Raw genomic sequence first — 56834 nt, 5'->3', positions numbered from 1 at the left:
GAGGGAGACCTCGACCCGCTGGCCCTCGCCGGTGCGTTCCCGGTGGCGGAGGGCGGCGAGGACGCCGAGGCCCGCGTGGAGCCCGGTGACGACGTCGACCAGGGCGGTCCCGGCCTTCGTCCCCGGGCCGCCGGGCTCACCGGTGACGCTCATCAAACCGCCCACGGCCTGGACGAGCAGGTCGTAGCCGGGCATCCGGGCCCCCTCGGCGGTGCCGAAGCCGGTCACCGAGCAGTAGACGAGTCCGGGATTGGACGCCCTCACGTCCTCGTACCCGAGGCCGAGCCTCTCCATCGTGCCGGGGCGGAAGTTCTCCACCAGGACGTCCGCGCGGTCCACGATCGCGCGGGCCGCCGCCAGGTCCTCCGGGTCCGTGAGGTCGAGGGCGACGGAGCGCTTGTTCCGGTTCACGCCGAGGAAGTACGTGGCCTCGCCGGCCGCGAACGGCGGCCCCCACGCACGCGTGTCGTCGCCGGAACCCGGCCGCTCGATCTTGATGACGTCGGCGCCCAGGTCGGCGAGGAGCATCGTCATGTACGGCCCGGCGAGCACCCGGCCGAAGTCGGCGACGACGATCCCGGAGAGGGCACCGCCGTGCGGGGTTCCCGGTGCCCCCGGTGTCCCGGGAGTGTCCGGCTGGTCTGCGCGCATTCCGCTCTCCCTCGTCGGCCCCGTCGGCGATCGGATTCAGCCGGACCGTACGACCGGGAGGCTGGATTTTCAATACTGGATCCAATATCTGGTCCGACGCTACGCTTCGGCACGCCGAGTCGCCACAGCCGCCAGGAGGCCGTCCGTGAAGTCGCAGCCCAGCCCCGCTCCCGTCCACCCCCTCGACCTGCTCGCCGTCGACGGACTGCTGACCGACGAGGAGCGGGAGATCCGCCGTACCGTGCGCGCCGTCGCCGACCGCGAACTGCGCCCGCACGTCGCCGGCTGGTTCGAGAAGGGCGAGATCCCCGCCCGCGAACTCGCCCGCGTCCTCGGCGGCGTCGGCGTCCTCGGCATGCACCTGGAGGGATACGGCTGCGCGGGCACCGGCTCCGTCGCGTACGGCCTCGCCTGCATGGAACTGGAGGCCGTCGACTCCGGACTGCGCTCCCTCGTCTCCGTGCAGGGCTCCCTCGCCATGTACGCGGTGTGGAAGTACGGCTCCGAGGAGCAGAAGCGGCGCTGGCTGCCGAAGATGGCGGCGGGCGAGTACATCGGCTGCTTCGGCCTCACCGAGCCGGACGCCGGTTCGGACCCCGGCGCGATGCGGACCCACGCCAGGCGGGACGGCTCCGACTGGGTCCTCAACGGCACCAAGATGTGGATCACCAACGGCTCCGTCGCCGACGTGGCCGTCGTCTGGGCGCGGACCGAGGAGGGCGTCCGCGGGTTCCTGGTGCCGGCCGGCACCCCCGGCTTCAGCGCCCCCGAGATCAGGATGAAGCTGTCGTTGCGGGCGAGCGTCACCAGCGAACTGGTCCTCGAGGACGTGCGCCTGCCCGCCGACGCGATGCTGCCGGAGGCCCGCGGCCTCTCCGGCCCCCTCGGCTGCCTCAACGAGGCCCGCTTCGGCATCGTCTTCGGCGCGCTCGGCGCCGCCCGCGACTGCCTGGAGACCGCCGTCTCCTACGCGCGCGACCGCGTCGTCTTCGGCCGCTCCCTCGCGTCGTACCAGCTGACGCAGCAGAAGCTCGCCGACATGGCCGTCGAACTCGGCAAGGGCATGCTCCTCGCCCTCCACCTCGGCCGGCTGAAGGACGCGGGCGCCCTCACCCCGGAGCAGGTCAGCGTGGGCAAGCTGAACAACGTGCGCGAGGCGATCGCGATCGCCCGCGAGTGCCGCACGATCCTGGGCGCCAACGGCATCACCCTGGAGTACCCGGTCCTCCGCCACGCCAACAACCTGGAGTCGGTGCTCACCTACGAGGGCACGAGCGAGGTCCACTCCCTGGTCGTCGGGAAGGCCCTCACCGGCGAGCAGGCCTTCCGCTGAACGGCCCCGCCCGCCGCGTCGCGTCCTGCCGCCCGGGACCGGTGGCCGAGTCCCGGGCCCGGCCGGCCGGCCGGCGGCGCGGGGGGCGTCACGGGAGGGGCGTCAGCCCGCCATGACCCGCTGGACGAAGGCGTCGAGGTTGTCCTTCGTGCGGGCGATCCACTCGTCGGGCGTGAGGGACTCCTCCCGGCGCCCGGCGCGCAGCTTCGGCTGCCGCTTGCCCCGGATGTAGAGGGAGCAGGCGAGGTCGGCGCAGAGGTAGGTCCCGACCGTGTTCCCCTCGCGGCCGCGGGGCCCGGCCAGCGGCGCCACGAGGAGGGACACGCCCGAGGAGGCGTGCGCGGTCAGGCAGATCTGGCACAGGCTCGACTTCACGGCGCTGGTCCGGCCCACGGCCGGGACCCGCAGGGTCACACCGACCGGGCCGTCCTCGCGGGGGATCACCAGATGGGCGCGCAGGGGCGCGCCCGGGTCCACCCAGCCCAGGAAGTCGAGGTCCTCCCAGGGGAGTTCGGCGAAGTCGAGCGGCAGCTTGAGACGTGCGGCCTCGCCCTTGGTGCAGTTCACGAAGGACGAGCGGATCTCTTTGTCGGTCAGCGGTTCCACTCGGTGGACCGTACACGCGCCTCCGCGGCCGGGCATCCCCATTAATCGATCGTTCCAGAACGGGGGCGTGGGCTCCTCGTCATCGAGCCGCTGAAGAACCTGCGTGAGGCCACCGGTCTCGGCGAGCGTGAACACGGTCGTGCTCCAGCGGGAGCCGTCCGCTGCCGGTCCCACCTCCGCGTCGACGTCGCAGACGGCGTCCGGCCCCTCGCCGGCGCCGGGCGGGAATGACGCCTCGAACCGGCCGGGCCTCCGGGCGACGGTGCGCGGCAAGCCGGAACCGCCGCGCGCGAAGACGACCGAACTCGCCGACCGCGGCCGGCCGCACAAGCGGGGCGACGGGTGGTTCACCGCACGCTCCTGGCCGTGCCGTCTCATGACATCGGTTCCTCGCCGTCAGGCTCGGCGGGCGTACGACGCGAGGCGATCGGCGAGCGCGATGACGAGGTCGCGGAGTTCATCGGGGCGCTCGATGACGAACGGCCGGTCGAGTGAGGCGAGTACCGGGGGCAACCAGTCGAGCCGCTCCACCCGCAGCTCGACGCGCAGCCAGCGCTCGGTCGCCCGGTCCTCGGACGCTGCGGGCTCGTGCTCCTCCAGGCTCGCGACGCCGGCCGGAAGGCGGGCACGGATCTGCTCGGCCGTCCCGTGGATCCGCAGGGTCACCCGATGCCGGTACTCGGCCGTGGCGAACCCCGACAGCACCCGCTGTGCCGGACCGGGACCCGCCGGCACTTCGAACGAGCCGGGCAGGGTCCGCGCGTCTGCGATGCGGTCGAGCCGGAAGGTCCGGTCCTCGCCGGCCCGGGCGTCCTTGCCCGTGACGTACCACCGGCCCCCGTGGGCGACGATCCCGTAGGCGTGCAGCGTGCGTTCGCTGTGCCGTCCGTCACGGTCGGTGTAGCGGATCGAGACCGGTCGGCGGTGGCGCACCGCATCGGCGAGCGCGAGCAGGACCCCGGCGTCCGGGGTGTCGAACTCGCCGGGCCGATCCGTGAAGGCGAGGGATTCCAGGAGTGCGTCGAGCCGGCGGGCGATGTGCTTGGGCAGCACCCGCCGGATCTTGGCCGATGCCGTCTCGTTCGCCGTGCGCTGCGCCGTCGTCAACCCCGCCCGGCGGCCGGCGACCAGGCCGAGCAGCACGGCCAGTCCCTCGTCGTCGCTGAGCATGAGCGGAGGCAAGCGGTACCCGGGGGCGAGCCGGTACCCGCCGTAGCGGCCGCGCACCGATTGCACGGGCACGTCGAGGTCGATCAGCTGGGCCACGTACCGGCGCACGGTGCGCCCTTCGACGCCGAGCCGGTCGGCGAGTTCGGCCACGGTCCGGGTGCCGCCCGACTGCAGCAGCTCCAGGAGCGTCAGCACGCGGCCGGTGGGTCGGGACATGTGCGCAGTCTAAGGCGAATACAGGACCGATTCTGTCCACTATTTCTCCTAGCCTGCGACGTGCACGCCTCCAGCACGACCAAGGGATTCCCATGGACTTCGTCTCGATCCGCATCATCACCGGCGACGTAGCGCGCCTCGTCGAGTTCTACGAGCGAGCCACAGGGGCGCGGGCGACGTGGGCCACCGAGGACTTCGCCGAACTCAGGACCGCGGGCGCGACCCTCGCGATCGCCGGCACCCGTACGGTCCCGCTGTTCGCCCCGGGCTCTGCCCGCCCGGCGGACAACCACAGCGTGATCACCGAGTTCCTCGTCGACGACGTGGACCGCGTTCACCGGAACCTGACCGGCTTCGTCGCCGACTTCGTCACCGTGCCCACCACGATGCCCTGGGGCAACCGGTCGCTGCTGTTCCGCGATCCCGACGGCAACCTCGTCAACTTCTTCACCCCCGTCACCCCGGCGGCCGTCGAGAAGTTCGCACGCTGACGCCACGCACAGCCAGTCACGGGGAGCCCTGAGACCCCAGGACTCCCCGTGAAGGCCGACGGGGGCCACGACTTCGACACGTACCGCCGCCTGCCCTGGAAACGCGGCATCGAGCCGATCACCGCCCGCTGCGGTGTCGCCCGCGGCTCCGGTCCCGGCAAGGTGCGCCGGGTGGTCGAGCGTGCCTTCGCCCGGCTGCGCCGGTTCAAGCGGCTCCGAATCCGCCACGGGCGTCGAGCGGACCTCCCTCAGGGCCTGCTCGGACTCGCCTGCGGCGTCATCCGCCTCCGACGCCTCCGTGGACCGTTCCGAAACGATCAGGAGGACGCGGCGGCACCGGGCCGGGAGGCGTCCGGCGGCGTACCGGCCGGGGTGTCCGGCGCGGGACCCGAGTTCGGGGCCGACGATTCGGGCGGAGCCGGTGGCCCGGACGGCGGCGGGGACACCGGGGGCGGCGGGGAGTCCGGCGGGGGCGGCGAACCGGGCGGGGGCGAGGAGCCCGGGGGAGCGGACGGGCCGGACGGAGTGCCGGGCGGGGGCGTCGGCGGGCCGGAGGAGGGGCCGGAAGGACAGGAGGACGGGTCGCCCGCGCACGGCGTCCGGGAGGCCGTGGCCGGCGGCGGGGCCGGTTCGTCCCGCCCGCCGGTGTCGCCGCGTTTCCGCGTGAACCAGCCGCCGTCCTCGGGGTCGTACACCACGAAGGTGTTCACGACCGTCCCGGCGGGCGCGACCACGACCACCTGGCCGGCGTCGTATCCCGGCCAGGGAGAGCCCGTCGTGCGGGGGTTCCTCTGCGCCACCGGCTCGGTCAGCGGGTTGCCGCAGGCGCAGCGCACCCGGGGCACTCCCCGGTCGTCGACCAGGACCGCCGTACCCGCCTGGAGGATCGCCTGGTACGCGGTGGCGGAACCGTCCCTGAAGCCGTGGTTGGTCACCCGGGTGTCGGCCCGGAGCCGGAGCGGCGTGAGGGAACGCAGGTAGCCGGGCACCCCGTCCGTCGGGACGCGCAGGACCGAGGCGAAGGCCGCGTTCTTCGCCGGTTCGCCGGCCAGGTAGCGCACCTGCCGCTCCACGTCGCAGCTCGCCACCGACTTCGTCCCGCCGTAGAGACCGGGCGCCGAGCCCGGCACCTCGGGCGTGCCGGCGGTCGCCCGGCCGGTGCGCGGCGGCAGCGAGGCCGGCGGGACGGAGCCGCCGGTGCGGGCCGTCGACCGGGTGAACGGGTCCGGGCCGGTCGCGGAGGCGTTCTGCAGGAAGACCTCCCCGCCGCCGGCCCTCGTCGTGCCGCCACCGTCGTCGCCGGAGCGGCCGGTGAGGACGACGGCCAGGGCGACGGCCGCCACGAGCAGGGCGACGACCGAGGCGACCTTCGGGACGGAACGCCACCACGGGCCGCCTCCGTCGCCCCCGGGGTAACGGGAGGAGCCTCCGCCGTCCTGGCCTCCGCCGTCCTGGCCTCCGCCGTCCCGGCCTCCGCCGGAGCCGCCGGAGCCGCCGGAAGGCGGTCCGGGCGGGGGCGGGGGCGGGGGGCCGGCGGCGCCCGGACGCGCTCCCGGACCCGAAAGGGGGCCCGAGGGGGGACCCGAGGGAGGGACCGACGGGGGGCCGGACGGCGGGTGGGAAGTCACGTTTTTCCCTTTCTTCCGTTCCGGGCCCATTGTGTGCGCCGACCGGTGCCCGCCCGCAAGCGGAAACGTCACGCTCCACGAGCGGCGCCCCCTCCCCGGAGCGCCGCCTCCGCGCGGCCGGCCCGGCCCCGTGTGCTCCCCGCCCGGGCGCGGCCGGGGGAAGCCCCCCGATCCTCCGGCCGTCCCGCGCACGGGCGGAAGGCCCCCGGCCCCCCGGCCGCCCCGTGCGCAAGCGGCCGGCCGCCCCCGGCACTAGCGTGGTCGGCGTGAGCAGCAGGCCCCCCGCCTCCGCCTCCGCGCGGCCCGCCGCGCGCCCGGCCGGGCTTCTCGTCCGCACCCTCCTCCAGGCCCTGGTGACCGTGGTCGCCGGATACCTCGCGATGGGCGGCGTCGCCGCGCTCGGCCTCCGGGCCGCCGGCGCCGCCGACCTGCCCGGCGGCTTCGCCGCGGTCCTCGCCGCCGTCGTCGTCATGGCCGTGGGCGGCGAGGTCGAACTGTCCGGCGACGCCGGTCCCCTCGCGGGCGCCCGGGCCGAACCGGCCGCCATGCCCCTCACCGTCACCCTGGTGGGCGCACTGGTCGCCGGCCACTTCTTCCTGCGCCCCCTGCGGAACCACGCGGTGACCGGCGCCCGCGAGCTCCTGCTCCGCGCCGCCACCACCGCCGTCCTCTGGACGGCCGCCCTCGCGGCCCTCTCCGCCCTCGCCCGCCACGACTTCAGGATCACCCTCGGCGGCGGGGGCACCGGAGACCCGCTCGCGGACCTCTTCGGCGACCTGCTCGACTCCGTGAGTCCCACGGTCGGCTTCCGCGCCGACCCCGGGCCCACCCTCTTCCACGGTCTCCTGTGGATCCTCGGCGTCCTCGCCGTGGCCCTCCTCGTCTCCCGGGCGGCTCCGCTGCCGCCCCGGCTCGTCCGTTACCAGGAGCCCGTACGGCCCGTCGCCCACGCGGTGTTCCTGGTGCTCCTCGCGTACGTGGCCGTGGGCCTGGTGGCCGGGGTCGTGGTCGCGGCGACCGGGGACCGCGCCGCCGGGACCTTCGCCGTCCTCCTCCTCGGCCTGCCCAACCTCGCCTGGCCGGCCCTCGGCGTGGGCATCGGCGGTTCCTGGGAGGGCAGGGCGGAAGGACCCTTCGGCCTGCCCGTGCCGCAGGCCCTCGACGCCGTCCTGCGCGGCGGCGGCCGGGACCTCTCGACCGTCGACCTCTCCTCGCTCGCCGCGCGGGACGCGCGGGCCTGGTGGCTCCTCCCCGTCGCGGCCCTCCTGCTGCTCGCCGCGGCCTTCGCGGCGGCGGTCCGCTCCCCGGCCCGGACACGGCTCCGGCAGCACGCCCTCCGCTTCGGCGTCGCCCTCGCGCTCGCGCTGCTGGCCGTCGTCCCGCTCACCCGGGTCGAGGTCCGCTTCGGCCTCTCGGTCCTCGGCATCGGCGAACTCGACTCGCTCGGCGGCGAGGTGCTGCTGCGCCCGGACCTCTGGAGGACGGCCGGCCTCGGGCTCCTGTGGGGCCTGGTCCTCGGCCTCCTCGGCGGTCTCCTCGCCGCCCGGGTCCGCCGCGGGGGCGGGGCGGACCCGGCGGACGGGAGGGACACCGCCGGTCCGCGACCGCCCGCGGCCCCGGACCGGACGCCCTGACCGCGACCGCCGCCGGTGACCGGTGCGCCCGCCCCGCTTCCCGGGGCGCGGCCTACAGCTCCCGGAACACCGGCCGCGCCCACGCGGGCGGGGCGGGAGGAGGGCCGGGCGGCCGCGGCGCGCCGCCCCCCGCCGGGCCCCGGGCGTCCGGCGCTCCGGACTCCAGGGCGGTACGGAGCCGGGTGACGAACTCCAGACACGTTCCGTAGCGCTCCTCGGGGGTCTTCGCCAGGGCCTTCGCGAAGACCGCGTCCACCGCCCCCGGAAGTCCCGGCCGCGCCCCGGAGAGCGGGGGCGGCGGATCGTACTGCTGCGCCCACAGCACCGCCCAGTCGGTGTCGCGGTGGAACGGCGGCGCGCCCACCAGGGTCTCGAACACCACGCACGCCAGGCCGTACACGTCGCACCGGCCGTCGACCGGCTTCCCCGAGATCTGTTCGGGCGCCACGTAGTCCAGCGTGCCCACGAACTCGCCCACCGTCGTGAACCCCGTGAGCGACAGCGACTTCTTCGTCAGCCCGAAGTCCGTGAGGTACACGTGTTCCGGACGGTCGCGGTCGGTGCCCTCGGCCACCAGGACGTTGCCGGGCTTCACGTCCCGGTGCACGAGGTCGTGCGCGTGCGCCGCGTCCAGGGCGGAGGCCACCTGCACGGCGATCCGGCCGGCCTTCGCCGGGGACAGCGGCCCCTCCCGGCGCAGCAGGGCCGCCAGGTCCTGTCCCGCCACGTACCGCATGGCGATGTAGAGCACGCCCTCCGTCTCGCCCGCGTCGAAGACCGGCACGATGTGCGGGTGGTCGATCGAGGCGGCGACCCGCGACTCGTGCGCGAAGCGCCTGCGGAAGGTGTCGTTGCGGGCCAGCTCGGGGGCCAGCAGCTTCAGCGCCACCGTACGGTCGAGCCGCAGGTCCCGCGCCCGGTACACCACCGCCATGCCGCCGCGTCCGATCTCGCCCTCCACGCGGTAGCCCGCGATCTCCTTGCCGACGAGCCCCGAGGGCCGGCCCGCCGGGAGGTCCGGGCCGGCCTGCGCCCCGCCGCCCATCAGCCCTCACCCGTCGGCGGCCGCTCCACGATCCGGGTCGGAGGGGGCTCCGGGGCCCGGTCCGGCTCCGCCACCCGGGTCGGGGCCTGCTCCGCGTACGGGGGCGGCGACGGTTCCGCCACCCGGGTCGGGGCCGGTTCCACGGCTTGGGGCGACGGCGGCTCCGCCATCCGGGTCGGGGCCTCCTCCGCGTACGGGAGCGGCGACGGTTCCGCGTCCCGGACCGGTTCCACGACCCGGGTCGGCGGCGGTCCGGCCGTCTCCGGGTCCGCCGGGGGCACCACCCGCGTGGGCGCGTACCCGGGCGGCACCGCCCGGGTGCGCCCGGGCCCGTCGTCCGCCGGCCCTCCGCCCTCCCCGCCGGCCCTCTCCCCGGCCCCCTCCGGCCCCTCCCGTCCGTCCCGCCCCGGGGGGACGGCGGGCGGGGGAGAGGCCGGGGCAGCGGACGTGCCGGCGGGGGTGAGCGTGGGCGACCGGACGGTGGCCGAGGGCTCCGCCCCGACGGCGTAGGTACGGAGCCCCACGCCGTCGCAGTACACCCAGCGCTCGTGTTCGGCGTCGTACAGCCACACCGACTCGCCGTCGACGACCATGCCCACCCGCAGGCCCCGGGTGCGCAGCCGGAAGCCCTCGCCGTCGAGACGGCCCGCGCCCCGTTCCTCCACGGCCCGCCGGTAGCGGCCGAGCGCGTCCTCGGCGCGGGCGATCAGCGGGCGGGGGTCGGCGGTCCTGGTGAGGGGACGGCCCGCCGCCGGCGGGTCGTCGGGGACGCCGACCAGCAGCCGCGCGTCGACCCACGCCGTCCAGCCGTTGGAGCACCGGATCCGCCCCCAGTCCCCGGCCCGTTCCTCCAGGCACACGGGAAGGAAGGCGTCCAGGGGCGCCGTGGGCAGCCCCGGATCGGGCGCCTCCCACGCGGGGAGGCCGCCGCGCGGCACGACGTGGGTGGGCCGGAAGTCCGGCACGTACGCGGACACGGGGACGCTCACGGGTCTACCTCCGCATGACGACCGGCTCGTGGCGGCGCAGCAGCCGGGCCACGACCAGCCCGAGGACCAGACAGAGCACCACCATCATGCCCATGTCGAACAGCCAGGCCTCCGCCGTGTGCCGCATCAGCGGATCGGTGGTCTTGTCGTTCGGCGCGACCTTCCCGATGTCGATCGTCGCGCCCATCGCCGCGAACGCCCACCGCGAGGGGACGAGCCAGGCCAGCTGCTCCAGGACGGGCGTGCCCCGCACGGTGAGCAGGGCCCCGCAGAACACCACCTGCACGATGGCGAGGAGGACGAGCAGCGGCATCGTCACCTCCTCCTTGCGGACCAGGGCCGAGACGAACAGGCCGAGCATCATCGCAGTGAAGGAGAGCAGCGCGACGGCGAGGGTGATCTCCACCAGAGGGGGCATCAGGACGCCCTCGCCGCCGGGCACGTTCAGCGGCACCCCGATCAGGGCCACCAGGGTCAGGACCACCGCCTGCACGACCGTGATCAGGCCGAGGACCACCACCTTGGAGGCGAGGTAGGCCGACCGGGACAGCCCGACGGCTCTCTCGCGCCGGTAGATCGTGCGCTCCTTCACCAGCTCGCGCACGGCGTTCGCCGCACCCGTGAGGACCCCGCCCACACAGAGGATGAGCAGGACGTTCAGCGACGACTCGGGGTTGAGCGCGCCCTCGGACAGGGCCCGGGCCATCGCGCCCATCACGAACGGCAGCGCGATCATGATGACGAGGAAGGTGCGGTCGGCGGAGAGCGCCGCCGCGTAGCGGCGCACCAGGGTCCGCAGCTGGGAGCCCCAGCTCTGTGCCTTCGGCGGCGGGGCGGGCACCGTGCCGGCCCGGGCGCTCCCGCCGGTTCCGTCCCGGGGGAGGTCCGGGCCCGTCGCGGCGTCGGTGATGTACCGGCGTTGGAAGCGGGAGGAGGCGTACTGGCCGGCCCAGTCGCGGTCCCGGTCGTTCTCGAAGGTCTCGAAGGCCTCCGGCCACTGGTCGAAGCCGAAGAAGCCGAGGGCTTCGGACGGCGGCCCGTAGTAGGCGACCCTGCCGCCGGGCGCGAGGACGAGCAGCCGGTCGCAGACGTCCAGGCTGAGCACGCTGTGGGTGACCACGACGACCGTGCGCCCGTCGTCGGCGAGCCCGCGCAGCATGTGCATCACGGACCGGTCCATGCCCGGGTCGAGACCGGAGGTGGGCTCGTCCAGGAAGAGGAGGGACGGTTTGGTGAGCAGTTCGAGGGCGACGCTGACCCGCTTGCGCTGGCCGCCGGAGAGGCTGTGGATCGGCTGGTCCGCGCGTTCCGCCAGGCCCAGCTCCCGGATCACCTCGTCCACCCGGGCCCGCCGCTCCGCGCGCTCGGTGTCCTCGGGGAACCGCAGCTCGGCGGCGTACTCGAGGGCGCGGCGGACGGTCAGCTGGAGGTGCAGGATGTCGTCCTGGGGGACGAGCCCGATGCGCCGGCGCAGTTCGGCGTAGTCCCGGTACAGGTCGCGGCCGTCGTAGAGCACCGTGCCCCGGTCGGCGGGGCGCTGGCCGGTGAGGGCGTTCAGGAGGGTGGACTTCCCGGCGCCGGACGGTCCGACGACCGCGAGCAGGGACTTCTCGGCCACCGGGAACGAGACCCCGTCGAGGAGGGTCCTGCGCCCGTGGTCGACGGTGACGGCGAGCGACCGCACGTCGAGGGAGACCTCACCGGTGTCGGTGAACTCGACCAGCCGTCCGCCGATCAGGCAGAACGCGCTCCGCCCGATGCCGACGATGTCCCGCGCCGTCACCCGGGCGTCGGTGACGGGACGGCCGTTGAGGAAGGTCCCGTTGTGACTGCCCAGGTCGTGTATCCGGTAGGTGCCGTCGGGCTGGGCGCGGAGTTCGGCATGCCGCCGCGAGACGGCGAGGTCGGGGACGACGACGTCGTTGTCGGGGGCGCGGCCGATGCGGACGCGGTGGGCGGGCAGCGGACGGACGGACGTCGGCCGCCGGAAGGTGCCGGTGGCGGCGGGACGAACGACGGAGGGGGGCCGGAGCGGGGCGGGTTCCCGCTCCCGTACGCGCTCCGGAGCCGGTTCCGGCACGTGTCCGGGCTCCGGTCCCCCCGGGTGCTCCGGAGCCGGTTCCGGTACGTGCTCCGGTGCGGGTTCTCGTACGTGCTCCGGTCCGGGTTCCCGCACGTGCTCCCGTGCGTGTTCCGGCCCGGGTTCCCGTACGGGAGGGGGTGGGGGCTCCGGTTCCCCCGGCCGGGCCGGGGCGCCGGACGAGAGGATCGCGCGGGGGCCGTCCTCGGGGTGTCCGAACCGCACGACCGTTCCGGGGCCGACCTCCCGCGTCCCGGCCACTCTCAGGCCGTCCGCGAAGGTGCCGTTCGTGCTGCCCCCGTCGGTCAGGGTCCACCGGCCCGCGACGGCCCGGAACACCGCGTGGTGCCAGGACGCGCGGTCGTCCGGGAGGACGATGTCGCTGGTGGGGTCCCGTCCGACGCGGTAGACGCGGCTCGGGTCCAGGAGCGTCGCGTCCCCGTCGATCTCGAGGACCAGATCGGGGGCCGCAGGTGCGGCGGGCCGCTCTCCCATGTCTGGATTTTATCCGCCGGAACCGGTCCCCGCCCGTGCGGGAGGCGCCGGTATGGTGGACGCCCGCCGCGGGACGCGGCCCGTGACGAGGAGGAACCCCCTGTGCCGAAAGGTGTCACCGGTCAGCGGTCCCGTACCCGCGCGGCGCTCCTGGCGGCCGCCCTGGAGGCCTTCGCCGAACACGGCTTCCACGCGACGACGATCGAGCGGATCTGTGAGCGGGCCGGCTACACGCGGGGCGCGTACTACTCGAACTTCGCGAGCAAGGAGGAACTCTTCCTCGCCCTCTTCGACGAGCACAGCGACCGGACCGTGCGGCGGCTCGCCGAGGCGATCGACGCGCTGACCCCCGGCGAGTACACCCTGGCGCGGCTCGCGGAGCTGGCCTCCCGCGTCGAACCCGACGAGCGGGACTGGTACCTGGTCACCACCGAGTTCACCCTGCACGCCATCCGCGACCCGCAGGCCGCCTGGGTGCTCGCGCGCCACGACGAGCGGCTCCGGGCGGAGATCGCCCGCGGCCTCACCCTCGTCCTGAGCCGGGCCGGGCGCGAACTGACCGTGGACACCGACCGGTTCGCGCGCCTCCTGGTCGCCCTGCGGGAGGGCGGTCTCGCCCAGAGCTACGTGGAACCGGAGGCGCTGCCGCCGGGCAGTCTGGAACGGCAGTTCCTCGCCCCGCTCCTGGAGGCGACGACCAGGGAGGTCCGGACCTCCGGGGACCGGCCGGAGGGTCCGGGCCCGGAAGCGACGGCCTGACCCCGCCGCGGGCGTGCCCGGCTCCGGCGGCCCGGCCCCGGCCCGGCGCCCCGCCCCGGCGCCCGGCTCCGGCGCCCCGCCCCGGCGCCCGGCTCCGGCGTGCCGCTGCGGTGCCGGGGTTGCGGCCCGCCGTTCCCGGTGACTACGGTCGGGGGAACGGAGGGAGAAAGCGCTTTCCGCGCGCTTCCGCCCCCACTCCCGCCCTCGTTCGACACCCCGCCCCGGAGCCCCGCGTGCCCGTCGCCGACGTCCTGATCTACACCCGCACCGCCGGGTACCGCCACGACTCGATCCCCGACGGCGCCGCCGCGCTCGTGGAGCTGGCGGGAGAGCTGGGGCGGACGGCCGAGGTGGGCGAGGACCCGGAGGCCTTCACCCCCGAGGGACTGGCGGAACGCGCCGCCGTCGTCCTCCTCTCCACGACGGGGAACGTCCTGACCCCCGGGGGCCGCACCGCCCTCGAGGCGTACCTGCGGGGCGGCGGCGCCCTCCTCGCCGTGCACGCGGCCGCCAACGCCGAACCGGACTGGCCCTTCTACGGGGAACTGCTCGGCACCCGCTTCGACGGGCACCCCGAGGTCCAGCCCGGCACCGTCCTCGTGGCCCCCGGGGACCACCCGGCGACCGCCCCGCTCCCGGCCCGCTGGGAGTGGACGGACGAGTGGTACAACTTCACGTCCGACCCGCGCGGCACGGAGGGAACGGACGGCGCCGCGGGGACCGGCGGGGCCGGCGTACGGGTCCTGGCCCGGGCCGACGAGTCCTCCTACCGGGGCGGCACCCACGGCGACGACCACCCGCTCGTCTGGTGCCGCGGGGTGGACCGCGGACGCGTCTTCTTCACCGCCCTCGGACACGCCCCGGAGGCGTACCGCGACCCGCTCTTCCGGGCCCACCTCTCCGGCGCGCTGGCCTGGCTGACCTCCTGACCGGCCGGCGCCCCCGGTCACCCCGCCGCGCCGCCCCTGTTGCGCCGCGCCCCTCTTCGCGGAAGGTTTCTGTCAGACGGGGGCCGAGGCAGGAGGAGACAGGCCATGGGCATCGCCACCGTGAACCCCGCGACCGGCGAGACGCTGCGCACCTACGAGGCCCACGGGCCCGACGAGGTCGAGCGGCGCGTCGCCGCCGCGCACGAGACGTTCCGCCAGTACCGCACCACCCCCTTCGCCGAACGCGCCCGCCTCCTGCGCGCCGCCGCGGGCCTCCTGGAGGAGGACACCGAGGACATCGCCCGCACGATGACGGTCGAGATGGGCAAGCCGATCGTCGCCGCCCGCGCGGAGGCCGCCAAGTGCGTCAAGGCCATGCGCTGGTACGCCCGCCACGCCGAGGAACTGCTCGCCGACGAGCACCCGGCGGAGAGCGACGTCCAGGACTCCGGCGCGGACACGGCCCGCGTCCACTACCGGCCCCTCGGCCCGGTCCTCGCCGTCATGCCGTGGAACTTCCCGCTGTGGCAGGTGATCCGCTTCGCCGCGCCCGCCCTCATGGCGGGCAACACGGGCCTCCTCAAACACGCCTCCAACGTGCCGCAGACCGCGCTCTACCTGGGCGACCTCTTCCGCCGCGCCGGATTCCCCGAGGGCTGCTTCCAGACCCTCCTCGTCGGCTCCGGGGAGATCGAGGGCATCCTCCGGGACCCCAGGGTCGTGGCCGCCACGCTCACCGGCAGCGAACCGGCCGGCCGGGCCGTCGCCTCCGTGGCGGGCGACGAGATCAAGAAGACCGTCCTGGAACTCGGCGGCAGCGACCCGTACATCGTCATGCCCTCCGCCGACGTCGTCGCGGCCGTGAAGACCGCCGTCACCGCCCGGGTGCAGAACAACGGGCAGTCGTGCATCGCGGCCAAGCGGTTCATCGTCCACCGGGACGTCTACGACGACTTCTCCGAGCGCTTCACCGCCGCCATGAACGCCCTCACCGTCGGCGACCCCCTCGACGAGTCCACCGACGTGGGCCCCCTCGCCACCGAACGCGGCCGTGCCGACCTGGAGGAACTGGTGGACGACGCCGTCGGGCGGGGCGCCACCGTCCTCTGCGGCGGCCACCGCCCCGACGACGAGGCGCTCCGCGACGGCTGGTACTACCGGCCCACCGTCCTCACCGGCATCACCCCGGAGATGCGCGTCCACCGCGAGGAGACCTTCGGGCCGGTCGCCACGGTCTACCCGGTCGCCGACGCCGAGGAGGCCGTGGCCGTCGCCAACGACTCCCCGTTCGGCCTCAGCTCCAACGTCTGGACCCGCTCCCGGGAGGACGTCGCGTTCTTCGTCCGCGACCTGGAGGCCGGCGGCGTCTTCGTCAACGGCATGACGGCCTCGCACCCGGCGCTCCCCTTCGGCGGGATCAAGCGCTCCGGCTACGGCCGCGAACTCGCCGGCCACGGCATCCGCGAGTTCTGCAACGCCACCACGGTGTGGCAGCGCGCCTGACCCGGCCCCTCAGCCGCCGGGGACGGCGCCCCCCGCCGTCCCCGCGGGGCCGATCTCGCACCACACCGCCTTGCCCTCGCCGCGCGGCTCGACGCCCCACCGGGAGGCCAGCGCGTCGAGCAGCAGCAGTCCGCGGCCCGAGGTGGCGGCCTCGCCCGGGGTGCGCCGCCGGGGCCAGGCGCTCGACCGGTCCTGCACCGACAGGCGCACCCGCCGCACCGGCTCGGGCAGCACCTCCAGGGTCAGCACCGCGCCCCCCTCGGTGTGCAGCAGCACGTTGACGAGGAGTTCCCCCGTCAGCAGCTCGGCGTCGTCGGCGCGATCGGCCATGCCCCAGTCCCGGAGCGCCCGCCCCACGGCCGCCCGCGCGTCCGACAGGCCCTGCGGGTCGGCCTGGTGGATGTACTGGTGGATGCGCGGCGCCCGGGGCGTGCCCGGGTCCGGGCTGCGCCGCAGCACCAGGAGGGCCACGTCGTCGCCCGCGCCCCACCGCTCCCACAGGCGCTCGGAGAGGTGGTCGGCCAGCTCCTCGGCCTGCGGCGGACCGCCCGCGATCGCCTCGGCCAGCGCGGCCAGGCCGGCCGTGATGTCCGAACCGGGCTGTTCGACCAGGCCGTCCGTGCAGAGCACCAGGGTCTCCCCGGGCACCAGGTCGAGCCGCGTCTCCGGGAACTCCTCGTCCCCGAACGCCGTTGCCAGGCCCAGCGGAAGACCGCCCCGCAGCTTGGGCTGCCCGACCCGTCCGTCGATGTGCCGGATCAGCGGATCGAGGTGCCCGGCCCGTACGGCGCGCACGGTGCCGCTCGCCAGGTCCACCTGCGCGTACGTGCAGGTCGCGAAGCGGTCGGTCTCCAGCTCGGCGAGGAACCGGGAGGCGCGGGCGAGGACCGTCGACGGGGCGTGCCCCTCGCCCGCGTACGCCCGCAGCGCGATCCGCAGCTGGCCCATGATGGCGGCCGCGTGCGTGTCGTGGCCCTGGACGTCGCCCACGACGATCCCGACCCGGCTGCGCGGCAGCGGGATCACGTCGTACCAGTCGCCGCCGACCTGCCGTCCGCTCCACGCCGCGTGGTACCGGACGGCGATGTGTCCCCCGGTGATCTCCGGGATGCGGCGCGGCAGCATCGTCTCCTGCAGCCCGGTCGCCAGTTCCCGCTCCTCGTCGAAGAGCATCGCCCGCTGGAGGGACTGGGCGACGATCGCCGCGAGCCCGAGGGCCAGGTTGCGCTCGTCGGGGCTGAACGAGGTGCGGCCCCGGTAGAACAGGGCCATCCCGCCGAGCGAGCGCGCCTGCGCCACCAGCGGCAGGTAGCAGGCCGCCCGGAAGTCCAGCCGGGGCAGGTGGGGGGCGAGGTCGGGGAAGTCCCGGCCCAGCTCCGCGAAGGACGGGACGAACCGGGGCCGGCCGCTCAGCACCGCCTCGGCCAGCGGCAGCCTCCGGTCGAGACGCCGGTCGCGGAAGCCGTCGAGCACGTCCAGGGAGCCTCCGCTGAGCGCGATGACGTTCAGCGACCCGTTCTCCACGAGTCCGAGCGCGAGCCCGTCCGCGCCGAGCCGCGCGAGCCCGCCCGGACCGGTGAGGGCGGCCGTCACGTCGTCCACGGTCACCGCGCGCGACAGGGCGTTCGTCGTCCGCTCGACGATGCTCGTCTGGACCTCGCGCCGCTTCTCCAGGTCCCGGATGAAGGTGACGTGCGCGACCTCGGCGGTCGTGTCCCGCACGACGCCGACGATCCGCCGGGCCCGCCCCCGCGGCGAACGCAGGATGCGGGCCTGCACGTGCGTCCAGTGGGGCGGCCCGTCGTCCTGGGGGATGGGGAAGTGGGCGGTGTACGAGAGGGCGCCGCTCCTGAGGGCCTCGCGCACGACGCCCTGGAGCCTGGCCCGTTCCTCGGGGGAGAGCCGCGCGACGAGCGACAGCGGCCGCCCGTCGAAGGCGTCCGGGACCACGCCGAAGACCAGCAGCCCGGACTCGTCGACGTCGATGCCGCCCGTGTCGAGATCCCAGTCGAAGCTGCCGGTCCGGTTCATGGCGAGCCACTGGGCGGGCCCGATCTCGCCACTGCGCGTACGCGGATCGTCATCGGTCACCCTCCCCATTGTCGAACCCGCGCACCGCGGACGCCACGGTGCGGGCCCGGCGTGGCGCGGGTTCGCCGCGGGAGCCGCGCCCGGACCGGTGGCGGGACCGCCGGCGGCCTCCGCCCGTTCGCCCCTCCGTCCCTCGGTCCCTCCGTCCCTTCGCCCCGGAGCCGGAGGTCCCCGCTCCCGGTCCCGCCGGGGCGGGCCTCCGCGCGGCCCCGCCCCGGATGCGCCCGCGCCGACCGGACACCAGAATGGCCAGTGCCGGACGAACACGTAGGAGGCGGCATGAACGCTGAGCCCGACAAGACGTCCCCGGGGGACTCCCCGACGCCCGACCGGCTGCTGCACGCCGGTTCGGAGGGGGAGTTCACGGCGGAGGACCTGGTCCTCGCCTCCGGCCGTGACGTGAACCCGCAGAACCTCGCCTGGGCGGAGCGCCGCATGGCGGAGAAGGGCCGCGCCTCGATGGACGAGCTCCTGCCCTAGGCACGTTCCCGAACCCCCCCGGGGTCCCGTCCTCGCGCCCCGGCCCCGGACCGGTCCTCCGGTCCGGGGCCGGGGCCGACGCCGGCCCGGCGCGCCTCAGCCGTTCCACTCCCAGTCGGCCACCTCGGGCATGTCGGTGCCGTGCTCCCTGATCCAGGCGTGGTGACGGGTACGGGCGTCCGCCATGGCCTGGCGCACGGTCACGGCGCGCACGCCGAGGCCGGGCACGCGGTCGATCACGTCCATCACCAGGCGGTAGCGGTCGAGGTCGTTGCGCACGACCATGTCGAAGGGGGTCGTGGTGGTCCCCATCTCCTTGTAGCCCCGCACGTGCAGGTTCGGGTGCCCGGCGCGGCGGTAGGCCAGCCGGTGCACCAGCCAGGGGTAGCCGTGGTAACCGAAGATCACCGGCCTGTCCGTCGTGAACAGGGCGTCGTACTCCCCGTCCGTCATGCCGTGCGGGTGTTCCCCGTGGGACATCAGCCGCGTCACGTCCACCACGTTCACCACCCGGACCGCCAGCCCGGGCAGGTGCTCCCGCAGCAGCGAGGCCGCCGCGAGGACCTCCTGGGTGGGCACGTCACCGGCGCAGGCGAGGACCACGTCGGGCTCGCGCGTGCCGTCCTCCGTGCCCGCCCACGCCCACACCCCGGCGCCCCGGGCGCAGTGGGCGCGGGCCTCCTCCAGGGAGAGCCAGTCGAAGCAGGGCTGCTTCCCGGCGACGATCACGTTGACGTAGTCGCGGCTGCGGAGCGCGTGGTCCGCCACCGAGAGCAGGGTGTTGGCGTCCGGCGGGAGGTAGACGCGGACGACCTCGGGGCTCTTGTTGAGCACGTGGTCCACGAAGCCCGGGTCCTGGTGCGAGAAGCCGTTGTGGTCCTGGCGCCACACGTGCGACGTCAACAGGTAGTTGAGGGAGGCGATGGGCGCCCGCCACGGCAGCCGGCGCGAGGTCCGCACCCACTTGATGTGCTGGTTGACCATGGAGTCCACGATGTGGACGAACGCCTCGTAGCAGGAGAACAGGCCGTGGCGGCCGGTGAGCAGGTATCCCTCCAGCCAGCCCTGGCAGGTGTGCTCGGAGAGCATCTCCATGACGCGGCCGTGCCGGTCCAGGTGCTCGTCGGTGTCCAGGACCGGCTCCTGCCAGGCCTTGCCGCTGGCCCCGTACACCGCTTCGAGGCGGTTGGAGGCGGTCTCGTCGGGGCCGACGAGCCGGAAGTCGCGGCGGTCGGCGGTGGCGGCCATGACCGCTTCCAGGAGGTCCCCGAGGACACGGGTCGGCTCGTGCCGGGTGGCGCCCGGCTCGTCCACCGGCACGGCGAAGCGCTCCAGGGGCGGTACGGGCAGGTCCCGCAGGAGGAGGCCGCCGTTGGCGTGCGGCGTGGCGCCCAGCCTGCGTTCGCCCTCCGGCACGCAGGCGAGCACGCGTGCGGACGGCGCCCCGTCCGCCCCGAAGAGCTCCTCGGGGCGGTAGGAGCGCAGCCACGCCTCCAGCTGCCGGAGGTGCTCCGGGTTGTCCCGCACGCCCGACAGGGGCACCTGGTGGGAGCGCCAGGTGCCTTCCACGGGCAGTCCGTCCACCTCCGCCGGGCCGGTCCAGCCCTTCGGCGTGCGGAGGACGATCAGGGGCCACCTCGGCCGCCCGGCCCGTTCGCCGGCGCGGGCCTTCCGCCGGATGTCCCCGATGCGGTCGAGCGCCGTGTCCATCGCGGCCGCCATGTCGCGGTGGACGCGGCGCGGATCGTCCCCGGAGACGTACAGGGGGTCGTGGCCGTAGCCCCGCAGCAGCTCGTCCAGTTCCCCCTCGGGGAGCCGCGCGAGCACGGTGGGGTTCGCGATCTTGTACCCGTTGAGGTGGAGCACCGGGAGGACGGCCCCGTCGTGCACGGGGTCGAGGAACTTGTTGGAGTGCCAGGACGTGGCGAGCGGCCCCGTCTCCGCCTCGCCGTCCCCGACGACGCACGCCACCAGGAGGTCGGGATTGTCCAGGGCGGCGCCGTACGCGTGCGACAGGGCGTAGCCCAGCTCGCCGCCCTCGTGGATCGATCCCGGCGTCTCGGGCGCCACGTGGCTCGGCACCCCGCCGGGGAAGGAGAACTGCCGGAACAGCCGGGCCATCCCCTCCTCGTCCCGGGACACGTCCGGGTAGACCTCGCTGTAGCTCCCCTCCAGCCAGGAGTTGGCGACCACGGCCGGCCCGCCGTGACCGGGCCCCCAGACGCACAGGGCGTCGAGACCGCGCTTCCCGATCACCCGGTTGAGGTGGGTGTACACGAGGTTGAGGCCGGGGGACGTGCCCCAGTGGCCGAGCAGCCGCGGCTTGATGTGCGCCGGTTCCAGCGGCTCGCGCAGCAGGGGGTTGTCCATCAGGTAGATCTGCCCGACGGACAGGTAGTTGGCCGCCCTCCAGTGCGCGTCGAGCGCGTCGATCTCCTCGTCGGTCGGGGACGGGCCGTCCGGGCGCCTGTCCTTGCGCATGTCTCCTCCGTCGTGTGAGCGGACGCGGCCGCCCCGCCGGCCGGTCCTGGTGTCCTTCCGGGGCGTCTGCCCCTCGCGCCGCCGCGGACACGCTCCCGCCGTGGCCCGGGCGCGTCCCTCGCGCTCCCTCCGGCGCGCACGCCCCATGGTGGTGCGCGTTCCGCCGGAAGACGGCGTGACACAGGGAGGTGTGCCCGCAAGAGGGGCCGGATGGGCCAGGGAACCGGACGTCCGGGCCGGCGGGGACCCGGGAGGGCCCGGTCCTCCCGGGCCCCGCCGTGCGGACCGGGCCTCCGCCGCGCGGACCGGGCCCCCGGACCCCGCCGCGAAGGTCCCGTCCCGCCCGGCGCTCCCGCGCCCGTTGCGGCGTAGCCTGGACGCCATGACGCGGGACGCCGACCCCGGCCTCTTCGGACCCGACTCCGTGACGTGGCACCTGCACAGCGACCCGGTGATGTGGATCGCCGGCGTCCGGGCCCTCTGGCTCCAGGCGCTGCACCCCGCCGCCGTCCGCGGCGTCATGATCAACAGCAGTTTCCGGCAGGACCCCCTGGGCCGCCTGCGGCGGACCGCCGACTTCGTGGGAACCCTCAGCTACGGGACCACCGAGGCCGCCGAGGCGGCCGGCGCCCGCGTGCGCCGGATCCACCGGCTGCTCGGCGTGGACGACCCGGAACTGCTGCTCTGGGTCCACTGCGCCGAGACCGACTCGTACCTCTCGGTCGCCCGCCGCTCCGGAATCCCGCTCACCGACGCCCTGGCCGACCGCTACGTGGACGAGCACCGCGCCTCGGCCCGGCTCGTCGGCCTCGACCCGGACGCCGTGCCCGCCTCCACCGCCGGACTCGCCGCCTACTTCGAGGCGGTGCGTCCCCGGCTCGCCGCCGGGCCGGACGCCAGGACCGTCGAGGACTTCCTGCGCCGTCCCCCGGTCCGGCCCCTCCTGGTCCCGGCGCGTGAGGTGGTCTGGCGGCACGTCACGGCGCTCGCGTACGACGCCCTGCCCCCGTACGCCCACGAACTCTACGGACGGCCCGCCCCGCCGCCGGAGGCCGTCACCCGCCGTCTCGCCGCCACGGCCGGCCTGCTGCGCCGCGTCCCCTCCCGCCTGCGCTGGAGGCTGCCGCCCCGGCACGTCCTGCGGGCCGTGGAACGGGTCGGCCCGCAGGCGCGGCCCGACCCGTACGCGCGCCCCGCCCCGTACCCTCTGTCGGACCCGGCGGCCATACTGGACGGACGGGCAGGAGCGCAAGGAACCGACGGGGGCGACGGCACGCGATGGGGGACTCCGGACTGATCCAGGGGCGGTACCGCCTGCACGAGGTCATCGGCCGCGGGGGCATGGGCGAGGTGTGGCGCGCCACCGACGAGGCGCTCGGGCGCCGCGTCGCCGTGAAGTGCCTCAAGCCGCTCGGCCCGCAGCGGGACCCGCAGGTGTTCGACGTCGTGCGCGAGCGCTTCCGGCGCGAGGCCCGGGTGGCCGCCGCGCTCCAGCACCGGGGCATCACCGTCGTGCACGACTTCGGCGAGCACGAGGGCGTGCTCTTCCTCGTCATGGAACTCCTGGAGGGACGCAACCTCAGTCAGCTCCTCGCCGCCAACGCCCAGCACCCGCTGCCCGTCCAGGACCTCGTCGAGATCGCCGACCAGATCGCCGACGCCCTCGCGTACACGCACGGCCGGGGCATCGTGCACCGCGACCTGAAGCCCGCGAACATCATGCGGCTGCGGGACGGCACGGTGAAGATCTGCGACTTCGGGATAGCGCGCCTCGGCGCCGACATGGGCTTCACGTCCAAGCTCACCGGGACCGGCATCGCGATGGGGACGCCCCACTACATGTCCCCGGAGCAGATCGGCGGCGGCGAGGTCGACCACCGCAGCGACCTCTACTCGCTGGGGTGCGTGCTGTACGAACTCGCCACCGGCTCCCCGCCCTTCGACCTGGGCGACTCCTGGGCGATCCTCATCGGACACCGGGACACCGTGCCGCGCCCGCCGCGCGCGCACCGCGCCGAGCTGCCCGACTACTTCGACCGCCTCGTCGTCGACCTGCTCGCCAAGGCCCCCGCGGAACGGCCGGCCGACGCGGGCGACCTGCGCCGCCGGATCGTCTCGGGCCGCGCGGGCCCGTCCCCGTTCACGCCGCTGCCCGGGGTGCCCGCGCAGCCGTCCCTCCCCCCGACCCGGCCCGTGCCGGTGTGCCCCGCGCCGGCGGAACCCGCGCCGGCACCCGTCCCGGCCGTCCCCGCCCCTGCGCCCGCGTGGAGCCGCGGCATGACCGGCGGGCACCGCCCGGCCGGAGCCGCCGGACCGCGCCCGGCCGCCCACGACTCCGCCGCGGCCGTCCTCACCACCGAATGGACCACCGCCGCCCCCGCGCAGGCCGGACCCGCCCCCGCGCCCCCGGCCGAACTGGTCGCGGTGCTCGCCGGCCGCCACCGGGCGGGGATGGGCCTCGGCAGGCTCGGCCGCTGGGGCGAGGCCGAGGCGGTGCACCGGTCCGTCGCCGGGGACCGGGCCCGCGTCCTCGGCGAGGACCACCCCGACACGCTCGCCAGCCACTACGAGGTCGGCTTCGCCCTCGCCCGCCTCGACCGCCACGCCGACGCCCTGGAGGTCTTCGAACGGGTCGCCCGGACCCGGGCCCGCGTCCTCGGCGGGGACCACCCCGACACCCTGGCCGCCCGGCAGGAGCGGGCGTACGCCCTCGACCGGATCGGACGGCACTCCGAGGCGTACGAGTTGTACGTCGCGGTGCTCGCCGCCAGGGAGCGGACCGAGGGCCCCGACCACCCCGACACCCTGCGCTGCCGCCACAACCTCGCGTTCACGCTCGGCCGCCTCGGCCGGCTGGAGGAGTCCTACCGCACTGCGCGCGAGGTCGCGGAGGCCCGGGCCCGGCTGCTCGGCGAGGACCACCCCGACACCCTGATGACCCGTCACGAGGTCGCCCACGTCCTCGCCCGCCTGGGACGCGGGAAGGAAGCCCTGGTCCAGTACCGCGCGGTCGCCGAGGCGCGCGCCGCCGCCCTCGGCACCGACCATCCCGACACCCTCGCCGCCCACTACGAGACCGGGGTCCTCCTCGGCCGGCTCGGCCGGGCGGCGGACGCCCTGGACGTCTGCCGCTCCGTCGTCGCCTCCCGCAGCCGCGCCCAGGGCGCCGACGCGCCGGAGACCCTGCGCGCCCGCCACGCCCTCGCCGTCAACCTCGGCCGCCTCGGGCGCTGGGAGGAGGCGCTGGCGGAGTCCGGGAGCGTCCACGCCGACCGGGCGCGGGTCCTGGGCGCCGACCACCCGGACACCCTGCTCAGCCGCCGCGAGACCGGCGTCGCCCTCGGCCGGCTCGGCCGCTGGGCGGAGGCCCTGGAGGCCCACCGCGCCGTCGCCGCGGCCCGCCTCCGCCTGCTCGGCCCCGCGCACCCCGACACCCTCGCCGCCCTCGACGACGAGGCCCACTGCCTGGAACGCCTCGGCCGCCCCGCCGAAGCCGCCGCCCTCCTCCTCAGAGCGGCCGCGCCGCCGCCCGCCTGACCGGCGGGCCCCACGGCCGGCCGTGCCGCCGCACGCCGGACGGGGGACCCGCCCGGCGGCCCCGGACCCGCCGCCCTTTCCCGCTCCCCCCTCGCGTGTGAGCATGGGCCATGGCCCTCCCCGCCCCGCCCGCCGGAGCCCCGGCGCCGTCCCGCCCGTACGACGTCGTGATCGTCGGCGGCGGGCACAACGGACTCGTCGCCGCCGCCTACCTGGCCCGTGCCGGGCGCACCGTCCTCGTCCTGGAGCGGCTCGGCTCCACGGGCGGGGCGGCCGTCTCCACCCGCCCGTTCGCCGGGGTGGACGCGCGCCTCTCCCGGTACGCGTACCTCGTCTCGCTCCTCCCGGAGAAGATCGTCCGGGACCTGGGGCTGAGGTTCGGGGTACGGAAGCGGCCGGTGTCCTCGTACACCCCGAAGGGCGACGGCGGACTCCTCGTCGGCGGCGGCCCCGGGCGCACCCGCGCCTCCTTCGCCGCGCTGACCGGCTCCGACCGCGAGTACGAGGCCTGGCGCGCGTTCCACGCCCGCACCGGCCGGGCCGCCCGCCGGATCTTCCCCACCCTCACCGAACCGCTTCCGACCCGTGCGGAGCTGCGCGCCCGCGTCGACGACGCCGACACCTGGCGGACGCTCTTCGAGGAGCCCCTCGGCATCACCCTCGAACGGACCTTCGCCGACGACCTGGTCCGGGGCGTCGTCCTCACCGACGCCCTCATCGGCACCTTCGCCGACGCCCACGACCCGGCCCTCCTCCAGAACCGCTGCTTCCTCTACCACGTCATCGGCGGCGGCACCGGCGACTGGGACGTGCCCGTGGGCGGCATGGGCGCCCTCACCGACGCCCTCGCGGACGCGGCCCGCGCCGCCGGGGCCCACCTCCGCACCGGCCACGAGGTCACCCGGATCGAGACCGACGGCCGCCGCGCCGCGATCACGTACCGCACCGCCGGCGGCGAGGGGACCGCCGAGGCGGACCACGTCCTCGTCAACGCCTCCCCGCACGCGCTCGCCACCCTGCTCGGCGACCCGCCCCCGCCCGCCCCGGAGGGCGCCCAGTTCAAGGTCAACATGCTGCTCACCAGGCTGCCGAGGCTCCGGGACCGCTCCGTCGACCCCCGCGAGGCCTTCGCCGGCACCTTCCACGTCGCGGAGGGGTACGGGCAGCTGGCGGCCGCCCACGCCGAGGCCTCCGCCGGACGCCTGCCCACCGTCCCGCCCTCCGAGCTCTACTGCCACTCCCTCACCGACCCGACGGTCCTGGGCCCCGGTACCCGCCGCCCGGGGGTACCAGACCCTCACCCTCTTCGGACTGCACACCCCCGCCCGGCTGTTCGCCGCCGACAACGACGGCACCCGCGCCGAACTCCTCGCCGCCACCCTCGCCCGGCTCGACGACCACCTGGACGAACCGATCGCGGACTGCCTCGCCCACGACGCCGACGGCCGGCCCTGCGTCGAGGCGAAGACCCCGCTCGACCTCGAATGCGACCTGCGGCTGCCCGGCGGCCACATCTTCCACGGCGACCTCTCCTTCCCGTACGCGGAGGGGTCCCCCCACGGGGAGGAGGGCGGCCGCTGGGGCGTCGGGACCCGTCACGCCAACCTGTTCCTCTGCGGGGCGGGCGCGGTCCGGGGCGGGGGAGTGAGCGGGGTCCCCGGCCACAACGCGGCGATGGCCGTCCTGGGACGGTGACGCCCCGCCGGGGTGAGCGCGCCGTCCGCGTGTTGACGCCGGACCGTCCCCGCCCGGGGTGTGAAGCTGATCTGCGAGCGCGCTTAAGAAATCCTCGATGGACCGGGAGCCGCGCGTACGGAAGATTCTCTTCCAGGGATCTTGGGCGCACAGCCCTGCCCCCACCCCCGCATCACAGGACACGCACGTCGGGAGCCGTTGCATTGAAGGCGCTGGTCAAGCTGAAGGCGGAGCCGGGACTCTGGCTCACGGACGTGCCCGAGCCGGAGGCCGGCCCCGGAGACGTCCTCATCAAGGTCAGCCGGACCGGGATCTGCGGCACCGACCTGCACATCCGTTCCTGGGACGGCTGGGCGCAGAAGACGATCGGGACGCCGCTGACGATCGGCCACGAGTTCGCCGGTGAGGTCGTCCAGGTCGGCCGCGACGTCGCCGACGTCGCCGTCGGCGACCTGGTCAGCGGCGAGGGCCACCTCGTCTGCGGCAAGTGCCGCAACTGCCTGGCGGGCCGCCGCCACCTCTGCCGCGCCACCGTCGGCCTCGGCGTGGGCCGGGACGGCGCCTTCGCGGAGTACGTCGTGCTGCCCGCCTCCAACGTGTGGGTCCACCGCGTCCCCGTCGACCTCGACGTCGCCGCGATCTTCGACCCCTTCGGCAACGCCGTGCACACCGCGCTCTCCTTCCCGCTCGTCGGAGAGGACGTCCTGGTCACCGGAGCGGGCCCGATCGGCATCATGGCCGCCGCCGTCGCCAAGCACGCCGGCGCCCGCAACGTCATGATCACCGACGTCAGCGAGGAACGCCTCGAACTGGCCCGCAAGACGGGCGTCACCCTCGCCCTGAACGTGGCCGGGAGCACCATCGCGGACGGCCAGCGCGCCCTCGGGCTCAAGGAGGGCTTCGACGTCGGCCTGGAGATGTCCGGCAACCCGCACGCGATGCGCGACATGGTCGCCAACATGACCCACGGCGGGAAGATCGCCATGCTGGGCCTGCCCAGCGAGGACTTCGCCGTCGACTGGGCGAAGATCGTCACCTCCATGATCACGGTCAAGGGCATCTACGGCCGCGAGATGTTCGAGACCTGGTACGCGATGTCGGTGCTCCTGGAGGGCGGTCTCGACCTCGCCCCCGTCATCACCGGGCGCTACGCGTACACCGACTTCGAGGCCGCCTTCGACGACGCGGCCTCCGGCAAGAGCGGCAAGATCATCCTCGACTGGACTGCGGGAGCCTGACCCATGTTCGATTCCGTTCGCGACGACGTCCGCGCCACCCTCGAAGAGATCCGGCAGGCCGGACTCCACAAGCCCGAGCGCGTCATCGGCACCCCCCAGTCGGCCACCGTCGAGGTGACCGCCGGCGGACGCCCCGGCGAGGTGCTCAACTTCTGCGCCAACAACTACCTGGGGCTCGCCGACCACCCCGAGGTGGTCGCCGCCGCCCACGAGGCGCTGGACCGCTGGGGCTACGGCATGGCGTCCGTGCGCTTCATCTGCGGAACCCAGGAGGTGCACAAGGAACTGGAGGCGCGCCTGTCCTCCTTCCTCGGCCAGGAGGACACGATCCTCTACTCCTCCTGCTTCGACGCCAACGGCGGCGTCTTCGAGACGATCCTCGGCCCCGAGGACGCCGTCATCTCCGACGCCCTCAACCACGCCTCGATCATCGACGGCATCCGCCTCTCCAAGGCCCGCCGCTTCCGCTACGCCAACCGCGACATGGCCGACCTGGAGCAGCGCCTCAAGGAGGCCGCCGAGGGCGGCGCCCGGCGCAAGCTGATCGTCACCGACGGCGTCTTCTCGATGGACGGCTACGTCGCCCCGCTCGACGAGATCTGCGACCTGGCCGAGCGTTACGACGCCATGGTCATGGTCGACGACTCGCACGCCGTCGGCTTCGTCGGCCCCGGCGGACGCGGCACCCCCGAGCTGCACGGCGTCATGGACCGCGTCGACATCATCACCGGCACCCTCGGTAAGGCCCTCGGCGGCGCCTCCGGCGGTTACGTCGCCGCCCGCGCCGAGATCGTCGCCCTGCTGCGCCAGCGTTCCCGCCCCTACCTCTTCTCCAACACCCTCGCCCCGGTCATCGCCGCCGCCTCCCTCAAGGTCCTCGACCTCCTGGAGTCCGCCGGCGACCTGCGGGACCGGCTCAACGCCAACACGGCGCTCTTCCGCTCCCGCATGACCGAGGAGGGCTTCGACGTCCTCCCCGGCGACCACGCCATCGCCCCCGTCATGATCGGGGACGCGGCCGAGGCCGGACGCATGGCCGAGCTGCTCCTGGAGCGCGGCGTGTACGTGATCGGCTTCTCGTACCCCGTCGTGCCGCAGGGGAAGGCCCGCATCCGCGTGCAGCTCTCCGCCGCCCACTCCACGGAGGACGTGAACCGGGCCGTGGACGCGTTCGTCGCGGCCCGCGCCGCCCTGGCCGGCTGACACCGGACCGGCGGCGGGACCGGCGCCCGCCGCCCCCGCCGCCTGGGACACTGGGGGCATGATCGAAGCGCGGCGGTTGCACATCCTCCGTGCGGTGGCCGACCACCGCACGGTCACGGCGGCGGCCGCCGCGCTCTACCTCACCCCCTCCGCCGTCTCGCAGCAGCTCGCCGCCCTGGAGCAGGAGACCGGGCACCGTCTGGTGGAGCGCGGCGCCCGGGGCGCGCGCCTCACCCCGGCCGGCGAGATCCTGCTCGTCCACGCCAACGCCGTCCTGGCCCAGCTGGAGCGCGCCGAGGCCGAACTCGCCGCCTACGGCTCCGGCGACGCCGGTACGGTCACGGTCGCCGCCTTCGCCACCGGCATCGGTCTCGTGGTGGCCCCCGCCCTCACCGCGCTCGCCCGCACCGCCCCCGGCATCCGGGTCCGCGTGCGGGACGCCGAGGGCGACGAGAGCCTGCTCATGGTCCTGGACCGTCAGGTGGACGTGGCCGTCGCCGTCGAGTACCGGGGCGCCCCGGCCGAGGACGACGACCGGCTCACCCGCGTCCCGCTCTACGCAGAGCCCTTCGACGCGGTCCTGCCGTCCGGCCACCCCCTGGCGGCCGGCGGGCGGGTCGCGCTCGCCGCCCTCGCCAAGGACGACTGGATCGGGCAGTCCACCGGCAACCCCTGCCACGACGTCACCGTTCTGGCCTGCGAGTACGCCGGCTTCGCCCCCCGCTTCGCGCACGTCTCCGACGACTTCCGCGCCGTCGTCGCCCTCGCCTCCGCCGCCGCGGGGGTCGCCCTCGTCCCGCGTTCGGCGCTGCGCGGGACGGACCTCACGGGCGTCGAGATCCGGCCCGTGGACGGAGCCGCCCCCACCCGCCGGGTCTTCGCCGCCGTGCGGCGCGGGGCCGAGGAACACCCCCTGATCAGCCCCCTCCTGACGGAGCTCCGCACGGCGGCCGACGGCTGAGGGGGCCCGCCCGATCCGCCCGGCCCGGTCCACCGGACCCGGCCCGCCCGGTCCGGTCCACCCGGCCCGGTCCACCGGGCCCGGCCCGCCCGGTCCGGTCCACCCGGCCTGACCCGTCCGGTCCGGTCCACCCCATCCGGCGCACCCGTCCCGGTCCGCCCGGCCCGCCCCCTCAGTCCCCGGACGCGGTCCACCCCACCGCCTCGACGCGCGAGCCGTCCGCCGGCCGGGCCCCGTCGAAGAGCGGGCGGCCGGCGGCGTCGAGGACCCGCATTCCGTCCACGTACACCCCGCGTCCGACGTACCGCGCGTCCGTCGTGTACCGCCACCGCAGCCGGACCGGGACGGCGTCCCGGTCCGCCGCCGGGACCCCGGCCGTCAGCCGGTGCCACACGCGCCCCGACCAGCCGCTCGCCGTCCCGTCCGGATGCGGCAGCGGCTCCCCTCCCGGACGCGCGGTGGTGAACGGCACCGGTTCCCAGGTGGCCCCGCCGTCCCGGGAGGCCTCCAGGCGGACGGCGTCCGCCTCCGGCCCGGTGTCCCACCACAGGGCGCACTCCAGACGCGCGGCACCGGGCACCGGGGGGAGGGCGAGGGTGCCGGAGGCGCCGCTCCCCATGCCGGAGAACCAGGCGGTGCGGCCCCGGACGGGACGTACGGGAACGGCCCTGGCCAGCCGGTTCGCGGCGGCGACGCGCGGCGCGGACCCGGAGCGCCAGGAACGCACCGGGTGCACGGAGTTGCCGAGGACGATCAGGAACGAGTCGGTCGTCGGGTCCAGGACGAGGCTCGTGCCGGTGAAACCGGTGTGCCCGGCCGTGCGGGGCGTGGCCATCGCGCCCATGTACCAGTGCTGGTGGAGTTCGAAGCCGAGGCCGTGGGCGTCGCCGGGGAAGGCGGTGTTGAAGTCGGTGAACATCAACTCCACGGACGCGGGGGAGAGGATGCGGGCCCGGCCGTACGCCCCGCCGTTGAGCAGGGTGCGGGCGAGGACCGCGAGGTCCCACGCGCGGGAGAAGACCCCGGCGTGTCCGGCGACCCCGCCGAACGCGTGGGCGTTCTCGTCGTGGACCTCGCCCCACACCATGCCCCGGTCCAGCCCGGACCAGGGCGGCCGGGCGTCCTCGGTGGCGGCGATGTCCGGCCGCCAGGAGGGCGGGGGGTTGAAACGGGTGCGGCGCATCCCGAGCGGAGCGGTGATCCCGTCGTGGAGCAGGGCGCCCAGGCCGCGACCGGTGATCTCCTCCAGGACCAGCTGGAGCGAGATCAGGTTGAGATCGGAGTAGAGGTACGCGGTCCCCGGCGGGTTCACGGGCCTCTCCGCCCAGAGCAGCCGCAGCCTCCCCTCCCGCGTCGGCTCCCGGTACAGCGGCATCCAGGACCGGAACCCGGAGGTGTGGGTGAGGAGCTGGCGCACCGTCACGTCCCGCTTCCCGCCCCCGCCGAACTCCGGCAGGTACGCCGTGACCCTCGCCTCCAGGTCCAGCGTCCCGCGCTCGATCTGCTGCACCGCCAGGATCGACGTGAACAGCTTGGACACCGAGGCCAGGTCGAAGACGGTGTCCTCGGTCATCGGCCGCCGCAGCTCCGGCGGCAGCTCGACGCCGGTGTCGGTCTTCTCGTCGTACGCCGCGTACCGCACGGCCGAGCCGATCGCCCGGTGCAGGGCCACGGTCCCGCCGCGCCCGGCGAGCAGGACGGCCCCGGCGTACCAGGGGTGCGCGGGGGAGGGCGCGAGGAAGGACTCGGCCTCCGCGACCAGCCGGTCCAGATGCGGCGCGAGCAGCCCGGCCCGCTCGGCCGAACCCCGCCTCAGCGTGGTCCGCCGCGTCCCGGCCCCGCCCTCCTCCGCGGAGCCGGCCCCGCTTCCCGCCCGCCTTCCGGAGGCGGCCGCCGCTCCCGGCACCGAACCGACCATCACCGCTCCTCCGAGGACCAGGAGCCCGCCGCCGAACGCGCGCCGGGTCGGGAGACCGTTCCCCACCGTGTCCTCCCTCATGTCCGTCCACTCCCCTCGAACACCGATTTATGTACCATCGAACGCGAAGATCCCTTTGCAACGAATCGGGCGGAAGCCCCCTTTGCGGCAGGATGCTGATACGTGAGTTCGAGTACGGCGGCGACGGCACGTCAATGGACCACCTGGGGGCCGGTGGTGGCCGCCCTTGTGCTGGTCGCGGCCTGGGGCCGCGAACTCCCGGGCCCCGTCGTGGGACTCGTCGCGCTCTGCCTCGTCACCGCCGTCCTCGCGGCGGTCCACCACGCCGAGGTGATCGCCCACCGGGTCGGGGAACCCTTCGGTTCGCTCGTCCTCGCCGTGGCCGTCACCGTCATCGAGGTCGGCCTCATCGTCACCCTGATGGCGGACGGGGCGAAGGCGTCGACCTACGCCCGCGACACCGTCTTCGCCGCCGTCATGATCACCTGCAACGGCATCGTGGGGCTCTCCCTCCTCGTCGGCGCCCTCCGCAACCGCGTGGCGGTCTTCAACGCCGAGGGCTCCGGCGGCGCGCTCGCCACCGTCTGCACCCTCGCCACCATGACGCTGGTCCTCCCCACCTTCACCACGAGCCACGCCGGACCCGAGTTCTCCGGCGCCCAGCTCGCCTTCGCCGCCGTCGCCTCCCTCCTCCTCTACGGGGTCTTCGTCGGCGTCCAGACGGTCCGGCACCGCGACTACTTCCTCCCCGTGCCCCGCCCCGGCCACGAGTCGGAGGACGAGCACGCCGTCCCGCCGGGCAACCGCGAGACCTGGACCAGCCTCGGCCTGCTCCTCGTCGCCCTCTTCGCCGTCGTCGGCAACGCCAAGACGATCTCTCCCACCATCGAGAACGGCGTCGAGTCGGCCGGTCTGCCCAAGGCGGTCGTCGGCGTCGCCATCGCCCTGATGGTCCTGCTCCCCGAGACCCTGGCAGCGGTCCGCGCGGCCCGCCGGGACAGGATGCAGACCAGCCTCAACCTCGCCTACGGCTCCGCGATCGCCAGCATCGGCCTGACGATCCCGTCGATCGCGCTCGCCTCGGTCTGGCTGTCCGGACCCCTGGTGCTCGGCCTGGGCCCCCTCCACCTGGTCCTCCTCGTCCTCACCGGTGTGGTGAGCGCCCTGACCGTGGTGCCCGGACGGGCCACCCTCCTCCAGGGCGGCGTCCACCTCGCGATCTTCGCCGCCTTCGTGTTCATGTCGTTCAGCCCCTGAGCAGCCTCCGTCCCCGAGGAGCCTCCGTCCCCGAGGAGCGTCCGGCCCCCGAGGGCCGTCCGGGCCCCGGGGGCCGTCGCGGCTCAGCCCCTGACGACCACGACCCGCAGAGCCGGCGAGCGCAGGATGTCCTTCTCGCAGAACCGGGAGGTCACCCAGCGCTCGCCGGCGTACAGCCGCGTCTGGTCCCCGGAGTGCGGCGACGCGGGGTTCGACGACTGGGAGTACGACAGCAGCGTGTGGGCCACCGGGCAGCGGCTCCCGTCCCAGCCCACCGCCTGCACGTGACTGGTCCCGTGCACGACCTCGGTGTAGCCGCCGCCCGCCGCGTTCCACACGGGCTCGATCTTGTTCCAGACGCCCAGCGACTCGGTCCCGCCGCTCACCGGTATCCGCTGCCCGTTCCGCGTCACGGACTGGTGGGCCCCGAGCGGCGCGTCCAGCGGAATCCCGGCCGTCCGCAGCTCCGCCACCGCGTCCGCGAGCGCCTTCGCGAAGCCCGGCGCGGCGGTGTTCACGGCGCGCGGGGTACGGACCGGGTCGGCCGCCGAGAACGGCACCAGCCACTGCTGCGCCGCCGGCACCGCCGCGAGGAACTTCCGCCAGAACCGGTCGAAGAGCAGCGCGCCCCGGCTGTCCGTGTCCATCGTCCGGTCCCAGGCCGCGAGCACCCGGCACGCCCCGGGATCGCCCGGCAGCGCCGCCGGGCACGCCCGCGCCACGTCGGCCGCCGCCAGGTGGCCGGCCGGGACCCGGTTGGCGAACTGCTGCCGCCGGAGGTCGGCCACCGTGAGCCGCCCCCGGTCCGCCATCGCCGCCACGTCCTCGATCGCGCCCCGGGTGCGCAGCGTGCGCTGTGTCGCCACCGTCCCGAAGATCCGCTCGTAACCGGTCAGCGGCCGGTCGGCGTTGGTCAGCCAGGCGCTGTCGTTGGAGTTCTCCGCGTACGGCGCGTCCCGGAGCACCGGCAGCCGCGACGGACCGAAGACGCCGGGCTGCACCGCGTCCGGGTCGGAGCCGGGCGCGCAGTCCGACCGGGACCCGTCCAGGACCGCGACGCCCGAGGCCGGGTAGGTGGCCCGGCCGAGCGGGGTGGAGCAGCGCCGCGCCAGTTCGTCGGTGATCCGGGGGAGCACCTGGGCCTGGCCGAAGAAGGAGTGCCCCTGCGCGTCCGCCGCGATCGTGTTCACCCAGGGCAGCCCCTGGGTGCGCCTCAGGGCGTCGGCGACGTCCCGCGTGGAGCGCGCCTTCCCGAGGCCCAGCGCGGTGTCGGTGCCGCGCAGGTTGGCCGCGTTGGGGTCGTTGAGCGCGTACGCCGAGGCCGTGGTCCAGGGGAGCGGGAGCTGCGCGCCGAGACCGGCGACGACGGGACCGTACCGGGTCCACCACTGGGTGCGGGTGACGGGCGCGCCGTCCTTGACCGCCACGGTCACCGGGCGCGGGACCATCCGCTCCGGCACGCCGTCCACCAGGTAGGACGTCGGATCGCCGGGTGCGAGCTCCAGCTGGTGCAGGTTGAACGGCACGCCGGTGGCGACGGTGTGGCTCCAGGCGACCCTGTCGTTGAAACCTATGTTGACGGCGGAGGTGCCGACGAGCGAGGCGCCCGAGACGTTCAGCTCGCCCGGGATGGTCTGCTGCGACTGCCAGAAGCGGCGGCCGCCCTGCCAGGGGTAGTGCGGGTTCCCCAGGAGCAGCCCGCGCCCGTTCGCCGTCACGGCCCCCGAGAAGGCCACCGCGTTGGAGCCCATGGTGGCGTTCCCCGCGTCGAGCAGTTCCCGGGCGGCCTCGGCGGCCCGGCCGGGATCGGGGACGCCGGGGGAGACGCGCGCGGGAGGGGGAGCGTCGCGGGAGACGCCGACGGGGGCGGCGGCGGGCGGCCGGGCGGCGGTGATGCCGTCGACGGCCCTCCCCTGGCCGCCGAGCACCGAGACGGCGAATCCGCGCCGGGCCACGTCGAGCGGGGTCACCGGACGCACCCAGCCGGCCCGCGCGCAGGCCGGGTCCGTGATCCGGTTCTCCCGCAGCCAGGCGTTGTAGCCGGCCGCCCAGCCGCGCATGAGTTCCCGGGCGTCGCGGCTCGGACCGGCCGGAGCGGGGGTCCGGAGCAGCCGCTCGACGGTCCCGGCGTCCTTCACCCCCCGGAAGTACAGGTCGCTGGAGAGGTTCGAGGTCGCGGAGGAGAGCGAACCGTCCGGGGCGGCGTCGGGGCCGAAGTGCCGCGCACGCTCGCCGTTCACGGTCAGGAAGCCCTCCGCGAGCGTGCAGACCTGGTCGGCGGCCTGGGCCCAGCCCGTGCCGAAGCCGAGGTTCGCGTAGTCCTTCGCCACGATGTGCGGAATGCCGTACTCGGTGTACCGGACGACGGCCGAGAACCCCCGGCCGGACGGGTGGCGGTCCCCGTCCCCGGGGCCGGCGGCGGCGGTGCCGGGCAGCGAGGCGGTGACGACGGCCAGGGCCGCACCGGCGAGCGCCAGGCGTGTCGGGCGGGTACGGAGGTGCACGATGCCTCCCGGCGGACGGCGGAGCGCTGCGGACCGGACCATGCACGCAGCCGGCCACCCCCTTGTCAACACTCCGCGCACGATCACCCCCACCGCCCCGCGCGGTACTTGACCTCCCGTCCGGCGCGCGCCGAGGATCGCGCCATGAGCCGACTCCCCAGCCGCACCGTCGACGGCGTCCTGCGCGCGAGCGCCCGGCGCGTCCCCGACCGGACCGCCCTCCGGTACGCCGACCGGAGCTGGACCTACGCGGAGCTGGACGCGGCCGTCTCCACCGCCGCCGCCGTCCTGCGGAAGGGCCGCCACGGCACCGGGCTGCCGGAGCACGCCCGGGTCGCCGCGTACGGCCACAACTCGGACGCCTACCTCATCGCGTTCCTGGCGTGCGCCCGGGCGGGCCTGGTCCACGTGCCGGTCAACCACCACCTGACCGGCGAGGACCTGGCGTACGTCCTGGAGCAGTCGGGCAGCTCGCTCGTCCTCGCCGACCCCGCCCTCGCGGACCGCGTCCCGGACGGCTTCCCCGTCGAGCCGCTGCGGGACGCGCCCGGTTCCCTGCTCGACGCGCTCGCCGAACCGGAGCCGTACGACACCGGCCGCGACGCCCGCGACCTGGTCCAGCTGCTCTACACCTCGGGCACCACCGCCCTGCCCAAGGGCGCGATGATGACCCACCTCGCCCTGACCCACGCGTACGCGAGCGCCGTCGAGGCCCTCGACCTGCGCGAGGACGACCGGCCCGTCCACGCGCTGCCCCTCTACCACTCGGCGCAGACGCACGTCTTCCTGCTGCCCTACCTCGCCGTCGGCGCCGAGAACACCCTCGTGGACGGCCCCGACCCCGCCGTCCTGTTCGACCTGATCGAGGCGGGCCGCGCCGACAGCCTCTTCGCCCCGCCGACGGTCTGGATCGCTCTCGCCAACCACCCCGAGTTCGCCACCCGCGACCTCTCCGCGCTCCGCAAGGCCTACTACGGGGCCTCGATCATGCCCGTGCCCGTCCTGGAACGCCTGCGCGCCCGGCTGCCGGGGCTGCGGTTCTCCAACTGCTTCGGCCAGTCCGAGATCGGCCCGCTCGCCACCGTCCTCGGCCCCGACGAGCACGAGGGCCGGATGGACTCCTGCGGCCGCCCCGTCCGCCACGTCGAGGCGCGGGTCGTGGACGAGAACGGCGACGACGTCCCCGACGGCACCCCCGGCGAGATCGTCTACCGCTCGCCGCAGCTGTGCGAGGGCTACTGGAACAAGCCCGAGGAGACCCGGGCGGCCTTCAGGAACGGCTGGTTCCACTCGGGCGACCTCGCGGTCCGCGACGCCGAGGGCTACTACACGATCGTCGACCGGGTGAAGGACGTCATCAACTCCGGCGGCGTCCTGGTCGCCTCCCGCCAGGTCGAGGACGCCCTCTACACCCACCCCGGGGTCGCCGAGGCGGCCGTGGTCGGCCTTCCCGACGAGCGCTGGATCGAGGCGGTCACGGCCGTGGTCGTGCCGCGCGGCGAGGTGACCGAGGAGGAACTCCTCGCCCACGCGCGCGAGAAGCTCCCCGCCTTCAAGGTCCCCAAGCGCGTCCACTTCCTGCCCGGGCTCCCCCGCAACGCGAGCGGGAAGATCCTCAAGCGCGAACTGAGGGACCGCTTCGGGAAGCCCCCCGCGCGCTGACCCCGGACCCGGCCGGCGGCCGGGGGTTCGACGGGGCCCGGCCGGTTCGGCAGGATGGCACGGTGGATCACGGCGGTGCCCGGGACCACGGACGCGAAGCACCGGATGGCGAGGAGCAGGACCTTGACGACCGCAGGCCTGACCGACGGCGAACTGTCCCACCTGCGCAGGGCGGTGGAACTGGCCGCGGAAGCCCTCGGAGCCGGGGACGAACCCTTCGGGTCGGTCCTGGTCGACGCCGACGGACGCGTCCTGGCCGAGGACCGGAACCGCGTGCACAGCCTGGCCGACCCCACGCGCCACCCGGAGTTCGCGCTGGCGCGGTGGGCCGTCGCCAACGTGCCCGCGGAACGGCGGGCGGGCACCACGGTGTTCACCTCGGGGGAGCACTGCCCGATGTGCTCCGCCGCGCACGGGTGGGCCGGGCTCGGCCGCATCGTCTACGCGCACTCCGCCGCCCAGCTCGCCGCATGGCTCGCCGCGTGGGGAGTGCCGCCCTCCCCGGTCCGCCCGCTGGCGGTCGGCGACGTGCTGCCCGGCCTGCCGGTCCACGGCCCGGTCCCCGGCCCGGCGGACGAAGTGCGCGAACTGCACCGCCGTTTCCACCACCGCGCGGTTCCGGACGACGGCCGGCGGCACACTCCCTGACCCCGCCCGGCGGCCCCTCCCACGGGACCGCGGACGCGCCGGCCCGCCGCGCGCCCGGGTTCACGCCGTCCTGACCGGCCCCGACCCGTTCTGACCGGCCCGGTCCGTCCTGACCGGGTCCGCGCCGCCCTGCCCGGGCCCGGCCCCGGTCCGTCCTGCCCCGGTCCGGCCCGTCCGTTCGGGCCGGCCCCGCCCCGGTCCGGCCCGTCAGGCGGAGCGCATCCGTCCGGTGGATTCGAGCACCGAGGCCAGGAAGCGGCGCACGGTCTCCAGCTCCTCCGGTCCGAGTTCCTCCGCGGCCCTCACCACCTCGCCGATGGCCGGCCCGAAGAAGGCCTGCCCGAGCGCGGTGGCCTTCTCCTCCACCCGGAGGAGGACGCGTCGCCGGTCCGCCGTGTCCCGGTCGCGCCGGACGAGTCCGAGCCGTTCCAGCCGGTCCACCAGGGCGGTGGTCCCGGCGGAGTTCAGCCGCAGCCGCTCGCCCAGCCACCCGGGCGTGGCCCGGGTGCCGTCCCGCGCCGCGTCCAGCAGGTGGATCAGCGCCCGCACGTCGGTGGGGTGCAGCCCCTCGCGCGCGGCGAACTCGGCGCCCAGCAGGTCGAACTCCACGGTGACCGCGCGCAGCAGGCGCACCAGCCCCATCGCCGGATTTCCGTCGTCCATCCGCTCTCCTCGAAAACGCTTCACCCGCATATCATCTCGCTCAACGAGATTATCGCCCGGCGAGAGGAATGCCCGTGTCCCCGTCCGCCTTCGACCTCGCCTACGACGAACTCCGCGCCCGCTGGCCCGGGTCCACCGAGGAACGGGACGTCGCCACCCCGTACGGGCCCACCCGGGTCCACGTCTGCGGACCGGCGGACGGTCCTCCGCTGGTGCTGCTGCCCGGCGGTTCCGCCACCGGACTGGTCTGGTTCGCCAACGCGCACGCCCTCGGCGAACGGTACCGGGTCCACGCGGTCGACCTCCTGGGCGACGCCGGACGCACCGAACGCCGGGGCCGGCCCCTGAAGGGCGCCGACGACCTGACGGCCTGGCTGGACGCGCTCCTGGACGGCCTCGCCCTCACCCGTACGCACCTGTGCGGCCATTCGTACGGCGCCTGGCTGGCCACCCGGTACGCGCTGCGCGCGCCGGAGCGGGTCGACCGCCTCGCCCTCGTCGACCCCACCCAGGTCTTCGCCGGGTTCCGCCCCGGCTACCTGCTGCGCGCCCTGCCCGTCCTGGTCCGCCCCGGCGAGGCCCGCGCCCGTGCCTTCCTGGCCTGGGAGACGGCGGGCACCCGCCCGGACGAGACCTGGCAGCGCCTCTACGCGCTGGCCTCCACCGTCCCCGGCCGCAAGCTCGTCGCCGGGGGCCGGCCCCGGGCCGCCGGCCTGGGCATGCCGGTCCTGGTCGTACTGGCGGAGCGCAGCCGCGCCCACGACGCCGCCGCGGTCGCCGCCCGGGTCCGCCGCGTGCTTCCGCGCGCCGAGGTGGCCCTCCTTCCCGGGGCCACCCACCACTCCCTGCCGCTCACCGTGCCGGAGCCGCTCGACGCGCGCCTGACCGGCTTCCTGGGCTGACGGCGGCGGGCGTCACGGCCGCGCGGGCTCGCCCCGGCCGGACGCCCGCAGGTCCACGATCCTCCTGATCTTGCCCACCGACCGCTCCAGCGTCCCGGGATCGACCACCTCGACCTCCACCGACACCCCGATCCCGTCCTTGACCGCCGCCGCGACGGCCCGGGCCGCCTCCGCCCGCTCCCCGCCCGTCGCGTCCGCCCGGGCCTCGACCCGTACGGTCAGGGCGTCGAGCCGGCCCTCCCGCGTCAGCCGGAGCTGGAAGTGCGGGGCCAGGCCCGGGGTGCGGAGCACGACCTCCTCGATCTGGGTGGGGAAGAGGTTCACCCCGCGCAGGACGATCATGTCGTCGCTGCGCCCGGTGACCCTCTCCATCCGCCGGAACGCCCGCGCGGTCCCCGGCAGCAGCCGGGTCAGGTCCCGGGTCCGGTAGCGGATCACCGGCATGGCCTCCTTGGTGAGCGAGGTGAAGACCAGTTCCCCCTTCTCCCCGTCCGGCAGCACCTCGCCCGTGAAGGGGTCCACGACCTCCGGATAGAAGTGGTCCTCCCAGATGTGCGGGCCGTCCTTGGTCTCCACGCACTCCTGTGCCACGCCCGGCCCCATCACCTCCGACAGGCCGTAGATGTCGACCGCGTCGATCGCGAACCGCTCCTCGATCTCCGCGCGCATCCCCTCCGTCCACGGTTCCGCCCCGAAGACGCCCACCTTCAGGGAGGTCGACCGGGGGTCCACGCCCTGCCGCTCGAACTCGTCGAGGAGCGTCAGCATGTACGAGGGGGTCACCATGATCACGTCGGGCCGGAGGTCCTGGACGAGCCGCACCTGCCGGGCCGTCATCCCGCCCGAGGCGGGGATCACCGTACAGCCGAGGCGTTCCGCGCCGTAGTGGGCGCCGAGCCCGCCGGTGAACAGGCCGTACCCGTAGGCCACGTGCACCTTGTGCCCGGGGCGCACCCCGGCGGCGCGCAGGGAGCGGGCCACCACGTCCGCCCAGACGTCCAGGTCGCCGTCGGTGTAGCCGACGACGGTGGGCAGGCCGGTGGTGCCGCTGGAGGCGTGGACGCGCCGGACGCGGGACCCGTCGACGGCGAACATGCCGAAGGGGTACTGGTCGCGCAGGTCCGACTTGACGGTGAAGGGGAAGCGGGCCAGGTCCGCGAGCGTACGGCAGTCGTCCGGGGTCACTCCGGCCGCGTCGAAGGAGCGGCGGTAGAACTCCACGTTCCCGTACGCGTGGCGCAGGGTCGCGCGCAGCCGCTCCAGCTGGAGGGCCTCCAGCGCCTCGCGCCCGAGCCGTTCGCCGCTGTCCAGCAGTTCCGTCATGCGCCGCTCCTCCGCGTTCCCCGATCTGCCGACCGATCATTCGGTAGATCTGCTCCGGGTCAGTAAAACCGGAGGAACGGGGGGCTTGGCAAGGGGCCGCGCACGAGGAACCGGCGACCGGGCCCGGCACCCCGGGCCCCGGCGGGGCCCCACCGGGGCACCGCCACCCGCCCCCGTCCCAAACCCGTTGCCGGACCCCGGCGGGGGTGCTGGAGTGACCGCCATGGAATCCCAGCACCTCCGCGACCTGTACGACCTCCGGATGCGCCGCGGGGCCCGCCCCGACGGGCCCGGCTGCCGCGTCGAACACGCCGGGGGCGTCGTCCGCCAGACCGGCCCCGCCCACGCGTGGAACGGCGTCCTCTGGTCCGGTCTCGACGCCTCCACCGCGGACGCCGCCGTCGCCGCGCAGATCGGCCACTACCGGGCCGCCGGCCTGTCCTTCGAGTGGAAGCTGTACGCGCACGACACCCCCGTCGGCCTCGGGGACCGGCTGCGCGCGGCGGGCTTCACCGCCGGGCCCCCCGAGACCCTGATGGTCGCCGAGGCGGCAGCCCTGCCCCGGGAGGTCCCCCTGCCCGAAGGCGTCGAACTCCGCACCGTCACCGACGGGACCGGCGTGCGCCAGGTGGTCGAGGTCCACGAACGCGCCTTCGGCACCGACAGCGCCCACATCGGCCGTCGGCTCCTGGACCGGCTCGCGGCCGATCCCGGCGCCGTCGCCGCCGTCGTCGCCCTCGCGGACGGCGAACCGGTGAGCGCGGCCCGCCTCGAACTCTTCCCCGGCACCGATTTCGCCGGCCTCTGGGGCGGCGGCACCGTCGAGGAGTGGCGCGGCCGGGGCCTCTACCGGGCCCTCGTCTCCTACCGCGCCCGCGTCGCCGCCGCCCACGGCCACCGCTACGTCCAGGTCGACGCGGCGGACACCAGCCGCCCGATCCTGCTGCGCCTCGGTTTCCGGCCGCTGACCACCACGACGCCGTACACCTACGAGGTCTGAACGCCGGGCGCCCGCCCCGTCCCGGCCTTCCGGCGCGCCGGAAGGCCGGTCCCGGCCCTCAGGCCTTCCAGTGCCCGGGACGTTCGAAGCCCGCCGGGAGGCGGGTGGCGGCGTCGCCCCGGGCCGCGTTCAGCTGGGGCTGCGTGAGGAAGAGGGCGTCCGTCAGGTCCGCCCCCGACAGGTCGGCGTCCCGCAGGTCGGCGCCGATCAGGTCGGCCAGCGTCAGATCGGCCCCGGTCAGGTCGGCGGCGATGAGCAGCGCCCCGCGCAGGTCCGCGCCCCGCAGGGCCGCCCCGCGCAGCCGCCTGCCGATCAGGTCCGCCCCGCGCCGGCTCTTCGGCCGGCCGCCCGCCGTGGCGCGGACCAGCTCGCTCGTCCTGAGCAGCAGCGGGTTCACCCCGGCCCGCACGGCGGCCACGTCCAGTTCCTCCAGCTCCTCCGGCGTGCCCTCCGCGAACGCCTCGACGCGGGCGAGCGCCGCCCGCACCTCCGCGTGGACGGGCCGGGCGGCCCGGAGCTCCAGGGCCTCCGTGAGGTAGCGCAGCAGCTCGTGGAGCTGGCGCACCACCGGGAACACCTCGTACATCTGCCGGGCCGTCTCCGGCGCCTCGCGCCACGAGACGCCGCCGAAGGTCACTTGGGACACCCGCTGGCCCGCGCCGAAGCAGTCGTACACCGTGCAGCCCTGGAAGCCGCTCGGCCGCAGCCGGGCGTGGACGCCGCAGCGGAAGTCCTCCGCGAGGTTCCGGCAGGGCTCGCCGGAGGTTTTGTCCACGGCGAAGTCCGCCGACCTGGCGAAGGGCAGGGCCACGCAGCACAGCCCGAAGCAGTTCGCGCAGTCACCGCGCAGGGCGGATTCTCGGTTGTCGGGCACGGTGGAACGATTCCTCGGGGAGTCGGGAGGGCCGGGGCGGCCCCCACCGTATCGCGCGGCGCTCCCGGCGAGATCCGTTCCCGGCGTCCGTCCCGTCACGATCGGGGCCGGGCACCTCGCCCGCGCCGCGAGCCCGGCCGAACACCCGCCCGCCCGGAGGGGGTTCGGGCACCACGGCCGCCGCCCGCGCCGTCCGCGCGCCGCGCGCCCCGGTCCTCCGTGCCGGGGGCGCGGCCCCGTGCCCGGCCGCCGCCCCGGCACGGAGCCGCACCCTCCGGTACGGCGGTCCCTCCCGCGTCCGGGCCGCCGCCCGGGTGACCCCCGACCGGCCCCGCCCGACGCGTCGCGCCACGCCCCGGGGCACGTACCATGGCCGTATGTCCTTCCTCCGCCGCCGCAGCGCCGCCACACCCGCGGGCCCGGACTTCGACGTCCTGGCCATGGACCCGGGAGACTGGCCCGGCAATCTCGGCGCCGGTCTGCTGCCCGCGCCCGACGGCACCTGCCAGGGAGTGTTCCTCCGGTACGACCTGTTCGGCGGCCGCGGTCCCGCGATGATCATCGGCAACCTGCCGGAGGGCTCCCCGGCGCGCGAGCTCGCGGACGGCCAGATCCCCTTCGAGGTGGCGCAGCTCCTCGCCGCCCTGGAGAACGACGAGCCGGTCGAGGTGGTCGACACCGAGGACGTCCCGGTCATGCAGGGCGACAACCTCCTCATCGTGCGCCGCCTCAAGCTCTCCGAGAGCCGCATCTCCTGCGTCCAGTTCGACCGCAGCGACAACGTCCTGGTGACGATCGCCAGTTGGGACCGGCCGATCACCGACGACCTGTACGCGCTGCTCAAGCCGCTGCCGGCCGAACTGTTCCAGCAGGGCTGACCGGGGGAGCGGGGCCGATGAGTGCGCGCGTCGACAGCTGGATCTGGGCGGTCCGTCTGACCAAGACCCGCTCCCAGGCCGCGGCGGCCTGCCGGGCCGGGCACGTCAAGGTCAACGGCGAACGGGCCAAGCCCTCCCAGCCGGTGAAGCCCGGTGACGAGGTCCGGCTCTTCCACGGCGGCCGGGAACGGATCGTCGAGGTCAAGGAGCTGCACACCAAGCGGATCGGCCCGCCGGTCGCCGCCGAGGCGTACGTCGACAACAGTCCGCCCCCGCCGCCGCGCGAGCACGTCGCGGTCGCCGCCGTGCGCGACCGGGGCGCCGGGCGACCCACCAAGCGCGAGCGCCGCGAACTCGACGAACTGCGCGGCCGCCGCCCCTGAGGAGCGCCCGGCCCCGCCCCGCCGGACGGAGCCCTAACCCGTCGCGGGGCGGCCCCGGAGAGGACTCCCGGGGCCGCCCCGTGTCGTGTCAGCGGCGCACGGAGCCGAGCAGTTCCGTCACCCGCGCGGCCGAGGTCCCCAGCCCCTTCGGCCCGTGCCGCAGCAGCGTCGTCCCGGCGCCCGAGTGCACGTCCTCGGCACGGTAACGCCGCACCCCCCGGTGCCAGTTGAGGATGCCGGCGAGCCAGTCCTCCAGCTCCCGCAGATACGCGCCGAAGGCCTCCCTGCCCTCCGCGTCGAGCCCGAAGTCCTCGTAGAGCAGCGGCACTTCGTGCTTCTTGACGTGCTCGTACTGGCGCAGACGGCCCCGCATCAGGTCGTCCACCATGGCGACCGCCGTCGGGTAGTCGCAGTCGAAGAACTTCTGGAGCACCAGGACGCCGTTGTGCACCTCCCCCTCGACCTCGATCTCCTTCTGGTACGAGAAGAGGTCGTTGAGGAGCGTCGCGTAGTCCATCACCGACCGCTCCAGGGCGCGCACCGTGCCCGTCCGGTAGAGGGCGGGCGGCAGCACGTCGGCGTGCCGCAGCCGGCAGAGCAGGGTGGTCAGCTCCGAACCGAAGGTGGAGCGCCGCATCTCGATGTAGTCGACCGGGTCGGGCACCCGGTGCTGCGCCTGGTTGTGCAACTCCCACAGCCAGCTGTCCAGCATGGCGTCGAGCGCGTACCGCAGCTGGCCGCGCGCCTCCGGCGTCATCGGACCGGCCGTCCGCGCCCAGAGGTCGGCCAGCGAGCGTTCCAGCGGGTTGACGGCGAGCGCCGCCCCCAGCGCCGGGTCCTCCAGCGGCATGCAGGCCTTGAACCGTTCGGTCTGCTCCTTCGCGCCGGTCAGGTCGCGCGGCCGGCCGAAGACCATCGGGTAGTAGTCGTCCCCGTACGTCCCCCAGATGAGCCACTCGGAGCTGAGTTCGAGCTCCTCCGGGGTGGCGTCGGGGTCGAGCCCCGCCGCGCAGAGCGCCAGGTCGAAGCCGTCCAGCATCGGACGGTCCCAGAGGAAGTCCAGGAGCCCCATCCGTTCGGCCCAGTCCTCCGAGAGCCGCTTCGCCTCCCGGTGGTGCGGGCTGAGCGTCAGCGGGTACGGCAGGTCGAACTCCGGCAGCAGCGAGGGCCCCACGTACTGGTGGGGCACGTGGGTGAGCGTCCGCAGCCGGGAGGCCGCCGGACGCCCGAAGAGGTTCCGGACGTCCAGGGCGGAGGTGCCGATGACCCCGTCCAGGTGCGCGGCCCCGCCGACCATGCCCTCGTTCATGTACCGGCTGGAGCGCATGTGCCACTCGTGGCCGCCGGACTGCCAGTCCTGGAGGCCCTTCGCGTAGGCCGCGACGGCCGCGCACTCCGCCGGCGAGAGGCCCTTCTCGGCGGCGAGCAGCGGCACTTCGGTGAGGGCCGTGTTCTCGAACTGCTGGAGCCGCGAGGTCAGCAGGTCGTTGACCGCGTTCGCCGCCTCCTGCGTCGTGCAGCCGAGGAACCGCTCCAGGACCAGGACGCCGTTGCTGTTCTCGCCCTCGTCCTCCACCTCGCGCTGGTACGAGAAGAGGTCGTTGCGCAGGTGCACGGCGTCCGAGAAGGTGTCCCGCAGCACGCACAGCGGCCGGGAGCGCGCCACCCGGTCCGGGACCTCCGCCCCCGCCGCGTACTCGACGAGCCCCGCCGACCAGGGCGCGCCGCCCACCTTGCGGCGCATCTCGATGTACTCGACGGGATTGGCGACGCGCCCCTCGTTGATGTTGTCGAGCTCCCACAGCGACTCGTACAGCAGGTGCTCCGTGGCCTCCGCGAACCGTGTCCGCCAGCCGTCGGACATCGAGGGCACGGTCCGCAGCCACAGGTCCGCGAGCCCCGCCTCGACCGGGTTGGCCGGCTCGGGCGCGGCGGCCGGGTCGGCCGGCATGAACAGCGGCAGCCGGTCCAGGTAGGCCTTGCCGCCCTCCCGGTCCTGGGAGCGCTTGAAGGTCTCCAGGAAGTGGTCGTCGAAGAAGAAGACCCAGGTGTACCAGTCGGTGACGAGGTTGAGCGCGTCCTCGTCGCAGTCGGGGTGGGTGTAGGCGCAGAGCAGCGCGTAGTCGTGGGCCTGGAGGTCGTGTTCCTCCCAGATCCCCGAGCCCTCCAGCATCCCCATCTCCCTCGCCCAGTCACGCGTGTGCGTACGGGCGGCCTCGACATGGGGGTTGAGGCGTGCCGGATACGGAACGTAGAAATCCGGCATGACGAAGGGCTGTGGCATGTGCGGGGGTGCCTTCCGGTGTGCGAGGGGTCCGACCGGCCCAGCCTTACCCCTCGTCCGCACGGCGCGCGCGGTCTCCCGAATAGTCGTATGAACGGGGACGGGGTGGCGCCGGACCCGGCGTCCGGCACCACCCCGCGACTTTCGGCCGCCTTCCCGCTAGAGCCGGAAAACCCGCACGTCAGCCGCCTTCACAAAGGCGACCCGATGGCCGAACTGGATCTCGTAGTACTCCTCCTGGCCCCGGACGACCCGGTGCCCGGAAGTATCGAACGTCGGAGCGAAGAAGTACTCGCCCGGGACGCGGTCACCCACCACGTACCGCTGACCGGCGAGAAGCCTGTACGGCAGCGGTGAGACCGCCTGCACCGGCACGCCCGCCGGATAGGCCGAGGCCTCCGGATAGGCCCGCCCGTACACCGGCACCTCCGTGAGGCCCGGACGCGGGGTGAGGACGAGTCCCCGCGCGTTCACCGCCGCCGGCCGCCGGCGCGGATCGTGGAACCACGCCTTCTGCCCGAGGTACCAGACCGCCGTCCAGTCGCCCCGGCGCTCCGCCACCGCGAAGCTCTGCCCCGTCGAGGCACGCGCCCCGGTGTCGTTGACACCGGTCGTGGAGTCCTCGCCGCCCGGCCTCAGCCCGACGTCCTTCACCAGCGGCGCGTCGGCGCTCGGCGCGGTGTGCAGCCGCACCGCCCCGCTGCCGTGCGGCGCGCACGCCTCCCCGGCCTTCGCGCAGCCCGTGTAGACCGGCCGGTGGGCGTCGTAGTCGGGCCGGATCGTCACCACGCCCGCGCGCGGACCCGCGCTCGGGACGATCGGACGGCCGAGCAGCCGGAAGTAGTGCGCCCAGTCCCAGTACGGGCCCGGGTCCGTGTGCATGCCCCTGATCGAGGACGTCACCGTGCCCGGCACGTTGTCGTGGCCCAGGACGTGCTGCCGGTCCAGCGGGATGCCGTACCGGCCGGCGAGGTACCGCACGAGCCGCGCCGACGACCGGTACATGGCCTCCGTGTACCAGGAGTCCGGCGCGGTCAGGAACCCCTCGTGCTCCAGGCCCACCGACTTGGCGTTCACGAACCAGTTGCCCGCGTGCCAGCCGACGTCCTTCAGCGACAGGTGCTGCGCGACGTGCCCGTCGGAGGAGCGCAGCGAGTACTGCCACGACACGTACGCCGGGTCCCGCACCAGGTCCAGGGTGACGTCCCAGGTGGCCTCGGTGTCGTGGATCACGATGTAGTCGACGGACTGGGAGACGGGCCGGTCCGCCTTGTCGTGGTTGCCGTAGTCGCCGTCGCCGAACTCCTCGTACGGCGCGGGGACCCACTCGCAGGCCACCGTCCGCGGGCACTCCACCGGCCCGCCGGCGGGCCGGCGCAGGCCCAGGGCCCCCACCTGCTCCGTGGCGGGCGCGACCGACGGATCGGCCCGGAGCGTCACCACCTGTCCGCTGTCCGTCGTCCGCGTCTCCCCGGACCTGATCACGCCGAACACGTCGTCGGCGTACGTCGTCGCCGTCGCCGAGTCGTCCGCGCCGGAGTACCGCGCCACCGCCCCGTACCAGCCGGCCGGGTCCGTGCTCGCGGGCAGCCCGGCCTCCCGCTGTGCCGCGGCGAGCAGGGCCGCGCCGCCCTCGATGTTGGCGGCCGTCTCCGTGCGCAGCTCCTCGGCCGGGATGCCGGACAGCGCGGACGCCCGCTCCAGGGTCCGCAGCCGCGCGGGCAGCCGGGAGGGGGAGGGCGCCGGCGCCTCCGTGCGCGCCGGGCGCGAGGAGTCCCCGCGCGCGTCCTCCGTGCCGTCCGAGTGGTGCGGTGCGGCCCGGGTCAGGGCCGTCGCCGCGTCCGTCAGGTGCATCGGCCCGTATCCGCCGGTCACGCTCGGCGCGCCGGCGTGGCCGTCCCACCGCGACTGGAGGTACGAGACCGCGAGCAGCACGCTCTCGGGAACGCCGTGGCGCGCCGCCGCCCGCGCGAACTGCTCCTGGAGGGTGCCGGCCCGGGGGGCGTCGGCCCCGGCGGGCGGCGCGGCGGACAGCAGGGGGAACAGCAGGGCGGCGGACGCCAGGGCGCCCGCCGCCCTGGGGACGCGGATCGGTGACGTACGTCTGCGGGACGCGGAACGGGGCAAGGCGGCCTCCAGGGGCGTGGGGTGACGCGGAGGGGTGCGGGGCCGGACCCGTACAGGGGTATCGGCTCCCGGACGATCCGTCAATCACGCCTGCCGGGAAAGAAGTTCCCACGTCAGAGCGGGGATGGAGGCCGGGCGGCGGACTTTCGCGGAGACGGGCCCCGGGCCTGGGACGCGTCACTGGAGTGGACCACTGGAGGAGGGACGCAGGACGGGGACGGGCGGAGGAGCCGGTGTGCCGTGTCCCGGTGTGTCGGCACCGGGACACGGCACACCGGACCCGTGGGACCGGCCGGACCCGCTTCCTCAGCGCGTCCCGACCGCCGCGCGCACGGCCCGCCGGGCCATGGCGCAGTCGTCGTGCAGCCGCCGCAGCAGCAGCCGCTGTTCCTCGCCGGGGGCGAGCCTCCCCGAGGGCACCGGCACGGTCCCGGCCGGAGGCGCCTCCTTGATGGTGCGCTGCACGGCCGTCTCGTAGGTACGGATCTCCCGCGTCAGCACGATCATCAGGTTCACCAGGAAGGCGTCCCGGGAGGCCGTGCCCGCCCGCTGGGCGTGCCGGCTGATCCGGCGCCGGACCAGGGGCGCGTCGCCGAGCACCGTCCACAGGGTCGCCAGGTCGTACCCGGGCAGGTACCAGCCCGCGTGCTCCCAGTCGACGAGGACCGGCCCCGTCGGGGAGAGCAGGATGTTCGACAGCAGCGCGTCACCGTGGCAGAACTGGCCCACCTCCTGACGGCCGCCCCCCTGCGCCAGGCCGTGCAGCAGCATCTGCAGGTCGTCCCGGTCCCGGTCGGTGAAGAGACCGAGCTCGTGGTAGCGGGCGATCCGGGCGCCGTAGTCCAGCGGGGCGTCGAAGGTGCCGGCCGGCGGCCGCCAGGCGTTGAGCCGGGTGACCGCGTCGAGCACGGCCCGCATGTCGGCGCGGGGCGGGGCCTCGGAGGGGTGGCGCGAAAGGGCGGCCGCCCGTCCGGGCATCCGCTCGATCACCAGCGTGCAGTGCTCCGGGTCCGCGGCGATCAGCCGGGGCACCCGCACCGGCGGACGGTGCCGGACGAAGGTGCGGTAGGAAGCTATTTCGTGACGGAACCGCTCGACCCAGGCGGGGGAGTGGTCCAGTAAACACTTCGCGACCGCCGTGGTCCGCCCGGTCGTCCCGACGATCAGCACGGAACGGCCGCTGCGCCGCAGCACCTGCACCGGCTTGAAGTCCGGACAGATGCGGTGGACCGAGGCGATGGCCGTCTTCAGCCGCGCCCCCTGGGGGCCCGAGAGGTCGATCCTCCCGCTGACCGGCTGGGTGCCGGTGCCGCCGGCCCAGCGCCTCGGCCGGACGGCCTGGGGGACGGGGGCCAGGTACGGCCCGGCGCCCGCCGGGACGACACGGGACTGCGGACGGGGCGGAGCGGACACGGAGGACGATGCTGTGTACATGGGTGACAGATCCCTTCGTGTGCCGACGAGTTGCGTGCGTCGCCCCGCCCGTCCCCGGTCCGCACCCTGGGGAATGAGGTCCGGTCGACGGGGCGGGGTGGCGCGTTCCTACCCGACACCCGGGCGCGGGTGGCGGAACATCGGGCGCACCCTGGCGAACCCTGGCGAATAGTCGCCACCCCCCTGACAGGGGGTTACTGTCAACTCAGCCGAGAACCTGGGGGCTTAGACGTGACCGGAGAAACCAACACCCGCCTGGCGGACCTGTTCGGCCTGGCCGGCTGGTCCAAGGGCGAACTCGCGAGACTCGTCAACCGGCAGGCGGCGGCCATGGGCCACCCCCAGCTGGCGACGGACACCTCGCGGGTGCGGCGGTGGATCGACCGGGGCGAGACCCCGCGCGATCCCGTCCCCCGGGTGCTGGCAGCACTGTTCACCGAGCGACTCGGCCGTGTCGTGACCATCGAGGACCTCGGGTTCGTACGACACGGGAGCGCCGGGAGACGGCAGGACGTCAGGAAGACGGACAACCCTGACCAGTTGCCCTGGCCACCCGATCGTACGGCGGCGGTCCTCACCGAATTCACGGGAATGGACCTCATGCTCAACCGACGCGGCCTGGTGGGCGCGGGTGCCGCGCTTGCCGCCGGCTCCGTACTCAGCAACGCCATGCACGACTGGCTGCAGACCGACCCCGCCCGACCGGGCGACGCTCCGCGTGCCACCGACCCCCTCCACGCCGATCCCGCCGGGTTCGACCGCTACGAGGCCGCTCCCATCGGGGCGGAGGAGATCGACGCCCTGGAGCACTCCGTGCAGGTGTTCCGCGCCTGGGACGCCTCCCGGGGCGGCGGTCTCCAGCGCAAGGCCGTGGTGGGCCAGCTCAACGAGGTGGGCGGCATGCTCGCCTACCGCCACGCCGACCACCTCCAGCGGCGCCTGTGGGGCGTCGCCGCCAACCTCGCCGTCCTCGCGGGCTGGATGTCCCACGACGTGGGCCTCGAACCCACGGCGCAGAAGTACTTCGTCATCGCGGCCCACGCGGCCCGCGAGAGCGGCGACCGGCCCCGGGCCGGCGAGGCGCTGTCCCGGGCCGCGCGCCAGATGGTGCACCTGGGCCGCCCGGACGAGGCCCTCGACCTGATGAAGCTCGCCAGGACGGGCTCGGGCGGGGAACTGCTGCCCAGGACCCGGGCCATGTTCCACACCATCGAGGCCTGGGCGCAGGCGTCGATGGGCCGGGGACAGGCCATGCGCCGCACCCTCGGCGAGGCCGAGGACCTGTTCGTGTCGGACCGGCGCGACGAGAGGACGCCGGACTGGATGCAGAACTTCGACGAGGCCGACCTGCACGGCATGGAGGCCCTCGCCTACCGCACCCTCGCCGAACACGACCCGGCCGCCGCGATCCCCGCGCAGCGCCACGCCAAGCTGGCGCTCGAACTGCGGCGCGACGGGCACGACCGGTCGAAGCTCTTCGACCGCATCTCCATGGCCTCGGCCTGCTTCATCGCCGACGACCCGGAACAGGCCGACCGGTACGCCCGGCTCGCCCTCACGTCCATGGGGGACACCTCGTCCCACCGGACCTGGGACCGGCTGCGGGAGATGTACCGGCTCACCGGCCAGTACGCCGACTACGCCAGGACCGACGTCCTGCGCGAGGAGATCGAGCTGGCCCTGTCCCGGTCGCCCTCCAACCGTCCGAGGACCGGGCAGGCCTGACCGGCTCCGTCCCGGAACGGGGGGGCGGACGGGGAGAGCGGAAGCACGAAGGACCGCGAGAGACCCCGGACCGGCGCGTGTGCGTCCGGCCGGCCCGCCCGCGCGGCCTCAGCCGCCGACCCGGACCACCATCACGCAGGCGTCGCCCCCGCGCGGCTCCTCGCCGGACTCCTCGATCACCACCCGCATGCCCTCCTGCGCGTCCCGTGCCCCGGTGAGCCGGGGGCCGAGGGCGAGCAGCCGCCGTGTGCCCGCGTCGTCGTCCGCGCCGCCGTCCCGGGCCGGGCCGTCGGTGCGCAGGACGACGAGGTCGCCCGGGAGCAGCCGGGTCTCGGCCTCGCCGTACACGACGCCGCCCGTCGCGCCGAGGAGGACGCCCTCGGGCCGCCGGAGGACGTGCCCCGTCCCGTCGCGGAAGAGCAGCGGGGCGGGGTGGCCGGCCTGCGCCCAGGTCAGGGTCCGGGCGGCGGGGTCGTACCGGCAGCACATCGCGCTGCCGAGCGCGGGCTGCGCGGAGGAGTCCAGGAGCTGGTTGAGGTGGCCCATCAGGGCGGCGGGGCGGATTCCGGCGACGGCCATGCCGCGCAGCGCGCCGAGGAGCATCGCCGTCGAGGAGGCCGCGGTGATCCCGTGGTCCGTCAGGCCGCCCACGGCCAGCAGGGCGTCCCCGTCCGGCAGTGCCAGCGCGTCGTACCAGTCGCCGCCGATCGGTCCGGTGTCCGCGGCCGGAAGGTGGCGCGCGGCCACGTCGAGCGGGGCCGGGCCGCCGTGGGCGAAGCGGAGCGGGCCGTGCCACGGGGGGAGGGCCGCCTCCCGGGGCCCGGCGGCGTCCCGGCGTTCGGTGCGCTCCGCGCGGCGGCTGTGCTCCAGGCCGTCCCGGCTCTCCCTCACCGCCCGTTCGCCGCGCCGCAGTTCGCTGACGTCACGGAGGACGGCCCACATGGAGGCGGTGCAGCCGTCGGCGTCGAGGACGGGCTCGCCGGTCATGTGCACGGTGCGCACCCGTCCGTCCGTTCGTACGATCCGGAACTCCCCGTCGATCGGCTTCCCGTCGATCAGGCAGTCCGTCACCAGTGCCTGGAGGGCGGGCTGGTCCTCGGAGAGGACCGCCGCGGGCATCTCGTCCAGGGACATCGGGCCGTTCTCCCGGGTGCGGCCGAAGATCCGGTACAGCTCCTCGGACCAGCTCACCTCGTCGGTGAGCAGGTTCCACTCGGCGCTGCCGACCCGGGAGAGCAGCGAGCCGGTGCGTGCCGGGACGTCCCGGCCGTACGCGGTGCCGGGAGCGGTCGCGAGGGCCGTGTCGGGGACGGTCCCGGCCTCCTCCCCGGCCCCTCCGGGGGTGCCCGTCACCGGAACCCCGGCCCGTAACTGCCCCAACTGGGCTCCGAGCTGGTCCAGTTGCTGTACCGCGAGGTCGCACAGGGCGCGCTGCCACCGCTGCCGGGGATCGTCCTCGTCCGCCACGGCGTCCCGGCGCACGGCGTCGACCTCGCCGCGCAGGCGGCGGGTCTGCGAGATCAGCGCGTCCACCGCGCCCGGCTCCGGCGGCTGGGCGGGGCGGTCCGCGAACAGAGGGGACGGCATGTCGTACTCCGATACAGGCGCGGCGCGGCCGAGGGGAAGAGGAGGCCCGCGTACGACTGTGGCACAGCCCCGGACGGCCCGTAAGGGATTTGGCAACACTCGATTCGGTGGTGCTCCTGGCATATGCCAAAGGCCCGGCGATTATCGGCCGACCCGGCGCGGGGCGTGGCGGGGAATGGCGGTCCGGGAGACGAAAGGGCCGGTGGGCGCGGGGGCGACGGTCGCGGCGGAGCGGGGGCGGACAAGGGTGCGGCGGCTTCGTCAGCGTGTGCGAGGACGGCCCACGGGTCCGGGGAACGCGCCCGTCCCGGGCCCGGTCCGGCCGTCCGGACCGGGGCTGGGAGGATGGTTCGATGCCCCCTTCACCGACCCCGGCCCAGGACCCGGTCCCGGCGGCGCGGCGGCCGTTCCGCACCGGGCGGCTGCTGCTGCGGCCCGTCCGCGGCGGCGACCTCCCGGCCGTGACGCGGCTGTGGACCGATCCGGACGTACGGCGCCACCTCGGCGGCCCCGTCACCGAGCCCGTCATCCGCATCCGGCAGCGGCGGATCGTCGGGGCGCCCGGCTTCCACGCCGTGATCCGCCCCGAGGACGGAGTCCTGCTGGGCCTGGTCACGGTGGAGGACGGCGGCAGGGGAGGGGAGACGGAGGTCTCGTACCAGTTCCTGCCCGAGCACTGGGGGCGCGGCTACGCCCGCGAGGCGGTCGGCGCGGCCGTCGCGCGGGCCCTGGAGAGCGCGCCGAGCGTGGTCGCGGTCACCCAGGAGGCCAACCACCGCTCCCGCCGGCTCCTGGAGGCCGTCGGCCTGCGGCACGCCGAGACCTTCGTGGAGTGGGAGGCCCACCAGGTCCTGTACCGGCGGCGCTCGGTGCCCCGGCCCGGCACGCGCTGACCCGCGCCGGCCCGCGCACGCCGGGCCGGTCCGCGCACGCCGGGCGAGTCACCGCGCACGCCGGGGCCGGTCCCCGCGTACCGGGCCGGGAGCGGAGGCCCGGGGCCGTTCCCCGCGCGGCCGGGCGGGGAAGGCGGCCGGGAACCGGTCATGATGTGCCGTCGACACGGAACCGGGGCACCCCGCCCCGCCCTTCCCGGTGGCCGCACCGGGCCGGACACCCCCGGCCGCCGGGACGCCCGCGCCCCGGGACACCTACACCAAGGAGCCCTGTCCATGTCCTTCCTGGTGATCGGCGAATGCGTCGCCGACATCGTCCGCGCCCCGGCGGGTTCCGGCGCCGCCGACCGCGTCCACCCGGGCGGCAGCCCCGCCAACGTCGCGTACGGGCTCGCCCGTCTCGGCCGGGACGTCACCCTGCTCACCCAGCTCGCCGACGACCCCGCCGGGCGTCTGATCGGCGACCGTCTGAAGCGCGCGGGCGTACGAGTGGAGACCGGCGGCGCGCCCGCGCGCACCCCGTCGGCGGTCGTCGGGCTCGACGCGCACGGCCGGGCCGCGTACGCCTTCGACATCGCCTGGACGCTGGAGACCGGAGCACCGCCCGGTGAGACGCCCGCCCACGTGCACATCGGTTCGGTCGCCGCCGTCATGGCGCCCGGGGCGGACACCGTCCTCGCCGAGGCCGAACGGTTCCGCGACCGGGCCACGGTCAGTTACGACCCCAACGTGCGGCCCGCGCTGATGGGGGAGCACGGCGGGGCCGTCGCCCGCGTCGAACGCTGTGTCGCCCTCGCGGACCTGGTCAAGGCGAGCGACGAGGACCTGGCCTGGCTGTACCCGGAAGAGGACCCGTACGCCGTCGCGGCCCGCTGGCTGGCCCTGGGCCCGACCGTCGTCCTGGTGACCCGCGGCGCGGCCGGCTCCCTGGCCCTCACCCGGCGCCACGCGGTCACGGCCGGGGCGCCCCCGGCCACGGTCGTCGACACCGTCGGCGCGGGCGACTCGTTCATGTCCGCCGTCCTGGACACCCTGGCCGGACGGGACCGGACGGCCCTCGGCGCCCTCTCCGCCGGCGAGCTGGAGGGGCTGCTCGCGCGGGCCGGGGCGGCGGCGGCCGTGACCGTCTCCCGGGCCGGCGCCCAGCCGCCCGACCGCGCCGAACTGGACGCGGCCCGGAAGTCCGGTGACACCGTGATTTCCTGGCCCGCGACGCCCCCTCCCGGGGCGGACGTTCAGCCGTAGGCGTCGGTCACGCAGTCGACGGCGCACCGCCCGTGCTCGTACCGGCGCCGCAGGGCGGCCGCCGCGTGCCGGCGCTCCACCCCGGAGTACCCGTAGTGGTCCTCGGCCGTCCGCACCACGGCCTCCACGGTGACGATCGCCGGTTCGCCCTCGCCGGCGGCCCGGCGGGCCGCCGCGATCACCCGGTCCGCCGCCCGCTGCAGGTCCCGGGCGTACTCCCGCTGGGCGAAGCGGCGCGCCCGGGAGGCGGCGAACGGCCGCGCGGCCCGGCCCTTCCGCGCCGCCCCGGCGGCGATGAGCGCCACGGCGGGCAGGGCGACGAGGGCCGCTCCCGCCAGGGCGTCGGCGTCCCACCACATCACCGGCCCCCTCCCGCATGGACCCGCCGCCGCGCACGAACCCCACGAGTCTAACGACTGCGTCCGGGACCGGGGCCCGGGCGTGCCGGCCCGGCGGACCGCCCGTCACCCCGCTCCCGGCGGACGGCGCGGCTCCCGGAACACGGCCCGGAACGGGGCGCCGGCCGATAGCATCGCGGACGGCCCGAGTACCCGTCACGGAACGGAACGCCCGATGCTGAAGGACCTCGCCGGCTTCGCCGAACTCTCCACGCCCCTGGTCGCCGACGCCTGCGTACGGCTCGGCGAACCGCTGCGCGCCGCCCCCGCCGGGGTGCTGCCGGTGGCCGACGGGTGGCGGGTCGCCGGACGGGCGCTGCCCGCCCGGCACCACGGGAGCGTCGACGTGTTCCTGGAGGCGCTCACGCGCGCGGAGCCCGGGGACGTCCTCGTCGTCGACAACGCCGGCCGCCGCGACGAGGCCTGCGTCGGGGACCTCGTCGTCCTGGAGGCCGCGGCGGCGGGCGCCGGCGGGGTCGTCGTCTGGGGGCTGCACCGCGACACCCCGGACCTGCTGGAGATCGGGCTGCCCGTCTTCTCCTACGGGCGCCACGCCCCCGGCCCCGTGCGCCTGGACCCCCGGGAGCCGGAGGCGCTGGACTCCGCGCGGTTCGGCGAGCACGAGGTGACCCCGGACGACGTGGTGTTCGCCGACGACGAGGGGGTGCTGTTCGTGGCGGCCGACCGGGCCGGGGCCGTCCTGGAGGCCGCCCGCTCGCTCTTCCGCACCGAGCGGGAACAGGCCCGGCGCGTCAAGGCGGGGGAGACCCTGCGCGACCAGACCCGCTTCGACGCCTATCTGGCGGGCCGGGCCGGGGACCCCTCGTACACCTTCCGGCGGCACCTGCGCCGGATCGGCGGCGCGGTCGAGGAGTGACGGGGCCGGCCGCCGCGGCTCAGCCCTCGAAGCCGACCGTGCCGTCCGGCAGGACCGCCTCGACCCGCGCGCCGTGCTCCACGGTCCGGCTCACCGTGCAGAACTTCTCGTGCGTCAGGCGCACTCCGCGCGCGAACACCTCCGCCGCCTTCGGGTTGCCGTCCGGCAGGTCGAACTCGTAGCTGACCCTGATCCGGCCCACCCGGCCGTCGTCCTCCGGGCCGGAGACCGACTCCACCACGATCCGCAGGTCGTCGTGGTCCACCGCCCGCGCGGTCCGGTCGATCACCAGCCCGCCGCAGCCGCCCATAGCGGCGAGCAGCAGTTCGACCGGGGTGAACGAGGGCTGCGCGCCGGCGTCGTCCGCGGCGGCCATCCGCACCTCCGCGCCCCGTTCGTTGCGGGCGGTCCAGTTCCGGTATCCCGTGCGGACGGTCTCGATCCGGTAGTCGGCCATGGCGGCGGGGCTCCTTCGTGCTCGTACGGTCGCCCGCCCACCGTACGCCGGGACGGAACGGCGGGCCCGCCGTCCGGGCCCGCCCCGCTCCGGGAGGGCCCCGGCGCGGTCGCGTCTGAGTAGCGCGGTACGGCCGGCTGAGTACGCCGGCCGATGCGCCGCCGCCCGCCCGCTGCTGGACTGTCGTCATGACCTCCGAAGCCCGGCGCACCCGCCCCCTCCAGCACGTCACCGCCACCGGCGCGGCCCTCGCGGTGGCCCTCGGACCGGTGGTGGTGGGCGCCCTGCTCGCCCGCTCGGTCGGCGCGGACCCGATGGCCTCCGTCAACGCCCTGATCGCGGGCGGCGGCCAGCGCGCCCGGATCTCCCGCGCCCAGCTCAGGACCGGGGCGGGACTCCGCGGGGGCGCCCGTCTCCGGAGGCGGGCCGGCCTCCGGAGGGACGCCGTCCACCGGGCCCGGCCGAGGACCCGGGAAACCGGCTGACCGCCACGCACGAGGACGGCGGCCCGCCCCCCTCGGGGGCGGGCCGCCGTCCTCGTACGGAAGGAGCCGTGCGG

The 56834-nt window shown here is 75.2% G+C and carries 44 protein-coding genes and 1 pseudogene (1 of these 45 running past the window's edge); 25 read left to right on the top strand and 20 right to left on the bottom strand.

The window, feature by feature from the left end:
- On the bottom strand, positions 1 to 651 hold the 5' portion of the coding sequence (locus ACZ3IL_RS27940) for a CaiB/BaiF CoA transferase family protein (RefSeq protein WP_467394734.1). The gene continues 573 nt to the left of window position 1, outside the view; only the first 651 of its 1224 coding nucleotides appear in the window; its start codon is at positions 649 to 651; its stop codon lies beyond the left edge, outside the window.
- A 145-nt stretch (positions 652 to 796) separates the two neighbouring features.
- Here ACZ3IL_RS27940 and ACZ3IL_RS27935 point away from each other — a divergent pair, with 145 nt between their 5' ends.
- Positions 797 to 1984, top strand: a complete 1188-nt coding sequence (locus tag ACZ3IL_RS27935) for an acyl-CoA dehydrogenase family protein (protein WP_467394732.1) — start codon at positions 797 to 799, stop codon at positions 1982 to 1984.
- Between the two features lie 102 nt (positions 1985 to 2086).
- On the opposite strand, the gene ACZ3IL_RS27930 is transcribed toward ACZ3IL_RS27935, so the two are convergent.
- Complete coding sequence (locus ACZ3IL_RS27930; protein ID WP_467394730.1) at positions 2087 to 2590, bottom strand: FBP domain-containing protein; 504 nt, start codon at positions 2588 to 2590, stop codon at positions 2087 to 2089.
- Positions 2591 to 2986: 396 nt separating this feature from the next.
- The gene (locus ACZ3IL_RS27925) at positions 2987 to 3976 is read right to left on the bottom strand and encodes a helix-turn-helix transcriptional regulator (protein ID WP_467394728.1); all 990 of its coding nucleotides are present in this window, start codon (positions 3974 to 3976) and stop codon (positions 2987 to 2989) included.
- Positions 3977 to 4068: 92 nt separating this feature from the next.
- Here ACZ3IL_RS27925 and ACZ3IL_RS27920 point away from each other — a divergent pair, with 92 nt between their 5' ends.
- On the top strand, positions 4069 to 4467 hold the full coding sequence (locus ACZ3IL_RS27920) for a VOC family protein (RefSeq protein ID WP_467394726.1): 399 nt from the start codon (positions 4069 to 4071) through the stop codon (positions 4465 to 4467).
- 317 nt (positions 4468 to 4784) lie between these two features.
- Here the strand turns inward: ACZ3IL_RS27920 and ACZ3IL_RS27915 are convergent, their stop codons facing one another.
- Positions 4785 to 6125: a DUF6777 domain-containing protein gene (locus tag ACZ3IL_RS27915; protein WP_467394724.1), complete on the bottom strand. Its 1341-nt coding sequence runs from the start codon at positions 6123 to 6125 to the stop codon at positions 4785 to 4787.
- A gap of 227 nt (positions 6126 to 6352) precedes the next feature.
- Between ACZ3IL_RS27915 and ACZ3IL_RS27910 the strand changes: the two genes are divergently transcribed.
- The gene (locus ACZ3IL_RS27910) at positions 6353 to 7729 is read left to right on the top strand and encodes a streptophobe family protein (protein WP_467394761.1); all 1377 of its coding nucleotides are present in this window, start codon (positions 6353 to 6355) and stop codon (positions 7727 to 7729) included.
- A 52-nt stretch (positions 7730 to 7781) separates the two neighbouring features.
- On the opposite strand, the gene ACZ3IL_RS27905 is transcribed toward ACZ3IL_RS27910, so the two are convergent.
- The 3 genes from ACZ3IL_RS27905 to ACZ3IL_RS27895 are packed head-to-tail and all read right to left on the bottom strand — an operon-like array spanning position 7782 to position 12338.
- On the bottom strand, positions 7782 to 8774 hold the full coding sequence (locus ACZ3IL_RS27905) for a serine/threonine-protein kinase (protein ID WP_467394722.1): 993 nt from the start codon (positions 8772 to 8774) through the stop codon (positions 7782 to 7784).
- The gene (locus tag ACZ3IL_RS27900; RefSeq protein WP_467394720.1) at positions 8774 to 9763 is read right to left on the bottom strand and encodes a hypothetical protein; all 990 of its coding nucleotides are present in this window, start codon (positions 9761 to 9763) and stop codon (positions 8774 to 8776) included. Before ACZ3IL_RS27900 ends, ACZ3IL_RS27905 begins: the two co-directional genes overlap by 1 nt.
- A 4-nt stretch (positions 9764 to 9767) precedes the next feature.
- Positions 9768 to 12338, bottom strand: a complete 2571-nt coding sequence (locus tag ACZ3IL_RS27895; RefSeq protein ID WP_467394718.1) for an FHA domain-containing protein — start codon at positions 12336 to 12338, stop codon at positions 9768 to 9770.
- A gap of 102 nt (positions 12339 to 12440) precedes the next feature.
- Between ACZ3IL_RS27895 and ACZ3IL_RS27890 the strand changes: the two genes are divergently transcribed.
- The 3 genes from ACZ3IL_RS27890 (at position 12441) to ACZ3IL_RS27880 (ending at position 15529) form a co-directional block, all read left to right on the top strand.
- Positions 12441 to 13097 (top strand): TetR/AcrR family transcriptional regulator, encoded by a 657-nt coding sequence (locus tag ACZ3IL_RS27890; protein ID WP_467394716.1) that lies wholly within the window; start codon positions 12441 to 12443, stop codon positions 13095 to 13097.
- A gap of 233 nt (positions 13098 to 13330) precedes the next feature.
- Positions 13331 to 14026 carry a ThuA domain-containing protein gene (locus tag ACZ3IL_RS27885; RefSeq protein ID WP_467394714.1) on the top strand — a complete coding sequence of 232 codons (696 nt, stop codon included), beginning with the start codon at positions 13331 to 13333 and terminating at the stop codon, positions 14024 to 14026.
- A 105-nt stretch (positions 14027 to 14131) separates the two neighbouring features.
- A complete protein-coding gene (locus ACZ3IL_RS27880) occupies positions 14132 to 15529 on the top strand; it encodes an NADP-dependent succinic semialdehyde dehydrogenase (protein ID WP_467394712.1) in 1398 nt (465 codons plus the stop codon).
- A 9-nt stretch (positions 15530 to 15538) separates the two neighbouring features.
- Here ACZ3IL_RS27880 and ACZ3IL_RS27875 read toward each other — a convergent pair whose 3' ends face one another.
- A complete protein-coding gene (locus tag ACZ3IL_RS27875; RefSeq protein WP_467394710.1) occupies positions 15539 to 17629 on the bottom strand; it encodes a SpoIIE family protein phosphatase in 2091 nt (696 codons plus the stop codon).
- Between the two features lie 270 nt (positions 17630 to 17899).
- Here ACZ3IL_RS27875 and ACZ3IL_RS27870 point away from each other — a divergent pair, with 270 nt between their 5' ends.
- Positions 17900 to 18100 (top strand): hypothetical protein, encoded by a 201-nt coding sequence (locus tag ACZ3IL_RS27870; RefSeq protein ID WP_388689646.1) that lies wholly within the window; start codon positions 17900 to 17902, stop codon positions 18098 to 18100.
- Positions 18101 to 18196: 96 nt separating this feature from the next.
- Here ACZ3IL_RS27870 and ACZ3IL_RS27865 read toward each other — a convergent pair whose 3' ends face one another.
- The gene (locus ACZ3IL_RS27865; protein WP_467394707.1) at positions 18197 to 20581 is read right to left on the bottom strand and encodes a phosphoketolase family protein; all 2385 of its coding nucleotides are present in this window, start codon (positions 20579 to 20581) and stop codon (positions 18197 to 18199) included.
- Between the two features lie 382 nt (positions 20582 to 20963).
- Between ACZ3IL_RS27865 and ACZ3IL_RS27860 the strand changes: the two genes are divergently transcribed.
- From ACZ3IL_RS27860 to ACZ3IL_RS27835, 6 genes and pseudogenes are all read left to right on the top strand, one after another.
- Positions 20964 to 21878 carry an oxygenase MpaB family protein gene (locus ACZ3IL_RS27860; RefSeq protein ID WP_467394705.1) on the top strand — a complete coding sequence of 305 codons (915 nt, stop codon included), beginning with the start codon at positions 20964 to 20966 and terminating at the stop codon, positions 21876 to 21878.
- A complete protein-coding gene (locus ACZ3IL_RS27855) occupies positions 21860 to 24118 on the top strand; it encodes a serine/threonine-protein kinase (RefSeq protein WP_467394703.1) in 2259 nt (752 codons plus the stop codon). Before ACZ3IL_RS27860 ends, ACZ3IL_RS27855 begins: the two co-directional genes overlap by 19 nt.
- Positions 24119 to 24228: 110 nt before the next feature.
- Positions 24229 to 25813 (top strand): annotated as a pseudogene (locus ACZ3IL_RS27850) (phytoene desaturase family protein).
- 203 nt (positions 25814 to 26016) lie between these two features.
- The gene (gene tdh / locus ACZ3IL_RS27845; protein WP_467394701.1) at positions 26017 to 27051 is read left to right on the top strand and encodes an L-threonine 3-dehydrogenase; all 1035 of its coding nucleotides are present in this window, start codon (positions 26017 to 26019) and stop codon (positions 27049 to 27051) included.
- A gap of 3 nt (positions 27052 to 27054) precedes the next feature.
- A complete protein-coding gene (locus ACZ3IL_RS27840) occupies positions 27055 to 28254 on the top strand; it encodes a glycine C-acetyltransferase (RefSeq protein ID WP_467394699.1) in 1200 nt (399 codons plus the stop codon).
- 58 nt (positions 28255 to 28312) lie between these two features.
- A complete protein-coding gene (locus tag ACZ3IL_RS27835; RefSeq protein ID WP_467394697.1) occupies positions 28313 to 29215 on the top strand; it encodes a LysR family transcriptional regulator in 903 nt (300 codons plus the stop codon).
- 172 nt (positions 29216 to 29387) lie between these two features.
- Here ACZ3IL_RS27835 and ACZ3IL_RS27830 read toward each other — a convergent pair whose 3' ends face one another.
- Positions 29388 to 31214, bottom strand: coding sequence for a serine hydrolase domain-containing protein (locus tag ACZ3IL_RS27830; protein WP_467394695.1), 1827 nt, complete (start codon positions 31212 to 31214; stop codon positions 29388 to 29390).
- Positions 31215 to 31316: 102 nt separating this feature from the next.
- Here ACZ3IL_RS27830 and ACZ3IL_RS27825 point away from each other — a divergent pair, with 102 nt between their 5' ends.
- Complete coding sequence (locus ACZ3IL_RS27825; protein WP_467394693.1) at positions 31317 to 32411, top strand: calcium:cation antiporter; 1095 nt, start codon at positions 31317 to 31319, stop codon at positions 32409 to 32411.
- A gap of 83 nt (positions 32412 to 32494) precedes the next feature.
- Here the strand turns inward: ACZ3IL_RS27825 and ACZ3IL_RS27820 are convergent, their stop codons facing one another.
- Entirely contained in the window at positions 32495 to 34915 is a 2421-nt protein-coding gene (locus ACZ3IL_RS27820; protein WP_467394691.1) for a penicillin acylase family protein, read from the bottom strand.
- Between the two features lie 144 nt (positions 34916 to 35059).
- On the opposite strand from ACZ3IL_RS27820, the gene ACZ3IL_RS27815 reads away from it, so the two are divergent.
- Entirely contained in the window at positions 35060 to 36577 is a 1518-nt protein-coding gene (locus ACZ3IL_RS27815; RefSeq protein WP_467394689.1) for a fatty acyl-CoA synthetase, read from the top strand.
- Positions 36578 to 36700: 123 nt separating this feature from the next.
- Complete coding sequence (locus ACZ3IL_RS27810; RefSeq protein ID WP_467394687.1) at positions 36701 to 37225, top strand: nucleoside deaminase; 525 nt, start codon at positions 36701 to 36703, stop codon at positions 37223 to 37225.
- A gap of 207 nt (positions 37226 to 37432) precedes the next feature.
- Here the strand turns inward: ACZ3IL_RS27810 and ACZ3IL_RS27805 are convergent, their stop codons facing one another.
- Positions 37433 to 37888, bottom strand: coding sequence for a MarR family winged helix-turn-helix transcriptional regulator (locus ACZ3IL_RS27805; protein WP_467394685.1), 456 nt, complete (start codon positions 37886 to 37888; stop codon positions 37433 to 37435).
- 68 nt (positions 37889 to 37956) lie between these two features.
- On the opposite strand from ACZ3IL_RS27805, the gene ACZ3IL_RS27800 reads away from it, so the two are divergent.
- On the top strand, positions 37957 to 38790 hold the full coding sequence (locus tag ACZ3IL_RS27800; RefSeq protein ID WP_467394683.1) for an alpha/beta fold hydrolase: 834 nt from the start codon (positions 37957 to 37959) through the stop codon (positions 38788 to 38790).
- Between the two features lie 12 nt (positions 38791 to 38802).
- On the opposite strand, the gene paaK is transcribed toward ACZ3IL_RS27800, so the two are convergent.
- Complete coding sequence (gene paaK, locus ACZ3IL_RS27795; protein ID WP_467394681.1) at positions 38803 to 40113, bottom strand: phenylacetate--CoA ligase PaaK; 1311 nt, start codon at positions 40111 to 40113, stop codon at positions 38803 to 38805.
- Positions 40114 to 40336: 223 nt separating this feature from the next.
- Here paaK and ACZ3IL_RS27790 point away from each other — a divergent pair, with 223 nt between their 5' ends.
- Positions 40337 to 41113 (top strand): GNAT family N-acetyltransferase, encoded by a 777-nt coding sequence (locus ACZ3IL_RS27790; RefSeq protein ID WP_467394679.1) that lies wholly within the window; start codon positions 40337 to 40339, stop codon positions 41111 to 41113.
- A 58-nt stretch (positions 41114 to 41171) separates the two neighbouring features.
- On the opposite strand, the gene ACZ3IL_RS27785 is transcribed toward ACZ3IL_RS27790, so the two are convergent.
- On the bottom strand, positions 41172 to 41987 hold the full coding sequence (locus ACZ3IL_RS27785; RefSeq protein ID WP_467394677.1) for a pentapeptide repeat-containing protein: 816 nt from the start codon (positions 41985 to 41987) through the stop codon (positions 41172 to 41174).
- A 377-nt stretch (positions 41988 to 42364) separates the two neighbouring features.
- Here ACZ3IL_RS27785 and ACZ3IL_RS27780 point away from each other — a divergent pair, with 377 nt between their 5' ends.
- Both ACZ3IL_RS27780 and ACZ3IL_RS27775 read left to right on the top strand, forming a co-directional pair.
- A complete protein-coding gene (locus ACZ3IL_RS27780; RefSeq protein ID WP_467394675.1) occupies positions 42365 to 42865 on the top strand; it encodes a hypothetical protein in 501 nt (166 codons plus the stop codon).
- Between the two features lie 17 nt (positions 42866 to 42882).
- Entirely contained in the window at positions 42883 to 43248 is a 366-nt protein-coding gene (locus ACZ3IL_RS27775; protein WP_467394673.1) for an RNA-binding S4 domain-containing protein, read from the top strand.
- 88 nt (positions 43249 to 43336) lie between these two features.
- Here the strand turns inward: ACZ3IL_RS27775 and ACZ3IL_RS27770 are convergent, their stop codons facing one another.
- The 3 genes from ACZ3IL_RS27770 to ACZ3IL_RS27760 form a co-directional block, all read right to left on the bottom strand.
- Positions 43337 to 45532: a terpene synthase family protein gene (locus ACZ3IL_RS27770; RefSeq protein WP_467394671.1), complete on the bottom strand. Its 2196-nt coding sequence runs from the start codon at positions 45530 to 45532 to the stop codon at positions 43337 to 43339.
- 159 nt (positions 45533 to 45691) lie between these two features.
- Entirely contained in the window at positions 45692 to 47659 is a 1968-nt protein-coding gene (locus tag ACZ3IL_RS27765; RefSeq protein WP_467394669.1) for an N-acetylmuramoyl-L-alanine amidase, read from the bottom strand.
- A 306-nt stretch (positions 47660 to 47965) separates the two neighbouring features.
- The gene (locus ACZ3IL_RS27760; protein WP_467394667.1) at positions 47966 to 49093 is read right to left on the bottom strand and encodes an aminoglycoside phosphotransferase family protein; all 1128 of its coding nucleotides are present in this window, start codon (positions 49091 to 49093) and stop codon (positions 47966 to 47968) included.
- Between the two features lie 231 nt (positions 49094 to 49324).
- Between ACZ3IL_RS27760 and ACZ3IL_RS27755 the strand changes: the two genes are divergently transcribed.
- Positions 49325 to 50818 carry a DNA-binding protein NsdB gene (locus tag ACZ3IL_RS27755; protein ID WP_467394666.1) on the top strand — a complete coding sequence of 498 codons (1494 nt, stop codon included), beginning with the start codon at positions 49325 to 49327 and terminating at the stop codon, positions 50816 to 50818.
- A gap of 108 nt (positions 50819 to 50926) precedes the next feature.
- On the opposite strand, the gene ACZ3IL_RS27750 is transcribed toward ACZ3IL_RS27755, so the two are convergent.
- Entirely contained in the window at positions 50927 to 52405 is a 1479-nt protein-coding gene (locus ACZ3IL_RS27750; protein ID WP_467394664.1) for a PP2C family protein-serine/threonine phosphatase, read from the bottom strand.
- Positions 52406 to 52758: 353 nt separating this feature from the next.
- On the opposite strand from ACZ3IL_RS27750, the gene ACZ3IL_RS27745 reads away from it, so the two are divergent.
- Positions 52759 to 53298: a GNAT family N-acetyltransferase gene (locus ACZ3IL_RS27745; protein ID WP_467394662.1), complete on the top strand. Its 540-nt coding sequence runs from the start codon at positions 52759 to 52761 to the stop codon at positions 53296 to 53298.
- 276 nt (positions 53299 to 53574) lie between these two features.
- Positions 53575 to 54543 (top strand): carbohydrate kinase family protein, encoded by a 969-nt coding sequence (locus ACZ3IL_RS27740; protein ID WP_467394660.1) that lies wholly within the window; start codon positions 53575 to 53577, stop codon positions 54541 to 54543.
- Here the strand turns inward: ACZ3IL_RS27740 and ACZ3IL_RS27735 are convergent.
- Positions 54534 to 54902, bottom strand: coding sequence for a hypothetical protein (locus ACZ3IL_RS27735; RefSeq protein WP_467394658.1), 369 nt, complete (start codon positions 54900 to 54902; stop codon positions 54534 to 54536). The two genes, ACZ3IL_RS27740 and ACZ3IL_RS27735, sit on opposite strands and share 10 nt — an antisense overlap.
- A 214-nt stretch (positions 54903 to 55116) precedes the next feature.
- On the opposite strand from ACZ3IL_RS27735, the gene ACZ3IL_RS27730 reads away from it, so the two are divergent.
- Positions 55117 to 55818, top strand: coding sequence for an RraA family protein (locus tag ACZ3IL_RS27730; RefSeq protein WP_467394656.1), 702 nt, complete (start codon positions 55117 to 55119; stop codon positions 55816 to 55818).
- Positions 55819 to 55837: 19 nt separating this feature from the next.
- On the opposite strand, the gene ACZ3IL_RS27725 is transcribed toward ACZ3IL_RS27730, so the two are convergent.
- Positions 55838 to 56275: an OsmC family protein gene (locus ACZ3IL_RS27725; RefSeq protein ID WP_467394654.1), complete on the bottom strand. Its 438-nt coding sequence runs from the start codon at positions 56273 to 56275 to the stop codon at positions 55838 to 55840.
- 188 nt (positions 56276 to 56463) lie between these two features.
- Here ACZ3IL_RS27725 and ACZ3IL_RS27720 point away from each other — a divergent pair, with 188 nt between their 5' ends.
- Positions 56464 to 56760, top strand: a complete 297-nt coding sequence (locus ACZ3IL_RS27720; protein WP_467394652.1) for a hypothetical protein — start codon at positions 56464 to 56466, stop codon at positions 56758 to 56760.
- Positions 56761 to 56834: the final 74 nt, after the last annotated feature.

This window comes from Streptomyces sp. NPDC014907 (assembly GCF_055562975.1).
The sequence above is the reverse complement of the archived record's forward strand: the minus strand, read 5'-3'. Positions and strand labels throughout refer to the sequence as shown.

What these genes read in the sequence shown, in the direction of transcription:
- ACZ3IL_RS27840 (WP_467394699.1), top strand. Translation starts at nt 27,055, where the DNA reads ATGTTCGATTCCGTTCGCGACGACGTCCGCGCCACCCTCGAAGAGATC.
- ACZ3IL_RS27740 (WP_467394660.1), top strand. Translation starts at nt 53,575, where the DNA reads ATGTCCTTCCTGGTGATCGGCGAATGCGTCGCCGACATCGTCCGCGCC.
- ACZ3IL_RS27895 (WP_467394718.1), bottom strand. Translation starts at nt 12,338, where the DNA reads ATGGGAGAGCGGCCCGCCGCACCTGCGGCCCCCGATCTGGTCCTCGAG.
- ACZ3IL_RS27790 (WP_467394679.1), top strand. Translation starts at nt 40,337, where the DNA reads ATGGAATCCCAGCACCTCCGCGACCTGTACGACCTCCGGATGCGCCGC.
- ACZ3IL_RS27925 (WP_467394728.1), bottom strand. Translation starts at nt 3,976, where the DNA reads ATGTCCCGACCCACCGGCCGCGTGCTGACGCTCCTGGAGCTGCTGCAG.
- ACZ3IL_RS27745 (WP_467394662.1), top strand. Translation starts at nt 52,759, where the DNA reads ATGCCCCCTTCACCGACCCCGGCCCAGGACCCGGTCCCGGCGGCGCGG.
- ACZ3IL_RS27855 (WP_467394703.1), top strand. Translation starts at nt 21,860, where the DNA reads ATGGGGGACTCCGGACTGATCCAGGGGCGGTACCGCCTGCACGAGGTC.
- ACZ3IL_RS27815 (WP_467394689.1), top strand. Translation starts at nt 35,060, where the DNA reads ATGAGCCGACTCCCCAGCCGCACCGTCGACGGCGTCCTGCGCGCGAGC.
- ACZ3IL_RS27720 (WP_467394652.1), top strand. Translation starts at nt 56,464, where the DNA reads ATGACCTCCGAAGCCCGGCGCACCCGCCCCCTCCAGCACGTCACCGCC.
- ACZ3IL_RS27750 (WP_467394664.1), bottom strand. Translation starts at nt 52,405, where the DNA reads ATGCCGTCCCCTCTGTTCGCGGACCGCCCCGCCCAGCCGCCGGAGCCG.
- ACZ3IL_RS27760 (WP_467394667.1), bottom strand. Translation starts at nt 49,093, where the DNA reads ATGTACACAGCATCGTCCTCCGTGTCCGCTCCGCCCCGTCCGCAGTCC.
- ACZ3IL_RS27770 (WP_467394671.1), bottom strand. Translation starts at nt 45,532, where the DNA reads ATGCCACAGCCCTTCGTCATGCCGGATTTCTACGTTCCGTATCCGGCA.
- ACZ3IL_RS27730 (WP_467394656.1), top strand. Translation starts at nt 55,117, where the DNA reads ATGCTGAAGGACCTCGCCGGCTTCGCCGAACTCTCCACGCCCCTGGTC.
- ACZ3IL_RS27800 (WP_467394683.1), top strand. Translation starts at nt 37,957, where the DNA reads ATGCCCGTGTCCCCGTCCGCCTTCGACCTCGCCTACGACGAACTCCGC.
- ACZ3IL_RS27865 (WP_467394707.1), bottom strand. Translation starts at nt 20,581, where the DNA reads ATGCGCAAGGACAGGCGCCCGGACGGCCCGTCCCCGACCGACGAGGAG.
- ACZ3IL_RS27830 (WP_467394695.1), bottom strand. Translation starts at nt 31,214, where the DNA reads ATGAGGGAGGACACGGTGGGGAACGGTCTCCCGACCCGGCGCGCGTTC.
- ACZ3IL_RS27875 (WP_467394710.1), bottom strand. Translation starts at nt 17,629, where the DNA reads ATGGGGAGGGTGACCGATGACGATCCGCGTACGCGCAGTGGCGAGATC.
- ACZ3IL_RS27805 (WP_467394685.1), bottom strand. Translation starts at nt 37,888, where the DNA reads ATGGACGACGGAAATCCGGCGATGGGGCTGGTGCGCCTGCTGCGCGCG.
- ACZ3IL_RS27735 (WP_467394658.1), bottom strand. Translation starts at nt 54,902, where the DNA reads ATGTGGTGGGACGCCGACGCCCTGGCGGGAGCGGCCCTCGTCGCCCTG.
- ACZ3IL_RS27905 (WP_467394722.1), bottom strand. Translation starts at nt 8,774, where the DNA reads ATGGGCGGCGGGGCGCAGGCCGGCCCGGACCTCCCGGCGGGCCGGCCC.
- ACZ3IL_RS27775 (WP_467394673.1), top strand. Translation starts at nt 42,883, where the DNA reads ATGAGTGCGCGCGTCGACAGCTGGATCTGGGCGGTCCGTCTGACCAAG.
- ACZ3IL_RS27780 (WP_467394675.1), top strand. Translation starts at nt 42,365, where the DNA reads ATGTCCTTCCTCCGCCGCCGCAGCGCCGCCACACCCGCGGGCCCGGAC.
- ACZ3IL_RS27835 (WP_467394697.1), top strand. Translation starts at nt 28,313, where the DNA reads ATGATCGAAGCGCGGCGGTTGCACATCCTCCGTGCGGTGGCCGACCAC.
- ACZ3IL_RS27920 (WP_467394726.1), top strand. Translation starts at nt 4,069, where the DNA reads ATGGACTTCGTCTCGATCCGCATCATCACCGGCGACGTAGCGCGCCTC.
- ACZ3IL_RS27880 (WP_467394712.1), top strand. Translation starts at nt 14,132, where the DNA reads ATGGGCATCGCCACCGTGAACCCCGCGACCGGCGAGACGCTGCGCACC.
- paaK (WP_467394681.1), bottom strand. Translation starts at nt 40,113, where the DNA reads ATGACGGAACTGCTGGACAGCGGCGAACGGCTCGGGCGCGAGGCGCTG.
- ACZ3IL_RS27725 (WP_467394654.1), bottom strand. Translation starts at nt 56,275, where the DNA reads ATGGCCGACTACCGGATCGAGACCGTCCGCACGGGATACCGGAACTGG.
- ACZ3IL_RS27860 (WP_467394705.1), top strand. Translation starts at nt 20,964, where the DNA reads ATGACGCGGGACGCCGACCCCGGCCTCTTCGGACCCGACTCCGTGACG.
- ACZ3IL_RS27915 (WP_467394724.1), bottom strand. Translation starts at nt 6,125, where the DNA reads ATGGGCCCGGAACGGAAGAAAGGGAAAAACGTGACTTCCCACCCGCCG.
- ACZ3IL_RS27870 (WP_388689646.1), top strand. Translation starts at nt 17,900, where the DNA reads ATGAACGCTGAGCCCGACAAGACGTCCCCGGGGGACTCCCCGACGCCC.